This window comes from Bifidobacterium gallicum DSM 20093 = LMG 11596, from assembly GCF_000741205.1.
Classification (GTDB): Bacteria; Actinomycetota; Actinomycetes; order Actinomycetales; family Bifidobacteriaceae; genus Bifidobacterium; species Bifidobacterium gallicum.
This window is the reverse complement of the sequence record NZ_JGYW01000004.1, coordinates 57,672-115,342: the sequence shown is the minus strand read 5'-3', so window position 1 is coordinate 115,342 and position 57,671 is coordinate 57,672. Positions and strand designations below refer to the sequence as shown.

43 protein-coding genes and 2 tRNA genes (2 of these 45 cut by a window edge) are annotated in these 57,671 nt (G+C 58.8%); 16 read left to right on the top strand and 29 right to left on the bottom strand.

All coding sequences use genetic code 11. The features are described 5' to 3' along the window. Window positions 1–3,536, bottom strand: partial view of a thiol reductant ABC exporter subunit CydD/CydC gene (locus BGLCM_RS03360; protein WP_006295752.1) — the 5' portion only. The gene continues 457 nt to the left of window position 1, outside the view; 3,536 of the gene's 3,993 nt are visible here — the first part of the coding sequence; the start codon lies at window positions 3,534–3,536; the stop codon falls past the left edge of the window. 357 nt (window positions 3,537–3,893) lie between these two features. Here BGLCM_RS03360 and BGLCM_RS03355 point away from each other — a divergent pair, with 357 nt between their 5' ends. Continuing rightward, window positions 3,894–5,729 (top strand): AMP-dependent synthetase/ligase, encoded by a 1,836-nt coding sequence (locus BGLCM_RS03355; protein WP_044084761.1) that lies wholly within the window; start codon window positions 3,894–3,896, stop codon window positions 5,727–5,729. A gap of 187 nt (window positions 5,730–5,916) precedes the next feature. On the opposite strand, the gene araA is transcribed toward BGLCM_RS03355, so the two are convergent. The 11 genes from araA to BGLCM_RS03295 all read right to left on the bottom strand — a co-directional run bounded on the left by araA (window position 5,917) and on the right by BGLCM_RS03295 (window position 20,664). Beyond that, window positions 5,917–7,440 carry an L-arabinose isomerase gene (gene araA / locus BGLCM_RS03350; RefSeq protein ID WP_044084760.1) on the bottom strand — a complete coding sequence of 508 codons (1,524 nt, stop codon included), beginning with the start codon at window positions 7,438–7,440 and terminating at the stop codon, window positions 5,917–5,919. 226 nt (window positions 7,441–7,666) lie between these two features. Beyond that, the gene (locus tag BGLCM_RS03345) at window positions 7,667–8,359 is read right to left on the bottom strand and encodes an L-ribulose-5-phosphate 4-epimerase (protein ID WP_006295755.1); all 693 of its coding nucleotides are present in this window, start codon (window positions 8,357–8,359) and stop codon (window positions 7,667–7,669) included. An 89-nt stretch (window positions 8,360–8,448) separates the two neighbouring features. Further along, window positions 8,449–10,164, bottom strand: coding sequence for a xylulokinase (locus tag BGLCM_RS03340; protein WP_148401487.1), 1,716 nt, complete (start codon window positions 10,162–10,164; stop codon window positions 8,449–8,451). Window positions 10,165–10,415: 251 nt separating this feature from the next. Next, on the bottom strand, window positions 10,416–11,498 hold the full coding sequence (locus BGLCM_RS03335; protein WP_006295757.1) for a LacI family DNA-binding transcriptional regulator: 1,083 nt from the start codon (window positions 11,496–11,498) through the stop codon (window positions 10,416–10,418). 27 nt (window positions 11,499–11,525) lie between these two features. Continuing rightward, window positions 11,526–13,022 carry a Maf family protein gene (locus BGLCM_RS03330; protein ID WP_044084756.1) on the bottom strand — a complete coding sequence of 499 codons (1,497 nt, stop codon included), beginning with the start codon at window positions 13,020–13,022 and terminating at the stop codon, window positions 11,526–11,528. A gap of 645 nt (window positions 13,023–13,667) precedes the next feature. Continuing rightward, entirely contained in the window at window positions 13,668–14,708 is a 1,041-nt protein-coding gene (gene thrB / locus BGLCM_RS03320) for a homoserine kinase (protein WP_148401486.1), read from the bottom strand. A 40-nt stretch (window positions 14,709–14,748) separates the two neighbouring features. Further along, complete coding sequence (locus tag BGLCM_RS03315; protein ID WP_006295761.1) at window positions 14,749–16,095, bottom strand: homoserine dehydrogenase; 1,347 nt, start codon at window positions 16,093–16,095, stop codon at window positions 14,749–14,751. Window positions 16,096–16,302: 207 nt separating this feature from the next. Then, window positions 16,303–17,742 carry a diaminopimelate decarboxylase family protein gene (locus BGLCM_RS03310; protein ID WP_006295764.1) on the bottom strand — a complete coding sequence of 480 codons (1,440 nt, stop codon included), beginning with the start codon at window positions 17,740–17,742 and terminating at the stop codon, window positions 16,303–16,305. A gap of 157 nt (window positions 17,743–17,899) precedes the next feature. Continuing rightward, complete coding sequence (gene argS, locus BGLCM_RS03305) at window positions 17,900–19,675, bottom strand: arginine--tRNA ligase (RefSeq protein ID WP_044084754.1); 1,776 nt, start codon at window positions 19,673–19,675, stop codon at window positions 17,900–17,902. Between the two features lie 266 nt (window positions 19,676–19,941). Then, complete coding sequence (locus BGLCM_RS03300) at window positions 19,942–20,340, bottom strand: Rid family detoxifying hydrolase (protein ID WP_044084751.1); 399 nt, start codon at window positions 20,338–20,340, stop codon at window positions 19,942–19,944. A 251-nt stretch (window positions 20,341–20,591) separates the two neighbouring features. Beyond that, window positions 20,592–20,664: transfer RNA gene (locus BGLCM_RS03295), tRNA-Arg, on the bottom strand. Window positions 20,665–20,754: 90 nt separating this feature from the next. Between BGLCM_RS03295 and BGLCM_RS03290 the strand changes: the two genes are divergently transcribed. Beyond that, window positions 20,755–21,420, top strand: coding sequence for a CYTH domain-containing protein (locus BGLCM_RS03290; protein WP_006295767.1), 666 nt, complete (start codon window positions 20,755–20,757; stop codon window positions 21,418–21,420). A gap of 193 nt (window positions 21,421–21,613) precedes the next feature. Continuing rightward, on the top strand, window positions 21,614–21,907 hold the full coding sequence (locus BGLCM_RS03285) for an ABC transporter permease (RefSeq protein WP_044084750.1): 294 nt from the start codon (window positions 21,614–21,616) through the stop codon (window positions 21,905–21,907). Between the two features lie 76 nt (window positions 21,908–21,983). Here BGLCM_RS03285 and BGLCM_RS03280 read toward each other — a convergent pair whose 3' ends face one another. The 3 genes from BGLCM_RS03280 to BGLCM_RS08550 form a co-directional block, all read right to left on the bottom strand. Beyond that, window positions 21,984–22,943, bottom strand: coding sequence for a tetratricopeptide repeat protein (locus BGLCM_RS03280; RefSeq protein WP_006295769.1), 960 nt, complete (start codon window positions 22,941–22,943; stop codon window positions 21,984–21,986). A 145-nt stretch (window positions 22,944–23,088) separates the two neighbouring features. Beyond that, window positions 23,089–24,117, bottom strand: a complete 1,029-nt coding sequence (locus tag BGLCM_RS03275; protein ID WP_006295770.1) for a DUF8094 domain-containing protein — start codon at window positions 24,115–24,117, stop codon at window positions 23,089–23,091. Further along, the gene (locus BGLCM_RS08550; protein ID WP_006295771.1) at window positions 24,114–25,769 is read right to left on the bottom strand and encodes a hypothetical protein; all 1,656 of its coding nucleotides are present in this window, start codon (window positions 25,767–25,769) and stop codon (window positions 24,114–24,116) included. The genes BGLCM_RS03275 and BGLCM_RS08550 overlap by 4 nt, the downstream gene beginning before the upstream one ends. 81 nt (window positions 25,770–25,850) lie before the next feature. Between BGLCM_RS08550 and BGLCM_RS03265 the strand changes: the two genes are divergently transcribed. Then, window positions 25,851–26,837, top strand: a complete 987-nt coding sequence (locus BGLCM_RS03265; protein ID WP_187367846.1) for an FKBP-type peptidyl-prolyl cis-trans isomerase — start codon at window positions 25,851–25,853, stop codon at window positions 26,835–26,837. A 113-nt stretch (window positions 26,838–26,950) separates the two neighbouring features. Here the strand turns inward: BGLCM_RS03265 and nucS are convergent, their stop codons facing one another. The 10 genes from nucS to BGLCM_RS03215 all read right to left on the bottom strand — a co-directional run bounded on the left by nucS (window position 26,951) and on the right by BGLCM_RS03215 (window position 36,436). Next, the gene (gene nucS / locus BGLCM_RS03260) at window positions 26,951–27,655 is read right to left on the bottom strand and encodes an endonuclease NucS (protein WP_044084747.1); all 705 of its coding nucleotides are present in this window, start codon (window positions 27,653–27,655) and stop codon (window positions 26,951–26,953) included. Window positions 27,656–27,835: 180 nt separating this feature from the next. Beyond that, entirely contained in the window at window positions 27,836–28,135 is a 300-nt protein-coding gene (locus BGLCM_RS03255; RefSeq protein WP_006295775.1) for a F0F1 ATP synthase subunit epsilon, read from the bottom strand. Beyond that, window positions 28,135–29,628, bottom strand: coding sequence for a F0F1 ATP synthase subunit beta (gene atpD / locus BGLCM_RS03250; RefSeq protein WP_006295776.1), 1,494 nt, complete (start codon window positions 29,626–29,628; stop codon window positions 28,135–28,137). Before atpD ends, BGLCM_RS03255 begins: the two co-directional genes overlap by 1 nt. Window positions 29,629–29,634: 6 nt before the next feature. Then, window positions 29,635–30,555: a F0F1 ATP synthase subunit gamma gene (locus BGLCM_RS03245; protein WP_006295777.1), complete on the bottom strand. Its 921-nt coding sequence runs from the start codon at window positions 30,553–30,555 to the stop codon at window positions 29,635–29,637. Between the two features lie 3 nt (window positions 30,556–30,558). Further along, complete coding sequence (atpA, locus tag BGLCM_RS03240) at window positions 30,559–32,217, bottom strand: F0F1 ATP synthase subunit alpha (RefSeq protein WP_006295778.1); 1,659 nt, start codon at window positions 32,215–32,217, stop codon at window positions 30,559–30,561. A gap of 127 nt (window positions 32,218–32,344) precedes the next feature. After that, window positions 32,345–33,181 (bottom strand): F0F1 ATP synthase subunit delta, encoded by an 837-nt coding sequence (locus BGLCM_RS03235; protein ID WP_044084746.1) that lies wholly within the window; start codon window positions 33,179–33,181, stop codon window positions 32,345–32,347. A gap of 71 nt (window positions 33,182–33,252) precedes the next feature. Continuing rightward, the gene (locus BGLCM_RS03230) at window positions 33,253–33,780 is read right to left on the bottom strand and encodes a F0F1 ATP synthase subunit B (protein WP_044084839.1); all 528 of its coding nucleotides are present in this window, start codon (window positions 33,778–33,780) and stop codon (window positions 33,253–33,255) included. 68 nt (window positions 33,781–33,848) lie between these two features. After that, window positions 33,849–34,079 carry an ATP synthase F0 subunit C gene (gene atpE, locus BGLCM_RS03225; protein ID WP_044084745.1) on the bottom strand — a complete coding sequence of 77 codons (231 nt, stop codon included), beginning with the start codon at window positions 34,077–34,079 and terminating at the stop codon, window positions 33,849–33,851. Between the two features lie 126 nt (window positions 34,080–34,205). Beyond that, a complete protein-coding gene (atpB, locus tag BGLCM_RS03220; protein ID WP_006295782.1) occupies window positions 34,206–35,015 on the bottom strand; it encodes a F0F1 ATP synthase subunit A in 810 nt (269 codons plus the stop codon). Window positions 35,016–35,392: 377 nt separating this feature from the next. Continuing rightward, on the bottom strand, window positions 35,393–36,436 hold the full coding sequence (locus BGLCM_RS03215; RefSeq protein WP_006295785.1) for a homoserine O-succinyltransferase: 1,044 nt from the start codon (window positions 36,434–36,436) through the stop codon (window positions 35,393–35,395). Window positions 36,437–36,649: 213 nt separating this feature from the next. Here BGLCM_RS03215 and BGLCM_RS03210 point away from each other — a divergent pair. Then, window positions 36,650–36,726, top strand: a tRNA-Met gene (locus tag BGLCM_RS03210). Window positions 36,727–37,781: 1,055 nt separating this feature from the next. Here the strand turns inward: BGLCM_RS03210 and BGLCM_RS03205 are convergent. After that, window positions 37,782–39,005, bottom strand: a complete 1,224-nt coding sequence (locus BGLCM_RS03205; RefSeq protein ID WP_044084744.1) for a hypothetical protein — start codon at window positions 39,003–39,005, stop codon at window positions 37,782–37,784. Window positions 39,006–39,669: 664 nt separating this feature from the next. Between BGLCM_RS03205 and BGLCM_RS03200 the strand changes: the two genes are divergently transcribed. The 3 genes from BGLCM_RS03200 to BGLCM_RS03190 all read left to right on the top strand — a co-directional run bounded on the left by BGLCM_RS03200 (window position 39,670) and on the right by BGLCM_RS03190 (window position 43,427). Beyond that, entirely contained in the window at window positions 39,670–41,682 is a 2,013-nt protein-coding gene (locus BGLCM_RS03200; RefSeq protein ID WP_006295789.1) for a maltotransferase domain-containing protein, read from the top strand. 125 nt (window positions 41,683–41,807) lie between these two features. Beyond that, entirely contained in the window at window positions 41,808–42,329 is a 522-nt protein-coding gene (locus BGLCM_RS03195; RefSeq protein ID WP_006295790.1) for an inorganic diphosphatase, read from the top strand. A gap of 396 nt (window positions 42,330–42,725) precedes the next feature. Beyond that, entirely contained in the window at window positions 42,726–43,427 is a 702-nt protein-coding gene (locus BGLCM_RS03190) for a hypothetical protein (RefSeq protein WP_044084743.1), read from the top strand. A gap of 23 nt (window positions 43,428–43,450) precedes the next feature. Here the strand turns inward: BGLCM_RS03190 and BGLCM_RS03185 are convergent, their stop codons facing one another. Further along, entirely contained in the window at window positions 43,451–44,239 is a 789-nt protein-coding gene (locus tag BGLCM_RS03185) for a hypothetical protein (RefSeq protein ID WP_006295792.1), read from the bottom strand. 362 nt (window positions 44,240–44,601) lie between these two features. Between BGLCM_RS03185 and BGLCM_RS03180 the strand changes: the two genes are divergently transcribed. The 4 genes from BGLCM_RS03180 (at window position 44,602) to valS (ending at window position 50,850) form a co-directional block, all read left to right on the top strand. Then, window positions 44,602–45,318: a winged helix-turn-helix transcriptional regulator gene (locus BGLCM_RS03180; RefSeq protein ID WP_044084742.1), complete on the top strand. Its 717-nt coding sequence runs from the start codon at window positions 44,602–44,604 to the stop codon at window positions 45,316–45,318. Continuing rightward, the gene (gene nth, locus BGLCM_RS03175) at window positions 45,319–45,981 is read left to right on the top strand and encodes an endonuclease III (RefSeq protein WP_006295797.1); all 663 of its coding nucleotides are present in this window, start codon (window positions 45,319–45,321) and stop codon (window positions 45,979–45,981) included. 147 nt (window positions 45,982–46,128) lie between these two features. Beyond that, window positions 46,129–47,655, top strand: a complete 1,527-nt coding sequence (locus BGLCM_RS03170) for an ABC transporter substrate-binding protein (protein WP_052295143.1) — start codon at window positions 46,129–46,131, stop codon at window positions 47,653–47,655. Window positions 47,656–47,949: 294 nt separating this feature from the next. Further along, the gene (gene valS, locus BGLCM_RS03165; RefSeq protein WP_006295853.1) at window positions 47,950–50,850 is read left to right on the top strand and encodes a valine--tRNA ligase; all 2,901 of its coding nucleotides are present in this window, start codon (window positions 47,950–47,952) and stop codon (window positions 50,848–50,850) included. Window positions 50,851–52,123: 1,273 nt separating this feature from the next. On the opposite strand, the gene BGLCM_RS03160 is transcribed toward valS, so the two are convergent. Continuing rightward, window positions 52,124–52,498, bottom strand: coding sequence for a chorismate mutase (locus tag BGLCM_RS03160; RefSeq protein ID WP_044084838.1), 375 nt, complete (start codon window positions 52,496–52,498; stop codon window positions 52,124–52,126). A gap of 167 nt (window positions 52,499–52,665) precedes the next feature. Further along, on the bottom strand, window positions 52,666–53,613 hold the full coding sequence (locus BGLCM_RS03155) for an aminodeoxychorismate lyase (RefSeq protein WP_006295857.1): 948 nt from the start codon (window positions 53,611–53,613) through the stop codon (window positions 52,666–52,668). 272 nt (window positions 53,614–53,885) lie between these two features. Between BGLCM_RS03155 and BGLCM_RS03150 the strand changes: the two genes are divergently transcribed. The 4 genes in view from BGLCM_RS03150 to BGLCM_RS03135 are tightly spaced (at most 47 nt apart) and all read left to right on the top strand, a layout consistent with a single transcriptional unit that may run on beyond the window. Continuing rightward, window positions 53,886–54,671: a putative hydro-lyase gene (locus tag BGLCM_RS03150; RefSeq protein ID WP_006295858.1), complete on the top strand. Its 786-nt coding sequence runs from the start codon at window positions 53,886–53,888 to the stop codon at window positions 54,669–54,671. 47 nt (window positions 54,672–54,718) lie between these two features. Further along, window positions 54,719–55,489, top strand: a complete 771-nt coding sequence (locus BGLCM_RS03145; protein WP_044084739.1) for a LamB/YcsF family protein — start codon at window positions 54,719–54,721, stop codon at window positions 55,487–55,489. Continuing rightward, window positions 55,486–57,321 carry a 5-oxoprolinase subunit B/C family protein gene (locus BGLCM_RS03140; RefSeq protein ID WP_052295147.1) on the top strand — a complete coding sequence of 612 codons (1,836 nt, stop codon included), beginning with the start codon at window positions 55,486–55,488 and terminating at the stop codon, window positions 57,319–57,321. The genes BGLCM_RS03145 and BGLCM_RS03140 overlap by 4 nt, the downstream gene beginning before the upstream one ends. Beyond that, window positions 57,306–57,671: the beginning of an acetyl/propionyl/methylcrotonyl-CoA carboxylase subunit alpha gene (locus BGLCM_RS03135; RefSeq protein ID WP_006295861.1), read on the top strand. The gene runs 1,404 nt beyond the window's last position; only the first 366 of its 1,770 coding nucleotides appear in the window; its start codon is at window positions 57,306–57,308; the stop codon falls past the right edge of the window. Before BGLCM_RS03140 ends, BGLCM_RS03135 begins: the two co-directional genes overlap by 16 nt.

Here is a 57,671-nt window from a genome sequence, read left to right as displayed (position 1 = left end):
AGGTAGGTTTCCTGCCCCATCATCGCCTGCACATGCCGCCGGTATCCCGCATCCACGTCAGGCAACTTGCAGTTCGACATTGTCACGCTGCCCGTTTGCGGGTCACGGTAACGCATAAGCAGCTTCAGAATCGTTGATTTGCCGCGCCCTGACGGTCCCTGCAGTCCGAGGATGCCCGTCACAGGCACGTCAAGATTGAAACTTTCAAGCACGTTGCGGTTCGTGGGTGCTGCGTTCTGTTCTGTTGATTTCTGCAGCGCCGTCGGGTAGGCGAAGGTCACGTTGCGCATCGCCATGCCATCGTATTGCGGCCGTTCGCGACCTTGCTCAACCACAGATGGCACTTCGTCTTGCAACGCAAACAGGCGTCGCGCCGAAGCGAACGTTTGCGTCAAGTCGCCAGGCAACGCACTCAACGCCAGCACAGGACCGAACGAGCTGACAAATAACGTGAATGACGTGACATCGAATCCAATGTTCATCGGATTCGACACACCCATGCCGATTGTGATGAATGCGGCAATCGCACCAAACAGCAGCACAATCGCATTCGTCACGCCGCCAAACGAACCGTTGCGTTCAGCCATGCGCACGTACTGTGAGCGCAACGCTCCCGACAGCCGCATGAGGCGTGCCAAACGCTTATCGGCTTGTTCGAGGTGCACGATTTGCGCGAGTCCGCGCATGTCGTCGAGCATTTCGTTGCTGAGTAATGCCGAGTCGTCGCGGATTGCTGTGCCATAACGTTGCAACGATGTACCGAACATCTTGGGGCAGAGCCAGCCCACGATGAGGTAGGCCACGATCATGAGCACGGCGATCCATGGGTTGAAGAGCGCGAATGCGGTGATGATGTACAGCAGTGAGGTGGCGCATGCGATCACGACTGGTGAAATCGTGTGTGCGAAGAAGATTTCGAGCAGTTCCACATCTGTGGTGATCAGCGTAATGAGTTCGCCTTTGCCGTGGCCTTCGAGTTTGGCTGGTGCGAGGCGTCGCAACGCGGCGAATGCGTTGTGGCGCAATAGCGCGAGCAGACGGAATGCCATGTCGTGGTTGCGGTATTGCTCGTAGTAGCGCAGGATGCCGCGGATTGCCGCGCATATGCCGCAGCAGGTCAAGGCCATCGACAGTCCCATGCCCCATACGGGGTTGCCTGTGGCGCAGAAGATTGCGATGACGCCGAATACAGGCACGAATGTGGCGGCCAAATGACCAACGGTGCCGAAAATGCAGGCGAGGATCATTTCTTTCTTCAGCGGTGCGGCTTCACGCAGCAACCGTTGCACGAGTGCCTTGTCGGCTTGGCGCTTGGAGGCGTTGGCTGTTTCTTCGGCATGACGCGGCTGTGCAGAACCGTCCGTAGCAGCGTGTGTCACGTTGGATGGTTCTTCGTAGGCAGGTTGCAGCATGGCGGGTGCGCCGTATTGCAACGGTTGTGTGAGCGCTGCGCCTGTGCGCTTGCCTACGTGTTCCACTTGCTGTTGCGTAGTGAACATGCGTGCGTAGAGACCTTCGGCATCCATCAGTTGCTGATGCGTGCCTTCTTCGGCCACATGGCCTTGGTCCATGACGATCACGTTGTCGGCGTCTACGGCGTTGGCTAGGCGATGCGTGACCATAATCACGGTATGCGTCTTGGCCAGGTCGTGCACGGTTTGCATGATCAGCTGTTCACTGTCCACGTCCACGCTGCTTGTGATTTCGTCAAGGATCAGCACGGGTGAATCGTGTAGCAATGCGCGCGCGAGGGCCAGGCGTTGGCGTTGGCCGCCTGAGAGGTTGGCCGCGTCGGGTTCGATTTGGAAATCAAGGCCTTCGGCCTTGGATTGGATGAACGCGTCGATATGTGCGGCAGCGCAGGCTTGCATGAGTTGGTCATCGCTGGCTTGCGGATTGGCCATGAGCAAATTGTCGCGTACAGTGCCGGTGAACAGGTAGCTGCGTGCGTCCACGAGCGTCACGGCTTGCGAGAGGGAAGCCAATGTGAAGTTGGAGAGCTCATAGTTGGTGCCAGAGGAATCAAGAGAAGACTGCGTGGCCGTATGCGCACGCAACGTGACGAGACCCGCGTATCCGGTCAACTGGCCGGCGAGCACGGCGGCGAGCGTGGACTTGCCGGAACCGGACTGGCCGACTACGGCCGTGAGCGTGCCAGGGCGCGCCGTGAACGAGACCGACTGGATCGCGTCGCGTGTGGCCGTGGGCGACGTGGGTGACGTGTGGGCGGTTGGCAGGTTGGCCGGGCGCACTGCAGGTCCGGAATCGCCGGTTTCGGACGCAACGTCATCGTACGAATAGCCCACGCCGCGCAATACCAAGCCGATTGAGGCGGTGTCTGCGGGCAGCGACTGTGTGCCGCGTTCGGGTTCGGGGGCGTCGAGCAGCGTGAAGATGCGTTTTGTGGACGTCATGCCGTTCATGGCCACGTGGAAGAACGAGCCAAGCTGGCGCACGGGAATGAAGAATTCGGCGCTGAGCAGCACAATGATCACGACGCCGGCAACCGTCACATACGGGCCGTCGAGGAACGCGAACGAACCAAAATCGAGATGGAAAGTCGTGGACCCGTTGGCCACATACTGACATACGGCCGTAATGATGCCGGCGGCAGCACCACCAAACGCCACAATATCCATGGCCGTCAGCGAGCGCAACTGGATTTGCAGCACTTTCATTGTCATCTCACGGAAGTCTTGCGCCTGCTGGTCAAGCTGTTTGGCGGCATGCTCGTCCGTATCGAAATCCTTGAGCGTTTCCAAGCCTTGCAGGTTGTCGAGGAACGCGGCTCCCATGTCGGTGTATTTGCCCCAGTATTGTTTGAACACGCGCGAGGCGCGCATGGCCACGAGGCCCACGATCAGCACAATCAGCGGTACGCAGCACAGCAGTACGAGCGCGGCCGGCAGATTGATTGGGGCCACAAAAATGAACAGTGTGATCGGAGCGAGAATCGCATAGCACAGTTGCGGCAGGAACAGGTTGAAAAAACTTTGAATCTGGTCTATGCCTTCGCCCATCGACTGTATGACGTCGGACGTGCGCACGCGCTGCGCATAGGAGGGTCCCAAGTCAACGAGTTTTTGATAAAGGCGCTGGCGCAACGCGATTTTGACGCGCTCGCCGGCCGACACGCCGAATGTGCTGGCGGCACGCGTGGCGAGGAACTTGACAAGCGCCAAGCAAACGAATATCAGCACGTACCACAGAATCGTGGGCAGCGGCCAGTAGGTTTGCCAGATGTGCGCGACACTGTCGGGATCGGTGCCCAAAGGCCAGAACGCGTCGGCCAAATGCAGGCGTGTGGTGCAGCCGAGTGTCGATTCTAGATCGGGTTGGGCATGCAGACCGCCCATGTGCAGGCATGCGGGATGTGGCGCGTGGCGGTCGGCTTGCAACAGCAGCACGCCGAGCAGACTGACGAACGTGTATACGAGCGCGATGCTGGCGAGCAAATTCGCCCACAGGGCCAGCACTTTGGCGGCCACGAGCTTGCCCGTGCCGGGCGCGATGCCGAACAGGCGTTTGTCTACCATGATTCCTCCTCACCTGCCATGCCGACCACAAGCGGGGCGATACGTCAAGCTTGCCATACATGGCTATGCCTGCATAGGCGCCGCAGATTGTGATGACGTGGGATGTTCCGTTCTCTGCTGTTCACACTAGCAACCCGGGGAAGGCTGCAACGCGGCCATTGCGAAGGGCTTACGAAGAGGGGGCGACGAGGCAATGCAAACGTTGGCGCGCGAACGGTTTTGTGCAATCACACAAGGGTCAAACGCCATATGTTGGGTGTTCGCACAATGCACATGCACGCGTATTCCTTCTACGCTGCACAAGGGGTAATTCCATCGCCACATGTGACACCGATCGAGCGAGAAGAGAGATACGGCATGCTGACCGAATACACCGCACCTGGTCCGAGCAAACTGGTTGACGACCACGAAAACAAATACACGTTCCTGACCGACCGCTTGGCCAAGTCGGGCCCGGACGAGGTCATCGCCGAAAACAAAGAGGCAGATGGCACGTGGAGCACAATTACGACGGGCGAGTTCAACGACCGTGTGCGCGCGATCGCCAAAGGCCTGATCGCGTTCGGCATCAAGAAGGGTGATGCTGTCACGATTTTCTCGTCAACACGCATCGAATGGGGTTTGCTTGATTTCGCATTGGCCGCTGTGGGCGCTGTGCTCGTACCGATTTACGACACTGATTCTGCGGCGCAGGCCAAACATATTTTGAACGATTCGGCGTCTCGCCTGGCCATTGCCGACAATCGCGAGCGCTTCGACCGTTTGGATTCGGTGTTTGACGCATGCGCGAATCTTGAGCGCATCCTGATGATTGACGCTCATGCGTTGGAAACGCTTGAAGGCTTAGGTCTCATGGTGTCCGATGAAGAGCTGGACGAGCGTATCAGTTCGGTTACGGCTGATGATTTGGCGACGATCGTGTACACGTCGGGTTCCACGGGCGCGCCCAAGGGTGTGGAGCTGACGCATCGCAATGTAATGGCGAGCACGCGTTCGGCGGCGATGAGCGTACCGGAAACGATTGAAAACCATGCGCGTCTGCTGCTGTTCCTGCCGTTGGCCCATTGCTTTGCGCAATTCGTCCAGTATTTTGTGATCAGTTCCGAGGATGGCGTGGTGGGTTATTTGCCCAATATCAAGACGCTTCCGGCTGATATGCAAACGTTTAAACCAACGTTCATCCTAGGTGTGCCACGCGTGTTCGAGAAAGTGTACAATGCGGCTTCACGCAAGGCTGGTACCGGTTTCAAGGGGCGCATTTTCCAAGCCGCCACCGAATTCGCGGGTGAATGGTCGCATACGGTCAACGGTGGTACTGACGTGCCGGAACCGGCTCATGACCCAACGAAGCAGCAGCGCCGCAAGCATGCGCTGTATGAGCATCTTGTCTATCGCACAATCCGTTCAGCGTTTGGCCCGAACATCAAGTATCTGGCCGCCGGTGGCGCGCCGATGGATCCGGCGTTGTGCCATTTCTTCAACGGCATTGGCATCACGATGATCCAAGGCTACGGCATGTCGGAAACGGCCGCGCCGTTCGCGTTCACGCGCCCCAACGATAACCGCATCGGTTCGGTCGGGCGTCCCGGTCCGGGGTTGAGCGTGCGTATCAGCGACACGGGTGAACTTGAAATCAAGGGTGAAACCGTGTCCCGCGCCTACCACAATCTGCCCGACAAGACCGAGGAAACATTCACCGACGACGGTTGGCTGCGCACGGGCGATTTGGCTTCGCTCGACGATGAAGGCAACCTGTCGATCACGGGCCGCGCCAAAGACATCATCATCACGGCCGGTGGTAAGAACGTCTCCCCGTTGCCAATGGAGCAGACGATTGCCAAATGCCCGATTGTGGAGCATGCCGTGGTGGTTGGTGACAACAAGCCGTTCATTGGCGCATTGATGACGCTGGACAAGGAAGGTTTGGAACAGTGGCTGCCCACGATTGGCCAGCCTGCCGATTTGAGCATCGAGCAAGCCGCTGCGCTGCCTGAGGTGGCGCAAGAGATCCAGCACTATGTGGACAAGGCGAATGCCGAAGTCAGCCGCGCCGAATCCGTGCGCAAGTTCATTGTGATCACACAGAACTTCTCGCAAGACAACGGTTGCCTGACGCCGAGCATGAAAATGGTCCGTCCCGCCGTGAACCGCGTGTTCGCTGATGAGATCAATCGACGTATTTATACGCGCTGATTGTGGGCGTTCAAAGGTTGCAGGCAATCATGATTGCCAACACATAGCGCCGAACACGTAATAATTCGGGGTAGTTCCCTGTGCCTGGAAAGGCCGGGGAACCGCCCCGAATGCGTTATGTACGGCTGGATGGCTGAATGGCGTTCATGCATAATCACCAGTCAGCCACGCGCTTCAGCTGACCATATCAGTGCCGGTTATCCAAACGGTGCACAATGTCTTGCAATTGCAGTTCGCGTTCGAAGGCGCGCGGCGTTGTGTCGGCGTCAATCTGCGCCAATTCCACGCCGGCGATGCGTGCGAAATCTTCCCATGCTTCACGCCCCACCGACGTCGTCATGCACGTATGGTGCGAACCACCGGCCATTAGCCAGCATTCAGCCGACACATCCAACGACGGTTCAGGCTTCCACAACGCGCGGGCGCATGGCAATTGCTCGAGCGAGCCCAACGGCTCCACCACATCGACCACGTTGAGCAGCAGCCGGAACCGTTCGCGCATATCGGCCATTGACACGACCACCGCGTTCTTCTTCGGCTTGACCGTGAACACCAACCGCACGGGATCAGCCTTGCCACCGATGCCAAGCGGATGGATCTCAAGCTTCGGCTTGTCAATCGTGCCCAACGATGGCGACACTTCAAGCATGTGCGCGCCCATAATCATCTCGTTGCCCGGCGTCAAGTTGTAGGAATAGTCCTCCATCAGCGAGGCGCCACCCTCCAAGCCATAGCCCATGACAGCGCCGATGCGCACGAGCACAGCCGTCTTCCAGTCGCCTTCGGCGGAGAACCCGAAACCGTATTCACTCGGGAAACGCTGCGGGCCCACACCCGGCAGCTGCGGCAACGAGCCCAAGTCCTCAAAGTTGTCGACGCCGGCCGTGCAACCGTTGGCACGCATCATATTGACCATAGCCGCTTCCTCACGAGCGGCGATGCGCAACGACTCATAGTCCTTGGACGGATCAAGCAAATTCGGCGCCACATCATACTTGGCTTGGTAATCGGCAATCAGCTCGTCAACCTGCGTTTCCGGCACAGCCTCATAAGCGGCCACGAGTTCGTTGACCGACCATGTGTTGATTGAGGCGCCAAACACGCGCTCAGCTTCAGTCTTGTCACCCTCGGTCACAGCCACGTTGCGCATGTTGTCACCCCAGCGCATGACCTTCATATGCGTGCTTGCATCCCAGCCGGCGCAAGCGCGCGCCCATACGCCAATCTTGCGTGCCACTTGAGGATCCGTGTAATGCCCGACCACAATTTTGCGCGCAATACCAAGGCGCGAGACGATATACCCGTATTCACGGTCACCATGCGCGGCCTGGTTGAGATTCATGAAATCCATGTCAATTGTCTCCCATGGAATCTCAAGATGATGCTGCGTATTGAGCTGCAACAACGGTTTCTTCAGCAGTTCAAGCCCGCGGATCCACATTTTGGCCGGCGAGAACGTATGCATCCAGGTAATCACGCCGATACAACGCTCGTTCGCGCTCGCGTCGATCATGAATTGGCGTACGCCGTCCGACGATTTGAGCGTGGGTTTCAACACGAGCGTCACAGGAATCAGACCCGACGCGTTGAGCGCGTCCACAATCTGCGTGGACTGTTCGGCCACCTGTCGCAGCGCTTCCTCGCCATAGAGGTCCTGCGAGCCGACGCCGAACCAGATTTCCTTGCCTTCAAACGGATTGTCCATTGCCATGATGATGTCCTTTGCAATGCCGACGGTCCTCACTGACCGTCGGCAACAGTTGCGATTGTTCAATAGTTGTGGGGTGGTTATGGATGTTGCAGTCGTTGCGGTTGTGGCGCCCGTTACGCTACTTTGCGTAACCGAGGGCGTCAGACCCGTCGCCACCGTCACTCGTGGTTGCTTGCAGCCACGCCGTTTCAGTACCGTCCATACGTTTCAGCACTGTCCGTACGGTTCAGTGCTGCCCGTAAACGTTCTGGTAGCGGTCATTGAGCTTGTCAATATCGTCCTGGCCAATCTCAATGATTTCGCCGAGCTGTTTGGCCGCCCACATCGTGCGCGCCACTTCCTCAGTCATGGCCGCGGCTTTGACGGCCGACTCGGCATCCTTGCCGATCGTGAATGGCCCGTGGTTTTGCATGAGCACCGCCGGAGACTTCGGATATTGTTTGAGCGTTTCCACGACGCCCTCGCCAATGGCTTCCGATCCGATCAGGCGGAACGGTCCCACGGGCACAGGTCCGCCGAATTCGTCACCCATCATCGTCAGTCCGCAGGGAATGTTCTGGCCTGTGGCCGCCCATGCTGTGGCGTAGGTGGAATGCGTGTGCACCACGCCATACACGTCGGGCATGTGGCGGTAAATATAGGCATGTGAAGCCGTGTCTGAACTCGGGGCCTCGCTGCCGTCCACCACATTGCCATCGAGGTCGCACACGACCATACTCGACGGCGTCAGATATTCGTAGCGCAGTCCACTTGGTTTGATGACCATGAGATCGGCCGTGCGCAGTCGCTGCGACACGTTACCTGCCGTCCACACCACGAGGTTCCACTTGATCAGCTGGTCGTGCAACGCTGCCACGATCTGCCTGACTTGCTTGACTTCAGCCCTGACTTGCGGGCCGTAGTCGGCCAACGTTGTCATGCTTCCTCCTTTCGTCCAACAGTTTCGTTGGGATATGTGCAGTTGTATTACTGTGGCCGCAACCATCAGCAATCAACATTCCAAATGCCTCACACGGCGTCCAAAGGGACGGTCTCGACGGCCGCGCGTTCCACGGGCAGTGCCGCGAGGAACCGGCTGAAGAACCGTTCAAAACCGGCCACCGCGTAAGAATCGGGCTCAAGTGTGGTGCCGCTGGTCGAGCAGAACACGCGTGCGTCCAGGAAGTCGGCCAGCGACTCGTCGTCGTGCGAAAGGTAGTCGGCGAGCACAGCCATACCCCACGCGCCACCGCGGGCGGCCGTGTCCATGACAGTGATTGCAGTGTTGAACGCGGCGGCCAGAATGCTTTGCGCAACCTTGGGCGTGGCGAAAATGCCGCCGTGGGCCACAAGCGAGTCCACACGCACGCCTTCGTCCTTGGTCATGATGTCCATGCCGATCTTGACGGGTGAGAATGCGCTGCACAATTGCGCGCGCATCATATTGCCGAGCGTCATGCGCGCCTCAGGCGAGCGCACAAACAATGGACGGCCCTGCTCAAGTCCGACGAGGAATTCGCCTGAACGGAACGGGAAATTCAGCAGTCCCCCACAGTCCAAATCCACATCGTCAGCCACCGCTGCTTGGAACAACAGTGCGAACAAATCGGCCTTCGGCATCGACATTCCGGCGGCTTGCGCAAACTCGCCAAACAACGTAACCCAAGCGTTCAAATCGCTCGTGAAGTTGTTGGCGTGGCTCATGCCGGCCAAGTCACCCGAGGGTGTGGCAACGATGTCAATTTCGGGCCGCAGCTCACGCAACGGATGCTCGAGCACGACGGTCGCGAAAATCGACGTGCCAGCCGAAACATTGCCCGTACGCTTGCGCACGGAATTTGTGGCCACCATGCCCGTGCCTGCGTCGCCTTCGGGAGGGGCCATTGCGATGCCGGACTCAAGATGGCCGGACGGATCGAGCAGTGCGGCGCCCTGCTTGGTCAGCTGACCCGCGAACTGGCCTGCAACAAGCGGTTCGGGAAGGATGTCCGTGAGCGTCCAATCGCGGCGTTTCATCTCGGGTAGCGCGTTGAACAGGTCAACGTAGCGCTCGTCATAGCCATGCGTAACGGGGTCGATCGGGAACATGCCGGAAGCATCGCCGATGCCGAGCACGCGCCGGCCCGTGAGTTTCCAGTGCACGTAACCAGCCAACGTGGTCAGATACGCAATATCGGCCAGATGGGCCTCATCGTCAAGCAACGCCTGATACAGATGTGCCACTGACCAGCGTTCGGGAATGTTGAAGCTGAACAATGCCGACAGCCGTTCGTGGGCCTCATGCGTATTCGTGTTTTGCCAGGTTCTGAACGGGGTGAGCATCTCGCCTGCGCCGTTGAAGGCGAGATACCCGTGCATCATGGCCGAAATGCCGATGGCGCCAATGCGCGTCAGCGTTACGCCATAGTGTTCAGTGACGTTGGCGGCTAGTTGCGCATACGCGTGCTGCAAACCTTGCCAAATTTCTTGTTCATCATAGGACCATAATGGCTGGCCTGACGTGGAATCCAGGTGGCTGACCCAAGCGAAATCGCCGGTTGCCAACGTTGTCTGATGCTCGTCGATCAGCACGGCCTTGATTGTGGTGGAACCGAATTCCACACCCAAACTCGTGCGTCCGGCAAGAATGGACTCCGCGGCCTCGTCAGTTCGGGACGTATCAGGTCGGGGCGTATCAGTGCGGGCCGTATCGGCTCGACCCGCGGATGCCGTGCCGACAATGCGATCAGTGATGTGCTGCTCCATGGCGTTCACGCTCCCTTGCGTTCGCAGATGGTGCTTTGCTGTTGTTATGCGGTATGTTAGCGCTAACATTTGTTGGTTCCATCATACATGGAATGTGCGGAAGGGATGTCCGAGCGAAACTGGATACCACATCTGGCAACACTTGGACCCGCGTGTCGTATGCGTGAAGGGGGTACGCGTACCGAGCGAGCGAAAGAGCGAGGGCGTCTGATGATCCAGTCAGACGAGTGAACGGAATAGATGATTACTGTTCACAAGCGCGAGGCGGCGCGCGCAAGGCTTTGGCGACGCATGACGCGGGCTGGCACAAGGCCAATGCCATGCGTGGAAATCGAGAACGCAGCCTCCGGGCCTTCTCCCAGCAAAAACAGCACCTCACGCATGGCTTGGGCGCCCAGTTCATCAAAGTTCGGCCGTACCGTGGTCAGAGGCGGCGTCAGATTATCCATGGCCGGCATGTCGTCGAAGCCCACCACGCTGACCTCTTGCGGCACGCGCACGCCATGCTCATGCAGCGCGCGCAGCACGCCAACGGCCATCGCGTCATTCGCGCATACCACACAGGTGGGAGGCTTGGCTCCAATGCGGCCAATGTTTTCGAGCACATGGTTCATGCGCTGGTAAGCTTCACCCGCATCCCATGTTGCACATTGCACCGTAACCGAACTCATCGGCGAGCTTGCGCATGCCTTGTTCCAGGCAAGCAAGCGCGTGTAGGCGTCGCGCCATTCACGCGGACCTGCAAAATAGAGCACATTGCGGTGGCCATAATCCAAAACCTGCTGATGCAGTTCAGTCATTGCGCCATATTGGTCAATACCCACGCAAGAGGTGCGCGAGCGCACGTCACGTGAGAGCAAGCGCATGGCTTCAGGGATGCTCATGGCGCCATGTGAAGATGTGATGACCACACGTGGTTGGGTGATTGGCGCGCGAAACGCGGCCTCAAACATCGCATCTGTTGGCGTCAGCAAGATGACGGCATCAGCGTTCTGTTCCTGGAATTTAGCGCATAATGCGTTGAATTCCTGTTGCGAACAGCGCACGTCATGCATCAGCATCACGTCCATATACAAGCCGTGCGTGCGTGCAATCGCCTCGATCGCGGCGATCGCTGTCACCGGACCATAAAACCGGTGGCCTCCGGCGATCAATCCAATCGTGCGTGAGCGGTGCGAGGCCAACGCGCGTGCGGAATTGCTGGGCCGGTATCCAAGCGTATCAATGGCCTGCTGCACGCGACGGCGCGTATCAGGCGACACGTCGGAGGAATGGTTGATCACACGCGAAACCGTCTGATGGCTGACGCCGGCAAGTTTGGCCACGTCAAACATCGAAGGCCTGCGTGTTTGACGCGCCATTTATGCCACCTCGGCAGCCAACTGTTGCAAACGCTGCTTGAATGCCGGCCAATCAGTCTTGAACGCCGTCAACAGCTTGCGGTCGGCCACCTGGTCAATCGGCACCCACTGCATCTCGGTGCTCTCATTGTCATTAGCATGGGGCTCAACATGGTGGCCGGGCTTTTCAAACGCGAATACCGTGGTGTATGCCCAGCTGCCATGGTCTTCCGCATAGGTACCGAGCACTTCAATGTCTTGTGGATTGATGGCGGCTTCTTCGTAAGCTTCGCGCAATGCGCCTTCAATCGGATCTTCACCGTCGGCTATCGCGCCGCCCGGAATACCCCAAGTGCCGCCTTCGGCACTCCATGCCGAACGGTGCTGCATCACAATGTCTGTGGCTTCGCCTTGCTCGTTGCGGCGTGCCAACAGCACGCCTGCGGCGCCGTTGAGTCCCCAATGGCGACGGCCGCATGCGCAGTCAATCCAGCCGTCCCCTGGTTGATGCACGTATTCAACAGGTGACTTGGCATGCTCGGGCTCAGCTTTGATTTCACCTTGCTCCATGCGTGTGCGATCCATCTGCCCCACATTCCACAAATCGGTCCAGTCAATGCCGAGTTCCTGCGTCAAGGTGCGCACCAATGGCAAGCTGACGCCGATAATGCCTGAAGGGGCGCCTTCAATCGATTCAATGAATGCGCCGCCAAAACCGTCGAGCGTAAAGGAACCAGCAACCTCCAATGGTTCACCTGTGGCAATGTAGGCGTCCGCGTCATGCTCACTGAACTTCGCGAAATGCACGAGCGCTTTACTGGCGCCCTTGGCGACGCGGCCCGTGGCAAAGTCAATCAGGCAGTGGCCAGTCCAGAGTTCACCCGTTTTACCACTCATGGCCATGATGCGCTCTTTGGCTGTCTTGGCATCATGCGGCTTGCCATATGCCTTGCCATCGAGCAGGAACATCGAATCACAGCCCAGAATCAATGGTCCATGCTGGACTTTGCCCAATCCTTGGCGGTCATGCTCCTGCTGAGCCAGATCCGAACTGGTGACTGGAATCTGGATGCCCGAAAAATCACGCGTCATGGCCGCGGAAACAGCATCACGGTGTTGGCCGGCCTCGGCAGACACTGGTTCGACTTCCAAACTCGGGAAGGCCTGCTGCTCTTGAGCATGCGCCTTGGTGTCGCGATTATCCAACGTTTCCGGCTGCGCATTGCTATGTACGGCGTCCAGCGGGCGGCCCACTACGGCCTGCCCACGTGCCTGCTGTGCCGTTTTGGCGGTCTGCACATACGATTCATACACGACCTGCGCTTTGGCTTGAGCCAGCAGCATCACGCGGCGGTCAATGCCCATCTCGTCAACCGTAATGTTATCTTTGGCGGCGGCCCGCTCCACTACTGCGTCCTCATCCACATGGGATACACGGATTGTCGGGCAAATACCCGCGTCAAACAACACATTGCGGCGAGCAGGAGACTGCGAAGCCAAAATCACAGGAATCGTCATACTCCCCCACTCTACCTGCGCAACCCTACGCACCACTATCGCGCTGAGCTGCAACACACCATGGCCAAGTTGGCGATGGCTAATGGATGACTGGACGCCAGTACCATCAGGCCTTCGGCAAGTCCTGCCGAGCCTCGTGCTCCTGCAACGACTCCATCCTTTTGGTAAACGCCGCATACACGCACGACTGCAGCACCCAAGCGACAACACGGTCATACAACGTGTTAAACCACTTCGCGGGATACCGGTTGATCGTGTATTTGAATACCCAGCTGCGAACATGGTCGATTACCACACATGCAATAAAAGGAAATTAGGATAAACAGGAATATCAGTTCCCCATATTGATCCGCAGGGAATTCGAACCAATTGCCGTTAGGCAACAACCCATGCACTACTCCCCACATCACAAACATTACAGCGCACAATATGGCATGCTTGCGCTGCGTTTCCTAAACAGTGTTCACGCGAGCCATCTTTTGTGCCGTAATACTGCCCGCTGTAGCAGCATCTGCCCGGCCTTCATTATTCCTCTGGGATGAACCGGCTATTTTCGCATGCCTCATAGAACAATACCCCTTCTCATAGCCCCTGCTACTCGAACACGGTAGCAGCAGCCGTGAGAAGGGGCATCGCGCCAGCCACTCAGTCCACGTGCACGCCGGTGGTGTTGATAGGCAAATGTAGGACTCGCCATATACCCGAGTCCAGATGCTCGCGGGCAGCGGCATCAATGGCTTGGGACACGTCGTCCATGCTGGAACCCGCGCAATCATGCAGCACCAGCACGCACGGGCCAGCGCCCGACACGCAGGCCGCGTAGCCGACTTGACGCATCGTGGCAATCAATGCCGCCGACGGTTCCATCAGCGTCAAACGATACGGCTGATGCAGCGCGTCTTGCGTGGCATCGAACAGCAGTTTGTTCGCCTGTGCCCCACCGGCCATGGCCGCAGGCATCAACGCCACATGCGAAACATTCGCAATCGCGTCGCTGAACGGCACTTCAGTGGGCAACACCTGCCGCGCCGCACTCGTCGACAGTTCGAAGTTCGGAATGAACACGCACGCGAGCATCGTGGGCGCCACAGGATAGCTGATTGTGCGGAAACCAGCGGCATCCACACTCCAGGACGCTGTCATCGAGCCATACACGGCCGGTGCCACATTATCGGGGTGACCTTCGAGCTCAGCCGCCACAGCGAACACCCAATCGCGATCGAGATCACCCTGCTCCGTGCGCTTGCCGGCAAACGCAGCGGCCGCGCTCACACCAGCCGCAATGGCTTCAGCCGACGATCCCATGCCACGTGCCTGCGGAATGCGGTTGACGCACTGCAAGCGCACGCCAGGCCGGCCGAGTCCCAATCGTTCGCAAGCCGTCAGAAACGACTTCACGACCAGATGCGAGGCATCTCGCGGCAACGTCTGCGCGCCTTCACCCTCGATGTCCACCTGCACATCCGCGCCGGTCAACGTGAAATCGAGATCATCGAAGTACTCGAGGCCCAATCCCAACGTATCGAATCCCGATCCGAGATTCGCGCTCGTCGCCGGCACGCGCACATGCACATGCTCGCACACCGGTTCTTTCGTCGCGCTCACCGCGCCGGCCACGTCCTTCACAGCCGCCACGTCCGTCACAGCCGCCGCACTCTCCTGCGTTGTCTCACTCTGCACCATCATCCAACCCGTCCGGTACTCAGTCCAGTACTCATTCCAGCACTCAGTCCAGCACGCGCAGCACGCTCGGCTCGCCGTCCACGCAATCCAGTGTGCACACGTCAGCGATTGTCTCGCGCAGCGTGAGCTCGTCAGTCGGATGCGTCACGATGCGGAACTGCTGGATTTCGCCGTCATATCCCGGCTGCTTGTCGGTAGGCTTGAGATCCTGGTTCACACCGTTGATTGACACGCCATGATCGGCGAACTTCTGCGCCACCTGGGCCAACGTGCCCGGCGTATCGTGAATACGGAAGTTCACGGCGAACGCGGCCTTCGACGCCGACAGCGGCGCCTTGGGCAGATCATTGTACATCGGAATCGACGGTCCCGTCGTGCCGGCTGCGATATGGCGAGCCACCGTCACGATGTCGCCAACCACTGCCGAAGCCGTAGGAGCGCCGCCCGCACCGCGGCCGTAGAACATCAGGTCGTCGGCGTACTCGGCCTTGAGGAACACGGCGTTGAACGAGCCGTGCACGCTCGCCAGCGGGTGATCCTGCTTGATCAGCGCCGGATACACGCGCGCCGACACGCCGGCTTGAGAATTCTCGACGACGGCCAACAGCTTGACGACGTGTCCTTCAGCGGTCGCAGCCGCAATGTCGTCGGCCGTGATCTTCGTGATGCCTTCCACACTCACGTCATCAATCGTGATGTTCGTATGGAATCCAAGTGTGGCCATGATGGCCGCCTTGTTGGCCGCATCGTAGCCTTCAACATCGCCTGTCGGGTCGGCTTCGGCGTATCCAAGTTCCTGCGCTTTTTTGAGCACGTCGTCGAACTCGAGACCCTTCGTGGTCATTTCGTCCAGAATGTAGTTCGTCGTGCCGTTGACGATGCCGAGCATGCTCTTGACCTGGTCGCCAACGAGCGACTCACGCAGCGGGCGCACAATCGGAATCGCGCCGCCCACAGCCGCTTCAAAATAGATATCGGCATCGTTCTCTTCGGCCAACGCGTAGAGTTCCGGGCCGTACTTGGCCAGCAGCGCCTTGTTCGCCGTGACGACCGACGAACCGTTTTCCAAGGCTTGACGCACGAAAGTGCGTGCCACGCCCGTGCCGCCGATCAGCTCGACCACAATGTCGGCTCCGTCAACCACGCTGGCCGTGTCGCTCGTCAGCAGCGCCTTGTCAATCCAAGGAAAATCCACTTCTTCGGGATCAAGACAGGCCACGCCGCTCAGTTCAATCGGTCGTCCGATGCGCTGGGCCAGATCGTCTTTCTGCTCAACAAGCAGACGCGCCGTCTGGGAGCCAACGGTTCCGGCTCCGAGCAGACCAACGCGGATCGGCGTCGTCTCGTTCGCTGCAGTCTGGGTTGCGTTCGTGCTGGACACTGGGTTCATTCCTTTCCTCAAGGCTTTGACTCGCGCCCATTCTACGGGGTTATCGGTAAATGAGGGGGTGGGTTTCCCGCCTGTCAAGAATTGTGGGTTTGCTCGCCATAGGAAGCGGGTGCAGAAATAAAAAATATGTATTCCCGCCAACCAAACGCGCCGCACCCCACCACAGTGGCGGGACGCGGCGCGTAATCAAGCGAATTACCACGAACCTCAAGAAACATCAAGGTCCAGCAAGTCCTCGAGTGTCTGGCGACGCATCATCACATGCGCACCTTCACTCGACACCCCCACCACGGCGGGAATCAGCTGCTGGTTGTAGTTGCTGGCCATCGTGCGGCCGTACGCACCTGTGACGGGCACGGCGAGCACGTCACCGCGCGTGATGTCGTCGGGCAGGAACACGTTGTTAACCACAATGTCGCCCGACTCGCAATGGATGCCGACCACGCGGCTCAAGCGCGGCGCGGCGGTCGACTCGCGGTTGGCGAGCACGGCCGTATAGTCGGCGCCATACAGGGCCGGACGGATGTTGTCGCTCATGCCGCCGTCCACCGACACATACGTGCGTTCGGCAGGGTCGACCGAAAGCTCGACGGTCTTGACCGTGCCCACGCGGTAGAGCGTGACGCCCGCAGGAGCCACAATCCAGCGGCCCGGCTCGAACGAAATCGTGGGAGCCGGCATGCCAAGCGCGCGATTGACGGCCGACACGGACGCGGCGAGACGCGACAACTCGCGGTCCACGTCCATCAGGTCCTCACCGTCCGTATAAGCGACCGAATAACCGCCGCCCAAATCAACTTCGGGCATCAAATAACCAGCCACAGCATGGAACGTCTTACGCAGCAGCATCATGCGACGAGCGGCCTGGATGAACGCTTCCGCATCGTGGATGTTCGATCCAATATGTGAATGTACACCCACGAGCTCCAGCCAGTCGGCATGCTCAGCGATGCCCTGCAGCGCGGCAATCGCAGGACCTTGGGCGATGATGTTGAGCGCCTCAAGCAACTCGGGAGAATCGCCCATGTGGCCGCCGATGCGCTCCACTACCGAATCCACCACCTGCAGGTCGGCGTTGACGGGCAGCAATGCCACGCCGAACTTCTGGTCTTCATGCGCCGTGCTGACGAACTCGTGGCCGCCCGCGTGGATGCCCGAGGTGACGCGCAGCATCACGCGGGCGCGCTTGCCGAGCCGCTGGGCGATGGCGGCGATGCGGGCCGCCTCATTGGGCTCGTCGATGACGATTTTGTTAAACCCTTCGCGGATGGCCAGCTCAATCTCAGCATCGGACTTGTTGTTGCCGTGCAGCACGAGACGGCGGCCTGGCACGCCCGCAGCCAACGCAATCGTCATTTCCCCAAGCGAGCAGGTGTCCACAAACATGCCCTGCTGCACCACGATGCGCACAATTTCCTTGCACAGGAACGCTTTGCCAGCAAAGCTCACATGCGTCGTCGTGTTGTGGAAGGCGTTGGCGGCGGCCTCAACGAACGCGCGGGCGCGATCGCGTACCTCATCGGTGTCGATCACATACAGCGGGGAACCAAACTCGTCAAGCAGCTGGGTCGCCGTAATGCCATGGAAGGCCACTTGGCCGTCAGCGGTGCGTTCGGTGGCCGAAGGCCAGATAGGGGTCAATGCCATGGATGCTCCTTGTGCTGGTGAACAGTGCTGCAAGCGGCGCGCGGCGTGCGAATCGTCCCTTGCGTGCGGGACGGTGCGCCAATTGCGGCCAATGTCCCTGAGCGTACACGGGCCGCCTCGTGGGCGGCCCGAATAGTTCGTATGTTGCGCGAAATGCTCACATCTTGTCCGGAGCGGACACGCCAAGCAGATCAAGACCGTTGACGATCACTTGCTGCACGGCGTCGTTGAGCTTGAGTCGCGCTGCGGCGCGGGCCGGCTCGGGATTCTTGGCGATGCGCAGAGCTTCAGCGGCCTGAGTGTCCAGGTGCTGTTCGGGATCGGTTAATCCCATCGGCACCACGCGTTCCACGTTGTACCACTTGTGGTATGCGGCCGCGAGGTCTTCAAGATAATGGGCCACGCGATGCGGGGCACGCTTGTCACCGGCTTCAGCGAGTACACCCGGCCATTGGGCGAGCGCGGCGATCACTTCACCGTCGGCTTCGGTGTCAAGCAACGCGAGGTCGGCGCCGTCGGTCGTGATGCCGGCCTCAGCCGCATTGCGGTCCACGTTGCACGAGCGCGCATGCGCGTACTGCACGTAGTACACGGGGTTTTCGTTGGAATGGCTGGCCAACAGGTCAAGGTCAATGTCGACTGGCGAGTTGTAGTCGGTGCGGGCCAGTGAATAGCGCGAGGCGTCCACGCCGATCGCGTCCACGAGGTCGTCGATCGTGACGATGTTGCCGGCGCGCTTCGACATGCGCACGGGCTTGCCGTCTTTCATCACGTTGACGAGCTGGCCAATCAGGATTTGCATGTGTTGGCCCGGTTCGTCACCGTAGGCTGCGCACATGGCCATCATGCGGCCGATGTAACCGTGGTGGTCGGCGCCTAGCATGTAGATGGCCACGTCGGCCGAGCCTTCCTCACGGTGGCGCTTGTTGCGGTAGTAAGCCACGTCGGCTGCGAAGTAGGCGTAGTTGCCGTCCGACTTGATGATCACGCGGTCCTTGTCGTCACCATGCTTGGTCGATGCGAACCAGGTGGCGCCGTCTTTTTCAAAGATGTCGCCGCGAGCGCGCAAATCGGCGATGGCTTTGTCGACTTCGCCGTCTTCGTAGAGGCTGTTCTCGTGGAACCATACGTCGAAGTTCACGCGGAAGTTCTTCATGGACTGTTGGATTTCATCGAACATCATCGGCACGGCACGCTTGCGGAACTCTTCACGCTGCTCGGAATCACCTTCGCCCAGCGGCTCGCCGTGCTCATCGGTGCCGCCGTCTACACGCGGCAGGTTCAGGATATCGACGCCGTCGGCGTTGGCTTCGGCGATTACGCGACGTGCAATTTCGTCGATGTAGGCACCTTTGTAGCCGTCCACGGGTGTGGTTTCTTCGTGTGCGGCGGCTACGAGCGACTTGGCGAAGCGGTTGATTTGCTCACCGTGGTCGTTGAAATAGTATTCGCGGATGACTTTGGCGCCGTTGGCTTCGAGCACGCGGGCCATGGAATCGCCGACAGCTGCCCAACGTGTGCCACCAATGTGGATGGGGCCGGTGGGGTTTGCGGACACGAATTCGAGGTTCAGTGTTTTGCCGCCCAGATGCGTGTTCTTGCCGAATGCGGAGCCTTGTGCCAGCACTTGGTCAACCACGGCTGCAGCCGAAGCTGAATCTAGTGTGATGTTGATGAAGCCAGGGCCGGCGACTTCCACCGAGGCGATACCGGGCACATCCTGTAGTTTCTCCACGAATTGTTCGGCCAGGTCACGCGGCTTCATGCCGGCCTTTTTGGCCAGTTGCATGGCGGCGTTCGACGCCCAATCACCATGGGCACGATCCTTGGGGCGCATAACGGAGAATTTTTCAACAGGGGGTAGTTCAACATCGGCAGGAACAAGGGCCTTAGCCGTGTCATACATCAATTGCGACAGCTCTTCAGGACTCATTCCATCAAGTCTACCGCCCAAGCAGACAGAACAGCCGAGTACCGTCTCCGCCTTGCCCTGATTGTGCTTTGACCTTGCCTCGATGCGCGGCAACGCGATGGCGAAATGATCCGCGAACATGGCAAAAAACGCCGAGACAACAACCGTTCTGAAATGTTGTTATGGATATGTACAGTTCAGCCAGTTCATGGCTATGCATAGCTACGCAAGAGCTCCTGCACCTCAATACCGTGATGCGGGAGCTCTTGTGTTGCATCAATAATCGATTACTTCTGTGGTGTGACGGCGATCACGTCGATTTCCACGAGCGCACCCTTGGGGATCATGTTGTTGCCGAAGGCCACGCGGGCCGGCTTGACCGTGCCCGTGAACGCCTTGGCATACACGGCATCCACCTCTTTGAAGTCTTCAACATTGTTCAGATAAATCGTGGCGCGGCACACGTTTTCCAAATCACAACCGGCGGCGCCAAGGATGCTCGCGATGTTGTTCAGCGCACGTGCAGCCTGCTCCCCCGCCGTACGGCCGTCCAGCTCGCCTGTGGTTGGGTCGATGCCGAGCTGGCCCGACACAAAAATGAAGCCGTTGGCTTCCACAGCTTGGCTATAGGCGCCAAGCGCAGCCGGAGCCTGGGTGGTGGCGATGGCACGAAGATTACCGTTCATGGTTCCTCCTAGAACAATTGATCCGCAACGGCTGGCAGCCAACCTCATGTAAAGGGGTTGCTCCGTCATTACTGTCCAATAGGCATTGCGATTGGCATTGTAGCCACCGAATATTGCCGTTCAACCGACTATTCCATAGATGGTCAAGGCGCAGGCCAATGAAGCAAATTGCAAAGTTCAAGAAAGCACAGGAAAGCAGTGGTGGAATCAAGAAAGTGGAGCCAATAAGGCCAAAAAGTCAAGAACAAAAGTGGGCCCGGAGGGATTCGAACCCTTGACCTTTCGCTCCGGAGGCGAACGCTCTATCCACTGAGCTACGGGCCCATCGTGGCACTACTGTACACGCAAGGATGACTTAATCCGAAATATATCGTTGAAATCCCTCAATGAGCGTCCACGCACTAGACTGGCCATATGGTTGATGATTTGAGCACGGAATTGAGCGCCACCACCATTCCAGGTGGGGGATTTGAATATGAGCGGCGTTTCTTCTGTCGTGAACTGCCCGATGCCATATGCAGCGATGGGCAGCCCACATTGATTGTGCAAAGCTATTATGTGCATTCCGATAACTATGCATTGCGTGTGCGCGTCAAATCCAACTCGCTCAACCTGGCCATGACGCCTGATTTGGATGCGCGTGCAGTGCTACGCGAATACCGTGACGCGTTCCGCAGTGCCACCGTGACAGTAAAGGGACCGTCCGTGGGCGGCACACGTTATGAAGCCGAACAGCAGATTGACGCACGCTATGGCGTGGAATTGATTTTGCGCGGCGGCGATGTGCTCATCAAAAACCGCATCACCGTATGGGTTGGCGAAGACGGCTGGCATCTTGATGTGTTCGGAGGCACCAATGCCCCGCTGATCATTGCCGAAGCTGAGCGCAGCACACCAGTAACCAATCTCGTCATTCCACGATTCTGCATCACTGAAATCACCGACCAACGCCGATTCAGCAACGACGACCTCTCCTGGCAACCATTTGCCACTTGGTCCGCTGAGTTCGAACACGAACTGGCCACCGAAGGCCCCCAATTTCAACAAATGTTCGGCCGCAACCGCTTCGAAGATGAGTAGAAGCAAGTAGAAAAACTCCGAAACAGACATTGTCGCGACATTTGCATTCCCGCGTTCCCTATTGGAAACATTAAATCCCATAACCCTTCACCAATAACTTCAATTATCCATATTCTTTCCATTAAGAATGCGAAGCATGGATTTCTTTGTGTAATCTAAACAAATTTCAGGGGGTATGGGAATGAAGACGAAGATGTGCAGGCGCGAGATCGGTATCAGCCTTGGCTTGGGCATGCCCGCTTGGCATATTGCGATGCAATTCCCGCTGGAAGCGATGCTGTTGGGCATTGTTGGCGGTCTAGCTGGCATGGCTGTGGGCGCACTGATTGCAGCAGTGCTCGCGATGCTCTTGGGCTGGCCATTCATGTTGCCGTGGACTGTGATGCTTGTGCCCGTGGTAGGCGCAATGGTTGGCGCCGTGGGCGGCTGTGTGCCCGCTATACAGGCGACACGCATCAATCCGGCGGAATTATTGCGCAGCACCTGATATGCGGGCACACTGCCAGCTCAGCTCACTCAGACTCATTCAGCCCACTCAGACCCGTTCAGTCCGATCAGTCCGATCAGTACATCAGCACCGCGAGGCGGCGACGCGCACGACCCAGGCGTTCATCGGTGGGCTCGGGAATCGAGAAATACTCGACCAGACGCTCACGCACGGGTTCGATATCGGCCTTGTGTGTGGCGACGAAGTCCAGCAGACGGTCAAATGCGTCCTGGATTTGTCCGCCAATCATGTCCACGTCGGCGACGGCAAGTTGTGCGGCCACATCATCCGGGTTGTCGGCTGCGGCCTTGCGTACCTCGCGCACATCGGCCTGTGCTGAACGCTGCAACAAGCGCGCTTTGGCCAGCTCACGCTTGGCCAGCGCATCGGCTGGATCAGCCTCAAGCACCTTCTCATAGGCGGCCACAGCGCCTGCATAATCGCCTTCCTGGGCCAAACGGTGGGCTTCAGCATGGGCGGCTGGCACGGCAGGTTCGCCAGCTGCAGCATCTTGCGCTATCCCAGTAGCGCCGGACTCCATGTACGGTGCTGTGCCATTGACGCCGGCTTGGCGCGCCACATCGATCAGCTGTGGGATGACCTGTCCTGTGATCTGCTGCAGCTCCTTAGGGCTCGGCAGGCCTTCAATGATCGGCATCGGACGGCCGCCAATCAGCGCGAACAGCGCGGGTGCTCCCTGAATTTGGAACGCCTGTCCAATCTCCGGACTTGTGGCAATATCGATGCGCGCAAGCTGCACTTGGCCGTGCAACGCGTCCACAGCGTCAGACAGCGCCTTGGCCATCGGGAACAGACGGTCGTCAGTGGGAATCCAGAAGAACACGACAATCGGCCACGATGCGCTGTTCGTGACCATCGACTGCATCGTGTTCGTGTCCACGTCAATCACGTAACCGCCTGCCGACGGCGCGCCGCCAGCCTCCCCCGGCTCAGCCGCCACGCGATGCTTGATCGCTTCCAGATCCACCGCTCCGGCCAAATTGATACCTGGACGAATGGGTTCATTCGCTGCCATGACTTACCTTCTTTCACACTGGCTTTCCACAGCCTGGTTTCCAACGTATTCAACTACGTTCAAACGCGCACAATTCCCGCCATAATCAATTCTCGCCGCGCTCAATTTCCGGAGCACCCAATTCACGGGCTCTCCTAGCGAACTGTTACAGCGCTTCCACCTTGATTGGCTGACGTTCGGCACCCATCGCCGTCACGACACGCTCGGCGCCCTCAGCGCTTGACTTTGGCGGAATGTAGAGCGCCACCACATTGACGTACGTGACTTTCATCGTGCTCGTCGGCTTGCCGTCGCCGAACAGCGCCTTCTCCGATTCGGATGCAGGCTGGGACTCACGTCCCTCGCCCGCCTGTCGCGTCCACTCCGAGTTGATTTGCGCAACGACGAGGTCGCCGCCATCCGCCGACCGCATGACGCGCAGCTCGCCGTCCACGGGTGTGAACGTTTGGTTTTGCGTACCTTTGTTACGTTCCATGCCCTGCTGCACAGTCTGCTGCAGCTGGCCGAGTTCCTGGCGGAAATAATCGTCGGCGAACTCGCCGGCATATGCGCTCTTGTCGCCGTTTTGCAGCACGTCAGCATAGCGTTGCACAGCTTCTTTCGGCGTCATCAGCAGGCCGCTGTCATCTTGCGTGCCATTCTGCGCGCCAATGGTCGGAATCGCGAACTTCGGCAGTTTGACGCCTTGGAACAGGCGCGCCACACCCCAGAGCTTATAGTTCGTACGCGCACTGTCTTGCGTGAACACGAGAAGACGCTTCGATTGCTGGTCGTCCGTCGTCTTCGTGATCGTGAACACCGACCGCGGCCAACCATTGTCCGTAGGGATCACAGTTTGTGTGATGTCGGTAGGAATCTTCGTTTTGGGATCGAGATTGTTCGTTTTTTCCGCAATCTCGATTTCGCTCGTGCGAATTTGCAGTTCGGGTCCCGTCATGGCCTGGGCAAGGTTCACGAGGTTTTTCGAGTCGTTGATGCGTTCAATGACCGTCATCAACTTCGTGCGCATGGCATCTTCCTGCTCGACTGTCAAGTCCGGGATGGCTTGCGTGTCGGTACTCGCCTGCGTGGTCTTGGGCAGCTCACCCTCGCAGGCCGCGAGCGAGATTCCCATGGCCAGCACGGCCCCGACAGCCGCCAAACGTGTCATCGTGCGTTTCATCGCGCCGTTCATCGTTCGTCCTCTTCCTCGCGTTCGGCTTGCTCTTCGTCATGTTCTGATGTTGATTTCTCGTCTTGCGACGTAGCCTGCTCAGCCTCTGTAGGCCCATCACTCTCGTCCTGCTGAGTGCCTTCCTCAGTGGAAGCATCCTCGTCAGGCTCTTGCTGATCGTGCTCATCGGCTTGTGCAATGTCAGCATTGTCGTCACCAACATTGTCATCAGCAGCGCCATTGTCGCCATCAGCGCTGAGCTCTGCCGTGGTACCGTCTGCTGCGCTATCATCTTCGACGCTGTCGGCTGCAGTGCTGTCATCTGCAGTGTTGTCATCTGCAGTGTTGTCACCGTCAGCATTGTCATTGTCAGCAGTGTCATCAGCATCATTGTCGGCTTCAGTGCTGTTGCCTTCAGCGACGCTGTTATCTTCAGCATTGCCGTCTTCGACGCCATCACTTTCCGTATTGGCATCATCCGCAGCATCCTGAACTCCAGATGCAGCGTCATGCTGATCGTATTGATCGAGCTCATCGTGAGGCTCATTGACACTCACGGGTGCCAGTTCGCCTGTTGGCGCCTCAGGAAGCTCCACATGCTCCTCGCGTGCGAGACGCGCAAAATAGGCTTGCAGCTCATCGGGAGAAATCACAGCCGTTTCTTCCTCAGGCACTTCGGCGCCATCCATCGCATTCACGACGGACGTGGCGCCCACCGTGGCAGCGGCAGCCGCATCAGCGACCATGTTGCGATTGCTCGGATCGACAATCGCCGGCGACGACGGCTTCTCAGCTTTGGCATGACGACGGTGGCCCTTCGCAGGGTCACGCGGCTTGCGCTTCAAGCTGCGTCCCACCGTCTTGAAGGTACCGGCCACAGCTTCGCCAACGCTGACTTCATCGTCATCGCCATGCACCACATGACGAATTTTCTGGAACGTGGAAGCGTCGTCATCCATGCCGTCCAGCCCCATTGCCTTGCGACGGCGTGCAGGCTCCAGGGCAAACACCGACGCACACAGCACAGCCAGAATCGCACATAATCCTGCAGCGAAATAGAACGGCATCGCAAAATCAGGCACCTGCTGGCGGTCCCATTCCATTGTGACAGTGGAAGCAGGATCCGTGGCACCAAGATCGATCAGCGCCACGAGTGGCGTATTGACCATATCTTTGAGCGACAGACGGGCTTGGCCGACTGTACACACATGTTCACGCCACATGTCGGAGTCGCCGAACTCCACGTCATTGCCACTCGGGCTTGCTGTGCCATGGGCCTGTTGGTCAACGGTCGACAGTTGCGTCCAAGAATCCAGACCCGTCACACGCACATACGGGTGGCCTTCAACCCATCCCGCCGCGTCCTTTTGCGTGCCGACGGCCATGCAGACGTCCGCTTGCGTGTTTGAAGGCAGCACGGATACTGTCACATCTTTGTCAACAGATCCCAATACGCCTGAATCGACCATGATGTATTGCGTTTTCTGAACATGCGCGGAGGCTTCGATATGCCGCGATGGTTTCCAGATCGTGGCGTTGAGCACACCGAACACTATGAAGCATACGGCCAACAGACCGAAAATCGGTGTGACGATGCCGCGCATGATTTTGGCATGGCGCGTGGGCTCGTGTGGCCGCTGTGCAGTCTTGGTTTTTTCCGATGTTTCACTCATATTGTCAATATTCTACAGTCCCCTCACAAACCTCCACGTTTTCTCCGCCATAAATCAAGCTGGCAGGTTAATCTGAAAGGTATGCATACACAACCAACACGTCGCCGCAACACTCTGGGCATGCGCATCGCAGCAGCCGCCACAGCGCTTATCGCCTGTGTGTCCATGTCTGCCTGCGGTTCTTCTGATAACGCTTCCCAACCCAATTCAGCCATTCCCGGCGTCACCGCCAAGCAAATCGCCGGTGTCACGGCCACGGGAGAGCCAGGCAAGAAGCCGACGATCTCGTTCAAGACGCCACTGAATGTGGAAGACAACTCGTATGTCATCCTGCAAGAAGGCAATGGCGAAGCCATCAAGGATGGCGACCGCATCTGCATGCAGGGCATTACCATCAATACCAAAGACGGCACTGAGATATCGGACACTTGGGCCACCAACAAGCCTGATTGCTCAGCTGTAGTCACCAAGAGTTTCATGGGGGAAGAAAAATACAACATCTTCAAGAGCATGAAGATCAATGGCACTGTGGCATTCGGCTCGAACGACCAGTCGAGTGCATCCAGCACTGGCTCGACGGGTGCCTCTTACCTGTGGGTGGTGACGGTAATTTCGCAGTCCAAGGATTTGACGAAGGCCGAAGGCAAGAAGGTCGCTGACATTCCTGCCGACTTGCCAACCGTGACGAATGCGGCTGATGGCAAGCCATCCATCGACATGCATGGCTACAAGGGTTCCGACAAGCTCGTCTCTCAGACGTTGATTGAAGGCACTGGCCCCAAGTGCGAAGAAGGCGACTACGCCGTAGTCAAGTACACAGGCTGGCTGCTCGATGGCACGCAATTCGATTCGAACTGGGACAGCGGCTCTACGTTTACGGCACCGTTGTTCAGTTCAAGCTCGGGCGGCGTGATCAAGGGTTGGCAGCAGGGCCTGCAAGGCCACACGGTCGGCTCTGAAGTGCTGCTCGTCATCCCGCCCGATCTGGGCTATGGCGATCAAGCGGCAGGATCAATCCCGGCAAACAGCACACTCGTGTTCGTCGTCGACATTCTGGCCAAGTTCTGAGTGAACAACATCTGCCGGCCCTGATTGCGCCAACCGCATAGGGCCGCAGCAGCTACATCACTGTTGCGCGGCGTTGAGGATGACTCAAGCGCTGATTTGACTCGACAGTCGAATCAGAACAGCTTGAGCGAATCGTCCTCGACGCCGCGCATTTCGTCATAATCAAGCAACAAGCATTCAAACCCGCGGTCCTGCGCCAGCACACGCGCTTGAGGACTGATGGTCTGTGCGGCAAAGATGCCACGCACAGGAGCCAACAGCGGATCACGGTTCAACAGTTCGCAATAGCGCGTCAACTGTTCCACACCATCAATGCCACCATGACGCTTGATTTCAATGGCCACATGCGTGCCTTCAGCGTCCACAGCCATGATGTCCACAGGACCGATCGCCGTCGGATATTCGCGGCGAACCAAGCGCGCGCCTTCACCAATGCGTTCAATCTGTTCGGCCAAATACCGCTGCAAATGGTCTTCCACGCCATCCTTGACGAGCCCCGGATCTTCGCCCAGTTCGAACGTGTCATCGGCATAGATGTGTTGGAACGTCACCTCGAGTACGTCAGAAGTCTTATCAGAAGAAGCCCGAATGATCTTCTCGGGAGCGGGAGTATCGGGGTCGTCGTCGGCCCGATCGGGCGTGATGTCGCGCACGGTGCAGGGAGCCGCCAACCAATTGAGCGGCTTGTAGGAACCCAACTCGGAGAAAATAAGCAGGGAGTTGTCGGCCTTGACGAGAATGACACGCTTAGCCAGCGGCAGGGAGGCCTGAAGACGGCCCGTGTATTCGGCACTGCAGTCCGCAACGATGATTCGCATGCGCCCCACCCTAGCGCAGAGTATGAAAAACGCGAACACCAACCCGGCGCACCTGACAGCGCAAGAAACGCACGAGCAGCCAAAACCGGTACGCTTTGCATGAACAGCGCTCATACAACAGCAGGGACATGCCTGACGCATGCCCCTGCTGAAAGTGAACGGTCAACGCACTGACGTTGATTATCCGATGCCCGATTCATCAAGCTTCTGATTCGAGATGCTGCGGGCGCTCTCAATGACAACCGTGAGTTTGTTCGAGTCGAACGAGATGAAGCCGTCAGTGACCTCGAACGAGTGCCGGGCACCCGAGGGGTCCACGACCACCAAATCACCTTCACGAATCACGGTCAGGACGGGCTCGTGGCCCGGCAGGATGCCCATGCCGCCTGAATACGCAGGAATCGTCACGGACTTGGCATCGCCGCTCCAGACCGGGTGGTCCGAGGCGACGATGTTTACATGCATCGTCGCGTCAGCCATCACTCACCCAGTTCCTTCTGCATGTCGTGCCACTTGCGTTCGAGATCGTCGATACCGCCGATACCCGAGAACGCCTGTTCCGGCACGTTGTCGTAGTAGCCGTCGCAAATGCGAGTGAACGCCTCGATCGTCTCCTCAGCCGGCACGTACGAACCCTCAACGCCCGTGAACTTCTGGGCGACGTAGAAGTTCTGACCGAGGAACTGCTCGATCTTACGCGCGCGGTTCACGGTCGTCTTGTCTTCCTCACCGAGCTCGTCAATACCAATCAGGGCGATGATGTCTTGCAGCTCCTTGTTGCGCTGCAGAATCGCCTTGACACGGTTGGCGCACTCGTAATGAGCCTGACCCACGTAACGCGGGTCAAGGATTCGCGACGTGGAGCTCAACGGATCGACAGCCGGGTAAATACCCTTCGACGCGATGTCACGCGACAGCTCGGTCGTAGCGTCCAAATGGGCGAACGTCGTGGCCGGGGCCGGATCGGTGTAATCATCAGCAGGCACATAAATAGCCTGCAGTGACGTGATCGAGTGGCCACGCGTCGACGTGATGCGCTCCTGCAAAGCACCCATCTCGTCAGCCAAGTTCGGCTGGTAACCCACAGCGGAAGGCATACGGCCCAGCAATGTGGACACCTCGGAACCTGCCTGCGTGAAGCGGAAGATGTTGTCGATGAACAACAGCACGTCCTGGTTCTCAACGTCACGGAAGTACTCAGCCATCGTCAGAGCCGTCAACGGCACACGCAGACGCGTACCAGGCTGCTCATCCATCTGGCCGAAGACGAGTGCCGTCTTCTCCAGCACGCCGGCTTCTTCCATTTCGCCAATCAGGTCGTTGCCCTCACGCGTGCGCTCGCCAACGCCGGCGAACACGGAGACGCCGCCGTGGTTCTGGGCCACGCGCTGGATCATCTCCTGAATCAGCACGGTCTTGCCGACGCCAGCGCCACCGAACAGACCGATCTTGCCGCCCTGCACATACGGTGTCAGCAAATCGATGACCTTGATGCCCGTTTCGAACATCTGCGTCTTCGATTCGAGCTGGTCGAATGCCGGAGGGTTGCGGTGGATTGGCCAACGCTCGGTGATCTCGATGTGCTCGCCGGGCTTCTTGTTGAGGATGTGACCGGCCACGTCGAACACATGTCCCTTCGTCACATCGCCAACCGGCACCTCGATCGGGCCGCCCGTGTCGTGCACCACAGCGCCACGCACGAGGCCGTCAGTGGCCTTCAGTGCCACAGTACGGGCCGTGGAATCACCCAAGTGCTGTTCCACTTCCAACGTGATGACAGTGTTGGTGGTTTCGCCTTCTTCATGCGCGCCCGTGGCGTCAAGTTCCACGGTCAATGCGTTGTAGATATCCGGCATGTGGCCGACGGGGAACTCCACGTCGATAACGGAGCCCTGGATACGCGTGACGCGACCCACCACAGGTTCCGCGGACTGCTGGGCTTGCGCCGGGGCTTTGGTTACTTGTTCAGCCATTGCGTCCTACTCTTCCTTGTTGCTCAGTGCATCGGCACTGCCGATGATTTCGGTAAGTTCCTGGGTGATGGACGCCTGGCGCGAAGCGTTGAGCTTACGGGTCAGGTCCTCAATCAGGTTACGTGCGTTCTCCGTGGCAGTGTGCATGGCGTTCTGACGGCAAGCCACTTCCGACGCGGCCGCTTCCAGCAGGCATTCGTGGATACGTGAACGCACATACTTCGGCATGACCACATCGAGCACCTCTTCGAGGCTCGGCTCGAACGCGTAGAGCGGCATGGCCGATTCCGCCTGCTCGCTCGTCGTGGGGCCGGCCTCCTCGTGTTCCATCTGCACGATTTCCACGGGCAGCATGCGCAGCACGCGCACCTTCTGCACCACCATGTTGATGAACTCGGTGTACACGATGTACAGCTCGGAGACGCCGCCTTCCTCCTCGGGCTTCATGTAGGCATCCATGAGCGCACGCGAGATGGCATCCGCGACCTCGACGCCCGGCTTCTCGGTATCGCCTTCCCAAGTCTGGGCAAGGTCGTAGTTGCGGTATTTGTAATACGTCACACCACGGCGGCCGTACACATACAACTGCGGCTTCTTGCCCTTCGCTTCGAGACGGTTGAGTAGGTCCTCGGTCTCACGCAGGATCGACGACGTGTACGCACCCGCCATACCGCGATCCGCCGTCAAGGACAACACTGCAACCTGCGGGTTGTCTTCGTTGGACTTGGCGATCGGATGCGTGATATGCGTGTGCGCCACGAGCGTCTGGACGGCATCGAAAATCGCATCAGTGTAGGGCTTCGCGTTCAGTGCCACTTCACGTGCCTGAGCGATGTGCGAAGCCGCGATCATCTCCTGGGCGTTGAAGATCTTCTCCAACGAACCTGTGGAGGCGATCCTGCTCTTCAATGCGAGTTGCGATCCCATAGGTCACTTCTTTTCTTGGGTCTTCTTCGAGGCCTTGGCGTTCTTGGCCACGATTTGTTCCTGGTCCACGGGCGTGACGGCCGGAGCCGCAGGCTTGCGCGTGATCAGCGGCTGGCCGGCCTTCGTCACATAGGAGTCACGGAACGCTTCAACAGCCTTCTCCAGCTCAGCCTCAGTGGCTGCGGAGAACTCGCCGGTGTCACGGATCGTATCCATGACCTTCGTCTCGTTGGCCACATAGTCGAGCAGACCATGCTCAAACGGCAGCACTTCGGAAAGCGGCAGATCGTCGAACTTGCCATGCGTGCCGGCCCAGATGGACACGACTTCCTGCTCGTTCGAATACGGCGAGAACTGCGGCTGGCGCAGCAGCTCGGTCAAATGCGAGCCGCGGTTGAGCTGGTTCTTCGATGCCGCATCCAAATCCGAGGCGAACATGGCGAACGATTCCAACGAACGGTAGCGTGCCAGCGAAATCTTGAGCGTGCCCGAAACCTTCTTCAACGCCTTGGTCTGGGCGGCGCCACCGACTCGCGACACCGAAATGCCCACGTCCACTGCAGGACGCTGGCCGGCGTTGAACAAATCGGACTGCAAGAAGATCTGGCCATCGGTAATCGAGATCACGTTGGTCGGGATGTAGGCGGACACGTCGTTGGCCTTCGTCTCCACAATCGGCAGACCCGTCATCGAACCGCCACCCAGGTCGTCGGATACGCGGGCGCAGCGTTCAAGCAGACGCGAATGCAGATAGAACACGTCGCCAGGGTACGCTTCACGCCCCGGCGGACGACGCAGCAGCAGCGAGATTGAACGGTAGGCTTCGGCCTGCTTGGACAAATCATCAAACACGATGAGCACGTCCTTGCCGTTGTACATCCAATGCTGGCCGATTGCCGAACCCGTGTATGGGGCGATGTACTTGAAGCCTGCGGAATCCGATGCCGGGGATGCCACGATTGTCGTGTATTCCATGGCACCGGCCTCTTCAAGGCTCTGGCGCACGGAAGCGATTGTCGAACCCTTCTGGCCGATGGCCACATAGATGCAGCGCACCTGCTTCTTCGGGTCGCCCGATTCCCAGTTCTTCTTCTGGTTGATGATCGTGTCGATCGCGATGGCCGTCTTGCCGGTCTGGCGGTCGCCGATGATGAGCTGACGCTGGCCGCGGCCGATAGGCGTCATGGCGTCGATAGCTTTGAGGCCAGTCGACAACGGTTCATCAACGGGATGACGATGCATCACGTCGGGGGCCTGCGCTTCGAGGATACGGCGTCCTTCACTCTTGATTTCGCCGAGTCCGTCAATGGGGTTGCCCAGCGGGTCCACCACGCGGCCGAGGAATCCGTCGCCGACCGGCACGGAAAGCACCTCGCCCGTACGACGGACCTCCTGGCCTTCCTCAATGCCGGCAAAATCGCCGAGGATCACCACGCCGATCTCACGGGCATCCAGGTTGAATGCCAGGCCAAGCGTGCCGTCCTCAAAGGTCAGCAGCTCATTGGCCATGCAACCAGGCAGTCCCGTCACATGCGCGATGCCGTCGCCGGCCGTGGCGACATGGCCGACTTCAGCGGTCGGCGTGTCGGACGGCTTGTATGAGTCCACAAACTCATTGAGCGCCTCGCGTATGGTGGCGGGATCAATGGTCAAATCTGCCATGATCACTCCTTATTGTTGGTTCAAAATTCAGTGCGGTTCCTTGAGCGCTTCTGATATTGCGTTATCGCTTATCGCGTGCATCCGGCGTGGGCGGGCTTTGGGGGTTGCGGCTCACGCGGGTATGCCATCAGAAGCTAGGAGCCATGTTCGCCATGCGTTTCAAGTTCTCGAGCTGTGCCACAACGGTGCGGTCAGTGACCGAGTCGCCGACTTGCACGCGCATGCCGCCAAGCACGGACGGGTCCACCACACAATGGATGTGCACCGGGTGTCCAAGCTGCTTGCTGTAGACGGCAATCAGACGCTGGATCTGCGCATCGCTCATCGCGGTGGCCGTGGTCACAGTGACCATCGACTCACCCATGTGACGAGAGAACTTGGAAATCAGCCATTGCAGCGTTTCCACATAGCGGCGTTTGCGCGGATTGAGCGCAATGTGGTCGGCAAGCTTCATCGTGATCGGATCAAACTGCGCATCGCCAATGAGCTTATGCAACAGTTCCACACGGGCCTGCGGTGCCACACCATTGGTTTCAGACAGTCGCGACCGCACCACAGGAAGGTTGAGCAGTGCGGACTGCAGTTGTGCGAGCTCAATCGAGACTTGCAGCGTCTTGCCTTCGGAATCGGCCTCATACATGATGGCATCCACACCGAAGTCCTCCACGGCATTGTCAATGTCGTAAGCACGGCTCCAAGCGCGCGACACGAGGTCATCCATGATGGCCACGGTAATCGGCAGCGCATTGTCACCCAACAGCTTGCGAACAAGACTTTGCTTGTCTTCGGTGGGACGACCGGGATCGGTCATGGCTCGCTGCAGACGCGGATTGGCATCCAAGATGCCGCAGACCACAAACATCTGATCGGCAAGTTGGCCCGCATCGCCGCCCATGGCTTTCAGTTTGGACGCCATGAGGTCACGCGAACTGCGGTCTGCAAGGCGTGAAGCTTCTCCTCGCATCGTTCACCTCCCTTCTTGTAGGGCTGTTCGGGCCTTGGCTCCCGTTAGTGCCGGGATTGTCGCCATCGGCCTCATTTGCCTTGACCAGCGGTAGCAATGCCGTCGATCTGCTTGTCAATCATGTCCTGCTGGACTGCCGCATCGGTCAAATCGCGCTGCAGAATGCCTGCGGCCAGACGCACAGCGTCCTGGTTGATTTGCGCCTTGACCTCAACAAGGGCCTTTTGCTTCATCGCTTCAATTGAACGATTGGCGTTCTCGGTAATCTGTGCGGCCTCGGTGGCTGCACGAGTACGCGCTTCGGCAATGATGCGAGCGGCTTCAGCGTCAGCGTTGTCACGCTTCTTGGATGCGTCGATGCGAGCTTCGGCCAGCTTGGCTTCAAACTCTTTCTTCATCTCGTCAGCATCGCGCTGGGCCTGCTCGGCCTTGGCCATGCCGCCTTTGATCTTTTCGGCACGCTCATCGAACACGGCCTGGAACTTCGGCAGGAAGAACTTGTAGAAGAACAAGGCGACGATGATCAGGATGATCAACGACCAGACGATGTCATAGACCTTCGGAATAAACAGGTCCACGCCACTCTCTGCAAGAGTCACCATAACGTCCTCCTCCTTTCATGTTCTTGGAACATCTGCGTTCGGTCTGCTGGAAATTGCAGCGACCGTCACGAGAAGATGAACGCAGCGACGAAGCCGAGGAGGGCCAACACCTCGACGAACGCCAGACCAAGGAACATGAGGGTCTGCAGACGGCCGCCGAGCTCAGGCTGGCGAGCCGTGCCTTCAATCGTCTTGCCGATCAGGATGCCCAGACCGATGCCAGGGCCGATGGCGGCGAGGCCGTAGCCGACGACATTCAGATTGCCAGCAACCTCAGCGAGGGTAACGATATCCATGGTTGTTTCCTTTCTGGTCATTGCTTGGGCCGAACTCGGTCCTAACAACAAATCTTCAAATCTTGAAATCTTATGGGTGGTATGGGCTGTATAGGTTGATCATGCACAGTCACGCACGGTGCAACTTCAGTCGAGTTCCGGATAGCTCATGTTGATGTATGCCGTGGTCAGGATTGCGAAGATGTATGCCTGAAGGCAGCCGACCAACACCTCGAACAGATACATGAACATGCTGGCCGCAAACGTGATGACACCAAATCCCATCATCCAGTTATGCAGCTCGATCAGGAAGTACTGCGTAGCCGACAGGCACAGCGCCAAAATCAAATGGCCCGACACCATGTTGGCGAAAAGTCGGATTGTCAGCGAGAACGGACGGATCACGAGCAGTTCAAGGAACTGGATTGGGGCCAACAGAATGTAGACAGGCCACGGCACACCAGCCGGGAACATCTCGTCCTTGAGGAACTTGCCCAAGCCCTTCTCACGAATGCCAGCGATCCAATACTGGCAGAAGCACCACATTGCAAAAACCAACGGCAACGTGATTGTGGCCGAAGCGGCAATGTTGAAGCCTGGGATTTCACCACACAAATTGAAGACGAGCAATGTGAGGAACACTGTCGTGATCATCGGCACATAGCGCTTACCGCGCACCTCGCCCATGACTTGGTAGACGATGCTGTTCTTGACAAAGTCGACGACCCATTCAATCGCGCCTTGCCAGCGTCCTGGCACCACCTTGGCCCGGGCAGCCGTGATGCCCAATACCAACAGCATGATGATTGTGGCGAGGATGCGCACAAAAATGATGCGGTTGATGGCAAACGGCGTGCCTTGGAACAGAATCTCGGGAGGCAGGAAGTCCTGCACGCTCGGCATCTCCATCGTCGCCTCCGCGAGTGTCACGGCACCACCACCGAAACCACCAATCATGCATGCCTCCTAAACAGTCTCTCTAGTCAGCCGCTTTACAGCCGGACCTACGCTAAGCGCTCCATGTGTCGGTTCGGTTATCTGCTCTTTACGAACTCGGTCTCATTCTAGAACTGTGACCAGCCCAGTTTCAGGCTAGTGCATGTCCTCAAGCGATGCCTATCGCAAAAGCATGAACCCCCGTATGAGCGACGCATTGCACGCGCATCACAGGGGATTCCACAAACAGCTCACTGGATTATCAGCCCGCTTGTGGACAACCTTTGACGTATCCCATCGGCGTGTCGCATTGTTCACAACAGCGGCACGCTATGGACGCCGGCGCCGGTCCACGGGTTTACGCCTCGGTCTCGCCATTACTGTGGAAAAACGTTTCATCAGTTCGCTTCGGGGGGAATAATCCCATATTCACACGCACCAAACGGAACATAATTGTCCAAGCGCGGGGACTCGGGAGCGTGACGGACGGAACGGTCGGTGCCGAGTTTGCCTGCGGCACGAAGCTGAGGAACGCGCGCCAAATCGTAGGGGGTGGTCTGATACACCCAGTTAATCCAGTTTCGCCACAAGAGATTGGCATGTGCACGCCAAGAAAACAGCGGCTCTATTGACGGATCGTCGTTCGGGTAGTAGTTGACGGGGAACGGCACGTTCGTCAAATGACGGTCCAGATCGCGCCGATACTCCTCGGCCAACGTGTCGCGGCCATATTCCCAGTGCCCGAGCGCGAACACCTCACTGAAGTCGCGCGTGGCGATGAGTCCCGGACCGGCCTGCGGACCCCAAGTCAGGACTTGCAACTCAGGACGGTTGGCAATGTCTTGCTCGTCGACGCCGGCCATACGCGAGTGGGGCTGCAAGCAGATCTCATCGAAACCGTTGGTCAGGAAGCAGTACTCGTCTTGCAGGAACTGTGGGAACACGCCAAACATTTTCGTGTCCAAATCCACCTTGCGCACGCCGTAGCGGGCATGCAGGGCCGCCATCGCACCCCAGCACAGATACATCGTGGAGAACACATGCGTACTGGCCCAGTCGAGGATGCGCAGGAACTCCTGCCAGTAGTCCACGTTCTCAAACGGCAGATGCTCCACGGGCGCGCCCGTGACCACAAGACCGTCGTAACAGTTGTTCTCAAACGATTCCAGCGGCTCGTAGAACTTCACGAGATGGTCAGCGCTGACATGAGTCGACTCGTGGGACGAAGTGCGCATGAAATCGATCTCGGTCTGCAGCGGGCTCTTCGAGATGAGGCGCAGCAGCTGGGTCTCGGTCTCGATTTTCTTGGGCATGAGATTGAGGATGACCATCTTGAGCGGGCGCATGTCCTGCCGCTCGGCGTCACGCTGCTCGAGCGCGAAAATGCGCTCGGAATCGAGGATGTCGCGTGCAGGCAGACCGCTGGGAATCGTAATAGGCATGCTGCCATTATGGCAAGAAGGGGTGGTGTTGTTTGCCAAAGGCCAGATGGCGGAAATCAAGGCGAGAACAGTGGTATGGGCGCATAAAGCGGGAATCGAAGGGGGCCGGGACTCTCGGGGCATGACGGCAGGTTGCACCCCCGCACGCGACACGCCGAGTTGACATGGGTTCAGAACAGCGTATCTTATTGAGATGTTGCTTACAGCGACCGACGCGGGGTGGAGCAGCTCGGTAGCTCGCTGGGCTCATAACCCAGAGGTCCATGGTTCAAATCCATGCCCCGCTACCACTAAGATCGGAAACCACAAGGTTTCCGATCTTTTTTGTTACGTGCCCCTGGCCTATTCCGTGCCCCTGGCCTATTCCGTGCCCCGGGCCCCATTTCCACCGCCGATTAGGGAAACCCACTGCCCCTATCTCTCTCACCTCCCTTGTCTCCCGCCCCTCTCTTATCTCTTGCACCTCTTCCTCATTCCTCACCTCTCGCACCGTTCGCACTTCTCCCACATCCCCTCTCCCCTCTCACATAACCCCTCCTCTCCCTGATCCCTCGCACCGTTCTCACCTCTCTCACATCTCTCGGAGCCTCTCCCTCACATCCACCTGCACAATCCACACCGGGCACGCACCTAGAGGCTACAGCCACAGCACCCAGCCCCCCATCCCCAACCTCATATCCATACCGCATTCGTACCGCGAACGTTCCACCGTGGTACAAACGCGGCACATCTTCGCTCTTTTCAGCCCAATCCGTACCGTCTCCGTACCACCGCGGTACAAACGCAGTACGGATTCCCGCCCATTTTGACCGCGTCTGTACCACCGTGGTACAAACACGTGCATTTTCGACCCGAATCCGTATCGCGAACGTTCCACCGTGGTACAAACGCGGCACATCAACAATCGCAGTTCAGGCGTGACTGATTCCCACGGCTTATCGGATCCAACTTGCACCGCGCAATCTGCTCCGTAATACGCCAAGCAATCCGCTTCGCAGACCGCATCCAGGCCATAAACACACGAACCGGCAGGCATCGATTCTTCTATGAATCGAAATCCTGCCGGTTCATGCAACACACAACCATTTTAAAAGGAGACGGCAACCACACCAACTTCGACACAGACATCATTGTTGTGACGGAATCTTTGCAACTACCATCACGGATTATCCTAGCCTTACTTTCACGCAAAACAGGCTTCTATCTCATAAAATGGTCAATCTCGTAAAAGAGATTCCTTATTATGTTTTGGGCATCTCCCCCAGCTCTTCAATCGCTGACATGAGCTCACTGACCACCGCCTCTCAACGGAAACACACGCGCCGCGGCAACCTTCATCTCGTCGCTACCCCTTCTGATCGCGCACATGAAAACCTGCGAGCGCCATCAGCGACGCGCCAGTCGCCACAAGAATCGCCAGCAACCATAGCACTTCAACAATGCCCGATCCCGTCTGTGCCAATGGTTGAGCGCTTTGTTCCGCGTCAGCCTGAGGTTGTGCGGATTGTTCCGATCTCACCTGTTCACTGGACTTGGTCTGCGTTGTAATGGGTGCCGTGTTACCAACTTCATCCACATCGCTTCGATCACTTTCGTCCGGTCCGTTTTCAACATCAGGCTCCTTGTCGATATCAGGTTCATCCCCGGGCTCCGGCTGCGGTTCAGGTTCCGGCTCGCCTCCCGGTTCCCCTTCATCCCCAGGTTCCGGCTGTGGTTCTGGTTTATCCCCCGGCTCCGGTTCAGCCACAACCGGCCCGTTCACCGCCGCCGTAGCCTCTTTCATCAGCACGTAATACGGCTCGCCTCTGCGCGCAAAGTTCTGTTTGCTTTCAAACAGCAGTACCGAATACTGCAATCCCTCTACCGCAAAACTCACTTCCCCATCGCCTGTCGCTTCCCATTCGAGCGTCAGCTGCTTCGTCGCATCAGCCTCCACAGCGTTCTGTTCCGACTCCCCCACCCATCGAGCAGGTCCACTCAGCTTCACCGTGAACTTGCCGCTGGCAGGACGCTGCCCCGTTTTGGTATACACATCAACAATCACCCGCCCCTGATGGGTTTCCTGATTGAACTGCACGTCGATTGACGCATGGTCGAGCACATTGGCTTGCGCCTCCTGCAATACTTCATCAACTTTCGTGAAGCTTGAGGGAATGGCCGTTGCGACCATACTGCGCAAGTCGACCCACGAGTTGGGGTTCGTGGACGTATCAAACACGTCATGAATAATGATCGCGAGCGCGCTGTGCAGCATCTGCGCTCCCGTCGTTCTCGAGTATTGCGCCAACAACCATCCCACTTGGCGCGCTTCATCCGTGTCGGGCGCAGTGGTCGACGAGACCAATTTGAAATCCGCTTTGTCTTCAAACGATATGCAGTAGTAAGCTTCCCCGTCATCGTCCACAGCGAGTCTGCCGATCATATGTGAGGTTCCGTCAATCACAATCGGCCGGCTCTCCATATAGTTCGGATACACCTGTTGCACGGCCCACGCGTTTGCCGCGCCAATCATCGACACGCCCACCGCGGCGCACGCCGTCACCAACGAGGCGATTGCGCGCCTCGCCACCCGCCATATGTGTTGCGTCCTCATTGCGCACACACGCCGCCAGGATCGTCCTGTGTTGTTTGCCTTTGCGTTCACGACCACTCCCTTCCGCATGAATGACGCCCCATTGCGCCATTCGATTGGCAACTGCCTCCAGAGCCGGCCAACCGCCCTCTCGATTCGCGGACGCCTGCCACGTTACTGCCTGCAGACTGTCACTCTCGAGCTTGGCAAGCATGCATACCCCCGTGCCAGTCAAGGCTGTCATTGTGGAAAACCAAGTCGCCGGGCACGGCTGTGTGGATAACTCGCCACCGCCCTTCCTTCCTCACCCACCCCCGTTATACACATTTTCCGTGCATAACTCACGTCAGCTGGCGGTTATCCCCATGTTGCGCCACATAGTGGTCACTTTCGTTTCCTTTTATTTCCGCCATTTCCCTATGGCCAATCCCTACTACGCATAGCATTGTGGATAACGTAACCGAGATTCATCCACACACCTATGCACAACAGTGGATTGCCGTGATACCAACGATTAGCGCATCCCTCCCCGAGTGTGCCTGCTGCGCGCGAGGCCACCAGAACCATCACGCTTGCCACACCATGCAACCCGTTGCCCAAAAAGTTCAAATATTTCCCAATGTGGCGGAGTTGCAACACTTGCCCCCTACAATATGTGCCTATGGTAGATACAACACCAACAACTAACGAAGTGACGGAGGTTGGCCGTCACGATTCCGCTTCCGCCACCTCGAGCGTAGCCGAGGTTTCCGCCGCTCAAGCAGCGACCAAGTCCAAGTCCGCCAAAACCACTTCGCGCACACGCAAGACCACCAGGTCCACAAGCGCCACCACGGCGCCGGAACCCGGCGTGTTCGGCCGCATCGCCGTGCTCAACGTGGCTCCTTATGCTGAAAACGGCATGTTCCCCGCTCGCGTGGCACTCGGCGAACCGTTTACGGTCAGCGCCCAGGTCGTCGCTGATGGCGATGCCATCATCGGCGCCACAGCAGTACTCAGCACAGCGCGAGGCAAAATCTTGCAGTCGGTGCCGATGACCTGCACCGATGCCGACACGGCAACATTCACCGCCATGCTGCAGGCTGGAGAGCCGTCCGCATGCAAGCCGTGGGACGATGAATTCGCCACGCTCAAGCGTCAACTCGGCGCCCATACCCTCACGATTGAAGGTTGGAGCGACCCGTATGCCACATGGCTGCGCGAAACTGAAAAACCAGCTGACATCGTGTCCAACACAGTGCTTGACGCCGGCGTGGAACTGTTGACGCGTTGGTCCAAGACGAAGGAAACCAAACTCAATGCCGCACAGAAGAAAGAACTGACGGCAGCCGCCAAGCAGCTCGCCGACACGACTCTCTCGTTTGAGGAGCGCCTGGCCGCCGCCACAGCCGATGCGATTCAGCAGCTACATCTGTCGAATCCGCTGCGTGATGACGTTGCTACAAGTCACCCGTGCCCGCTGCGCGTGGAGCGCTCCGAGTCGAGCTTCTCCTCGTGGTACGCGTTCTTCCCGAAGTCGGAAGGCGCCACTTCCAATGGCGACGGCACGATCACCCCCGGTACATTGAGCTCGTCCACAAGCGGTTTGCAACGAGCGAAGGCCGAAGGTTTCACGATTGTGCATCTGCCCGCATTCATACCCACGAACCCCACGAGCGAAGCCTCCAATTTGGCCGATCCCGACAACGAGTCGGAATCGGCGGCATTGCAGACGTTCTGCACAAAGGCTCATGACCTGGGTCTCGAAGTCGCCCTCGACATCACTCCTGGCGCCAAGGACACCGACAAAGACACGACCCGTCAGCTCCTGGCTTGGGCTGATGCTGGCGTGACCGTGTTCCGCGCCGCTAACGCCGCTTGCAAGCCGCTGGGCTTCTGGCAGTCCGTGATTGCAGCCGTGACCAAAAAGCATGCGGGCGTGCTGTTCCTGGCGGAAGACCATACGCATCCCGCCGCCATGCGCGCGCTGGGCTACGCCGGATTCACGCAGTCCGATTGCCAATTCCCGTGGCGCAACACCAAGCAAGAGCTCGACGCTTATTTGGCGCAAACCAACGGCGAAACCGGATTCTATGAGCACCGCTCCTTCTGGCCGGCGTCGCATGTGATCATGACTGATTACCTGCGTGACAACGGCGTGACCGGCTTCGCAATTCGCGCCGTACTGGCCGCCATGGGATCGGCAAGCTGGGGCATCACCGCCGGCTATGAGCTGGTTGAAAACCTGCAGCGTGAAGGCACTGAGGCTCCCGTCATCGACGAAACCGAACAGGCTGTGGCACGCGACTGGTCGAAGGCTGAAGACAAGGGCATCGCCGAACTCGTCACCTCGCTCAACCGCATCCGTGCCGAGCACCCGTCGTTGCACAGCTATCACACGTTGACCGTGCTGCCGACGAACAATGCGTTCATCACGGCGTTCGTACGTCACACGCCGGCCGAGTTCACGGGTACGGGCAAGCCGGACACGCTGATCGTGGTCGTCAACCTGGATACAAACAACGACCAGCCCGCCAACATCCATCTCGACCTCGACCAGCTGGGACTGCCCACCGACCATCCGTTCCAGGTCAAGGACGAGTTGACTGGACACGAGTTCGAGTGGAGCTGGGACAACTACGTGTCGCTGGCTCCGTGGGCTGACGTGGCTCACATCCTGAGCGTGCAGTACTAAACCAACCGCTGCAACACTCACCAGCATCCATCTAGTTAATTTCGCCGCGCCCCACCCCTCGGTAGGGCGCGGCGCGTATTGTGGGGCTCACATAAAGTCCATTGTTTGCGTAAGGAGAACCTAACATGGCAGATACGTTCAACGTGGTCGTGGAAATTCCGCGCGGCTCCAAGAACAAGTATGAAGTCGACCAGGCCTCGGGCCGCGTCTTCCTGGACCGCACGCTGTTCACAGCCATGGGCTACCCCGATGACTACGGCTACATTGACGGCACGCTCGGCGAGGACGGCGATCCGCTGGACGCCCTCGTCATGCTGAGCAACTCGGTGTTCCCGGGCTGCATCGTCGAGTGCCGTGCCGTCGGCCTGTATCACATGGTCGACGAAGAGGGTGGCGACGACAAGATCCTGTGCGTGCCCGCCGACGTGCGCTACGACTCGATCAAGGACATCGACGACGTGGACGACTTCCACAAGGCTGAGATCAAGCACTTCTTCGAGCAGTACAAGGCTCTGGAGCCGGGCAAGGACGTCATGCCGGGCGATTACTGGGCCGACGCCGCCACTGCCGAGAAGGAAATCAAGGCTGCTCGCGAGCGCCTCGCCGCTTCCCTGAAGGCCGAAGAAAAGGCCGACGACAACGACTGATTGCGTTCGAGCCCGTCACAGGAATGTGTCCGCCGCGTTGATAACACTCGCCGCGTTCGCCACCCCCTGACCGGCTCGCCATCTCTCGTTCGCCGCTGCATCACGCTCATCCGTGGTGCAGCGGTTTTTTTATGCGCGTGCGTTTCCTTAGTTTTCCGCGGTTCCCGCTCCCCTGCGCACCTCATTCTTCCGAGCCCTCGTTTTTCCAGTCTCTACTTTCTCTACTTCTTCTGCAGTTCTTGCCTTCACGCCCTTGTTCTCACCCAATCTTTGTTTTCCTGCACCCCTTGCATCCTCGCAGCTCTTGTTCTTCTGCGGCGATATTGCCGCTCCTCACCGTCTGCTTCGAGCTTGACGCCTTATGCTTGGAAGTTACGCAGCCGCAAGGAGGCCGGGATGGAACCATTGTCACAACTTCGCATGCGCGTCGACCTCGATCGCGAGCACCGCATCCAGCAGCATGATGCCATACCGGCCGACGAGCAGGTTCAGGTGCCCGACGACTATTACAACGCGTTCCTGTTTTTCAACATGCAGGCCGCTTGGCTCGAAGGCCATTGTGTGCTAGGCCTCGGCCGCGTCAACGGCCCGATCACCACGTATTCGTTTTACCGGCATGGTTCTGCCGTGCGCGCCCCCGGCAAGGTCGCTGTGATCAAGGATCCCGAGCCGTTCAACCAGATTCAGCAAGCCCAAGGCTGGATTATTCACGGCGCTCCCGGCAATTATTGGAACGAGCATATGGATGCGGCTTTGGCCATGGCGTTCGCTCCCGAATCGTACGACTCGATTCACGCTTACGTGGAACAGTTGTGCGCAAATCCGCCGGCTTACGACCTGCTCGAGTTCAACTGTTATACAGCCGCGCACGACGCGTTGCGTGAGGGAGGCATCGAGCTCGTCACGCGCGGTGACATGGATTACCATACGGTCATTCCGCGCGACGCGTTCATGTATGTCACCGACGTCAAGGGTGCCGTGCGTTTCGGGGACTGGAAATATTGGTTTCCGGTTTGTCCGGCTCCAAAAAATTCATTTCCGATCATCCCCGATGAACCCAAGAGCCGCATCAGTGAATCCGAAGCTGCCAGGGAATAATCGGCGATTGACCATCGGCTTCGTCAGCCCAACAGCACCATACCCAACGCACCCAAACCCACGATGGCGCCCGTGAGCATGACGGGCAGCAGGGCCATGCCAAGCCAAGGCAAATGCACTTGGTTCGGCACCGACACGCTGCGATGCCAAATATAAGCGGCCGCCGCCAACGCGATAGCGGCCACGACCACAATCAGCACAATGATCAGCGTGGCAATGCGCAGCGTCGTCGAGCCATCTTGCTTGGCCATGCCCATGTTTTGCAGCAGCATCGGCAAGAAGCACCAGCCTGAAGCCATGATGCAAGTGACACTGATCGCGATGTCTTTGGACAGATGCTCAATCAGATTCGTGCGGTGTTCACGCGCCATCTGGCGGATGAACGCGACCACGATCAACGCAATCAGCAGCACGCCAACGCCTGCGGCCCATGAGCATGGCAACTGGCTCAGTATGACCGATTGATGCGAGTTCGCGTCGCGCATGTTCATGACATTGCCCATGAACGTGGTCGTCGCACAGAACAATGCCAAGAATCCGGCCACCACGGCAATCGCACGCCCCGACGCATTGACACGGTATGGGCAAGTGAATGCTTCAATGACAATCAGCGCAGCTACGGCCGTAGTCATGAACGTGGTGGCCACCGAGTTGGCGGTCTCGCCTGAACCGAATGGAATCAGCGACAACAACACCAGCACCGCATACGCGATGACTTGCACGAGGATCAGCCAACCATAGGGTTTGCGGTCGGCAGGGCCAGTCACTTCGACCGTTGTCAGTTCCTCGTGCTGCTGCGGGGTGGATGCCATGTGCGTGTTCCTTCCTTGAATCAATAGTTTCCAATCTAGCCCTGTGCCTACACCACGGCATAAGCCGGTTGGGCGCGATGCTCATCAGTATGCGGGGCGGTGATTGGGCGCGCAGGAATCGCCAGGGGGACGCCACGGAAATACCAATGATGAAACTACGGGTCGCAACGGGAAGTGAAAACGATTGCACGACCTCACTCAGTGACCCCCGATAAAAGCTTTTACCACTTGCAAACAGTGGATTTTGCAAGAATGACCACATTCCATACAGGGCATTGGCGAAATACCGCCTCCCCACTACACTGGGTGCACAATGAACCCACAGACCACTGATTGTTTCATATCAGCAAAGGGGACGACGAGTGACTGACCTGACCTTGATGACGTTCGCCAGCAATCCCGCGTCCGTCTTGCCGTCTTTGGCGTTGCTCTCCCACCGCGTGCGTGTGCTGCCGATGGACGCGGCAAGTCTCGTAAAAATGCCGGAAAACACGATTCTTTTTCTCGACGCGCGTGACGATCTGGCCACGGCACGCACGCTGTGCCGGCTGATCCAGGCCTCGGGACTGTCCACGCCGATCATGCTCGTGCTCACTGAAGGCGGGTTCACCGTCGTGACGGCGGAATGGGGCGTGGCCGACGTGATTGTGCACACAGCCTCCCCTGCAGAAGTGGAAGGGCGTCTCAAACTCGTGTCGGAACGTGGAACGACGTTCATGCACTACGCGTCGAACACCGACATGAACGGCGGATCGGAAGACGGGTTGATTCGCTGCGGCGAACTGGTCGTGGACACGAACGGATACACGGCGTCGATGCGCAACCAGCCACTCGACCTGGCGTACAAAGAGTTTGAACTGCTCAAATATCTGGTCCAGCACCCGGGCCGCGTGTTCACGCGCGCACAGCTGTTGCAGGAAGTGTGGGGCTACGACTATTACGGTGGCACGCGTACAGTGGACGTGCATATCCGCCGTTTGCGAGCCAAACTTGGCGGCGAATACGAACATCTGATCGGCACCGTACGCAACGTCGGCTACCGATTCGACCCACCCGAGGGAGAAAGCGACGAATCCTGAATGGCGCGTGAAACGAAGTCGGCACGGCTGGAACGGATGCACAGCGAGTATGCACTGCTCTGCGACGAAATCCCCTACCCCAAATGCGCGCTGAACTTCTCAACGCCGTTCGAACTGCTGATTGCCACGGTGCTCAGCGCCCAATGCACCGACAAACGCGTCAACGAAACCACGCCCGTGCTGTTTGAGGCGTATCCCACAGCCCACGAACTGGCGGCGGCCAACCCGCAAGATGTGGAAGACATCATCCATCCTCTCGGGTTCTTCCGCGCCAAAACCAAGCACATCATCGCACTGTCGCAAGCCATTGTGCACGAGTTCGACGGCGAAGTGCCCGGCACGATGGAACAGCTCGTCACATTGCCCGGAGTCGGGCGCAAAACAGCGAACGTGGTGCTCGGCAACGCGTTCCACGTGCCGGGGTTCCCGGTCGACACGCATGTGATCCGCGTGACGGCCCGGCTGCACTGGCGTGCCAGCTGGAACGACCCCAAAGCCAAACCCGAACTGATTGAACAGGAAATCACGGCTTGCTTCCCGCCCAGCGAATGGACGGATTTGTCTCACCGGCTGATCTTGCACGGCCGTAACGTGTGCAAGGCGAGGAGGCCGCTGTGTGAGCAGTGCCCGCTGAATTTGACGTGCCCAAGTTCGCTGGTGTGAGGTTGCAGCAAGCAGCGCGACGGGCGATGCTGGGAACGGTGCGACAGGCGGTGCTGGGAACGGTGCGACAGGCGGTGCAGAGAACGGCGCAGGGACCGGCAAACGCTGTTCGGGGGGTCTGGCCTGCATACCGGTAGAATGAAGCGCATGAGCAAGAAGGAACAGCAGGGCTGGGGACGTTGGGTCGTGTTCGCCGTGGTCATCGTGGTGCTGGCGGTGTTATGCACGATCGGCGTTTCGATGATGAAGCACAACGCGCCGCGGTCGGGAGTCACCTCCGTGCAATCCGACACCACATTCGTCGTCGGATTGACTGACCATCCTTCCTCACTGGACATCCGCACGAACACGCAATCCTCCGTGGAACAGGCGTTGCTCGCGAACGTGTATGAAACACTGACGCGCCGCGACAACAACAACGCGCTCGTGCCGGGATTGGCCAAGGAATGGGAAGTGTCGGGCGACGGACTGAAGTACACGTTCAAACTCAATGACAACATGCGTTTCGCCACAGGTCGTGACCTGAACTCGAGCGACGTCGTGTGGTCGTTGCAGCAGATCATCACGAACCACTGGCAAGGTGCGGATGCGCTCAGCTGCATCAAATCCGTCGACAATCCCGACGAACTGACCGTCGTGGTCACGCTGAACGAACCGAATGCGGGGTTGTTGCGCTCGCTGTCGGGTCGGGCGGGCATTGTCTACAATTCGGCACAAACCGACATTGATTACGCAGTCAGTGCCTCCGGATCGGGGCCGTTCGTGGTCGAAAGCTACACGAACAACACGATTGTGCTCATGCGCAACAGCCGGTATTGGAGCCGGCCAGCCCAGGCCTCGCAGATTACGCTGCGATATTTTGACAACGAAACCGCACTCGTGGATGCCGTGAGCAATGATGAAGTCAACATGGCGCTGCCCACGCGCGCCTCATCAATCGAAGAAGCGGCGAACAATCCCACATTCAATGTGACCACCGGTGTCAGCGCGCAGCAAATCATTGTGGGCTTCAATAACCAGTCCAAGTCGATTCTCTCGGATGAACAGGTGCGCAAAGCCGCGCGCTATGCCATTGACACGGCGGCCATTGCGCAAACGATGCCCGACGCATACAGCGCGCTGGGAGGTCCGATCGGGCCGCTCGAACCCGGATATCAGGATTTGACGGGACTGTTCCCGCATGACCCGGCCAAATCGCGGCAAATGCTTGGATTCTTCAACGCCGGATATGTGGGCACGGTTGATTTTCTGGTGCCGCCGCGCTACCAGGAGCTCGGCACGATGATCACGCAGCAGCTGCAGGAAGGCGGCTGGTCGGTCAACATGGAAGTGCTCGACGTGGGTTTGCTGCAGTCGCGTGTGGATGAAGGCGATTATGACATGGCGCTCATGCAGCTGACGGGCCAATACACGTACCGCCAGTTCGCCAACGCCGACTCCGTGTTCCATTACACGAACAAGCAGGCGCAAGACGAATATGCCGCCGCGATGCATAGCGTTGATATGAAAACCCTCAACGAGCATCTGTCGGCGTTCGCGCGCACTGTCAGCGAAGATGCGGCCAGCGCATGGCTCTACACGCGCAAGGATTTTGTGATTTCCAAGGCGCGGCTTTCGGGATACCCAACGAATATGACGGCCACGTATCTGCCGCTTGCGGATTTGCGGCGGTAACTGATGGGCGCAAGTGGTGGTGGCCGGGCGCTTGCGGATGGCCGGGGGCAGTTGGCGGGCGGCTGGCAGGCGGCTGCCGGTGGGGGTCCGCTGGCGGGCGGCGAATGACGAGCGGGTGGCCGCCAGCGAGCGGAGAGCGGCGGCCGATGGCTGGCGGCCGACGGCTGGCGGACGGTGGCCATCCACACGTCGCGAAGTCCCGAATCAGCCGCCCTAAAAACGTTGGAATACTGCCGCAAACGGCCACCCGGCCGGCGCTCGCAATGTCAGCTGGGAACCATAGACTAGCTAACTATGACTGATAGCCGCAATATCTCCATTAGTGCGAATCTGACCGCACTTCCAGATCGTGTGAGCGTGGACGGTCTCGAGACCAAGTGGGGCGAGGAATGGGAAACCGACCAGACCTATGCGTTCCATGATTCCCGCGACCGTGACGCCGTGTATTCCATCGATACGCCGCCGCCTACCGTATCGGGCAGCCTGCATGTGGGCCACGTGTTCTCGTATACACATACCGACATCATTGCGCGCTTCAAGCGCATGAACGGGTTCGACGTGTTCTACCCGATGGGCTGGGACGACAACGGCCTGCCAACCGAACGCCGCGTGCAGAACTACTACGGCGTGCGCGTGGACACGTCCCTGAAGTACGATCCCGACTTTGTGCCGCCGTTCGAAGGCACCGAAGGCAAGAAGATCCAGGCCAAGGACCAGGTGCCGATTTCGCGCAAGAACTTCATTGAACTGTGCGAGAAGCTCACGGCCCAAGACGAGAAACTGTTTGAGGCCTTGTGGCGCAAGCTCGGCTTGTCGGTCGACTGGAAGCAGACGTATCACACGATCGGCCAGCATCCGCAGCGTGTGGCCCAGAAGGCGTTCCTGCGCAATCTGGCACGCGGTCAGGCCTATCAGAAGGAAGCGCCGGGCCTGTGGGACGTGACGTTCCAGACGGCCGTGGCCCAGGCCGAGCTCGAATCGCGCGAATATCCGGGCTTCTATCACAAGGTTGCATTCCATTTTGAAGACGGCTCGCCAATCTACATTGAGACGACGCGTCCGGAATTGCTGCCCGCCTGCGTGGCCCTGATCGCCCACCCCGACGACGAGCGCTACCAGCAGTATTTCGGCCAGTTCGTCTACTCGCCGCTGTTCGGCGTCAAGGTGCCCGTGCTCGCCCACCCGGCAGCCGAAAAAGACAAGGGCGCCGGCATCGCCATGTGCTGTACATTCGGCGACATGACCGACGTGGAATGGTGGCGCGACCTGCATCTGCCAACACGTTCAATCATCCAGCGCAACGGCCGCATCATCATGGACATGCCCGACTGGATCACGTCTGAAGAAGGCAAGCGCATCTTTGGCGAGATCGAAGGCAAGACGACGTTCTCGGCACGCAAGATCATCGTGGACGCACTGCGCGAATCGGGTGACCTTGACGGCGAGCCCAAGCCCACGCAGCGTATGACGAACTTCTACGAGAAGGGCGACAAGCCGCTCGAAATCGTGACCTCGCGCCAGTGGTATCTCGAGAACGGCGGCACGAATCCCGAACTCAACGCCAAGCTGATTGAACGCGGCAAGGAACTGAACTTCCATCCCGACTTCATGCGCGTGCGTTACGAAAACTGGGTGCACGGCCTCAACGGCGACTGGCTGATCTCGCGTCAGCGCTTCTTCGGCGTGCCATTCCCGTTGTGGTATCCGCTCGACGCCAACGGCCAGCCCGACTATGAGCATCCGCTGACGCCGTCCGAAGACATCCTGCCGATCGACCCGACCAGCGATGTGCCCGAAGGCTACACCGAAGACCAGCGTGACCAGCCCAACGGCTTCACCGCTGAAAAAGACATCATGGACACGTGGGCCACGTCCTCGCTGACGCCGCAAATCGTCACGCACTGGGCCGAGCCGGGAGAGGCCAACGAAGCGCTGTTCCACGCCACGTTCCCGATGGACTTGCGTCCGCAAGGCCAAGACATCATCCGCACCTGGCTGTTCAGCTCCGTCGACCGCGCCCAGCTTGAGAACAACTGCCTGCCGTGGGCCAACGCTGCGCTGTCGGGCTGGATTCTCGACCCCGACCACAAGAAGATGAGCAAGTCGAAGGGCAACGTTGTGGTGCCCAACGAGCCCATCGAAAAGTATGGTGCCGACGCCGTGCGCTACTGGGCCGCCTGCGCCCGCCTCGGCTTGGACGCCACGTACGACGAAGGCCAGATGAAAATCGGGCGCCGTCTGGCGATCAAGCTGCTCAACGCCACGAAATTCGCACTGGCCATCGGCCGTGAAGACGAGAACCATCACGTCGCCGACGCCGCAAGCACCGTCTGGAATCCCGAGGACGTGACCGAGCCGCTCGACCGCGCCGCCATGGCCAAGATGGCGCTCGTCATCCGCGAAGCCACGCTGTTCCTCGAGAACTACGAGCACTCCAAGGCACTCGAGGTGATCGAAAGCTACTTCTGGCAGTTCTGCGACGACTACATTGAGCTCGTCAAGAACCGCGCTTACGGCACTGAAGACGCCCACGGCAACAAGCCGACCGAAGCCGCCATCAAGTCCGCACGCACGGCCTTGGGCATGGGTCTCGACGCGTTCGCACGCCTGCTCGCGCCGTTCCTGCCCTACGCCACTGAAGAAGTGTGGAGCTGGATGCACGCGGGTGAAGGTTCCGTGCACCGTGCCGCTTGGCCGAAGCCGCTGCCCTATGCTACGGCCGCGTTCCAGGTCTCCCCTGATTTGCTGGCCAACGCGGGTCAGGCTCTCGCCGCACTGCGTGGCATCAAGTCGAAGTCCAAGGTTTCGATGAAGACGCCAATCAAGTCGGTGACGCTTGCTGTCGATCCGCAGGTGCGCGAGTCAATCAAGGCTGCTCTTGGAGATATCGCCCAAGCAGGCCGCGTGATCGGCGATTTCTCGCTCGAGAACGCTTCCACCGTGATCGACCGTCTGCAGTCGGAGGGTCCGCTGCCCGCTGTTTCCGACGCTGTGGAGCAGGTTTCGAACGCCGCGTCCTCCGCGCTCGATACCGTCGCCAACGCCGCTGCGGGTCTCGTCGGCGTGGCCACGTCCGCTGTGACAGGCAACAACGCCGCTTCCGCCGGCAACGATTCCACGGGTTCCGCTGAGACTGTCATCACGGTCACGGCCAGCGAGCTCGGCGAACCGCCGGCTAAGAAGCCCAAGAACTGACGCTGTAAACCGGTTCAGGTCCCGTGCACCACGCGCGGGACCTTTTTTCTTCTGTTTTTCTGTTTGCCTTCTGTCTTCTGTTGTATTTCCGCCAACCCTCGTAAGTTTTCCCACGCCGTTGCCCGCACCCCACGTACCCATGCCCCCCTTCGTCACTGTCCACAATGGCAAACCCATCTGCTCTCCAATGGTTCGGCAAGCTTGTAGACCCCAGAACCTGCCCCAGAGCCGGATCCCGAACCGGAGCCGGACCCAGAACCGCAACCGGAACCGCAGCCCGATCCCGAACACCCTGGCGACAATCCCGACCAGCCAGCTAGCCCCGGCAACAGCGGCCATACCGGCAACACCAGCCCCAGTGGCAACACGAATAGCAGCTCTGGCAGGTATCCCGCAAGTTCCACGGTTCGCTCCCACACGCATTCTTACCCGCGCGCGGCAGCTGCCACAGGAGCCAATATCCTGACCGTCTTGACAATCATGCTTCTGGCTGCCGTTGCAGGCATCATCATGATGGTGGCCAGCATGATCACGCGCAAACGCAAGCGCGACTCAGGCATACCATCCGGCCAGCAGTAACAGCAGCACAAGCTCAATCCGTATTGTGCGCTGACCCCCGCGGCACAACCGCGCTCCATTCCAACGCCCAAACTGCATCTTTCCTGACCAGCCCGGTACGGGAAGACGCAGTTTGGAGGAAGGAAACGCCAATCCCTTGACCAGCCTGGTACGGAAAGATGCAGTTTGGAGGAAGGAAACGTCAATCCCTTGACCAGCCTGGTACGGAAAGATGCAGTTTGGAGGGAGAAAACGTCAATCCCTTGACCAAGCTGGTCAGGAAAGATGCAGTTTCGAACTAGAAAGCGCAGTTTTTCTTACCAGCCTGGTCAGGAAAGACGCAGTTTAGGGAAGAAACGTAAACCACCTGACCAGCCCGGTCAGGAAAAATGCGATCTGGGGGAAGGAAATGTCTCTCCCCTGACCAGCTTGGTCAGGAAAGACGCAGTTTCAGGCTCAAAAACGTAGCTCCGCTTACCAGCCTGGTCAGGAAAACTACAGTTTGGGCAAGAATTCGGCATCAATGGCAAAAGGTGGGGTGGTTTGTGCCAGTTCGGCTCAAACCACCCCACCTTTTTGGTATCACAGTCGCTATCACGCTCGGTATCGCGCCCGCCATCACGCCCCGCCTCGCTCCGGCCCAACACTCCTGCGCGAGCCGACCGTTCAGCCCGGGCGTTCAGTCCAGCTGTTCAGCCCGACTGTTCAGCGGGTATCAAGCAAAAATGTCGAGCACGCCCGGATCGTCGCCGGCGTCTGCGATACGCTGGTGGCGCTTTTTGGCTTCGGTGACCACAAATTCGCGATACATTTCGGCAATGTCTGGGTCCAGCCCCGCGTCCGCGGCAAGACGACGCAACCGTTCCATCTGGAAATCCTCGCGCTTGTAGTCCGCCGGTGCGAATCCGGCGCGCGCTTTGAGCAGACCGACTTGGGCTGTGTATTTGAACCGTTCGGCAAGCAACGCAATTATGGCCATGTCAACGTTGTCGATGGACTGACGCAACGACGTGATCTTGCGTACGGCATCACGCGTTTCGTCGTCTTGCCAGTCGTCCTCCCCATCAATGATCGTCTCTTTCACAGCCATAATGGTCACCTTTTTCTCTCTGGCATGGCTGCTCCTGCACAGCATGCGGGTACGCGTTGCATTGTACAGCAGACGCGCCGCATATTCGGCATCAGGTTCCGGCACCAGCGGCCAGGAACCACCGACCAAGTCCCAGCGTTCAAGACTCATCAGCCCAGCTGGGCCAATCACGCCGCCATCGACGGCGCGATGTTCAGCGCATCGTCATGCGTGCGGCCCGTATGGATCGCGTCGTTCATCGCTTCAATTTCAGCCGCATCGTAGTCGTAGGAGCGCTCGTCAAGTTCGTTGACGGGAATCACCCACCCGCCATGCGCCATGTAAAGCCGGTCAGCGTCACGCAGTTCCTCGATTGGCAGCTTGCGGTACGTAATTTTCTTGCCTTCCTGCTGGGCCCACGCGAACAGTTCGCGCTGTGACGTGCCATGAAGGATGCCGATTGACGGGTCAGGTGTGACAAACATGTCACCATAGCGCGCCACGATCGACGAGTTCGGGCATTCCATCGTGTAGCCATCTTCCGTATAGAGCACGGCATCACCGACGCCGCGTCGGTCGCACTCGCGGTGCACGGCACAGTTGAATGCGTAGCTCAGCGTTTTCGCGCCATTGAGCAGCCAGGGGGCGCGCGACGTAATGTCGGACGGGTATCCGCGCGTCATCGACGCCATTGAAATCGGATCCGTCTCATGCAACGTTCCCTTGGCGTCGAGGAACATGAACACGGTCGGCACGCGTTGCGCGGCTTTGCCCACGCCCGTGCCTTCATCCAGTCCGCGCGACACAATGATGCGCAGCAGCGGACCGGGTTCCGGATCGTCGTATTGTTCAATCACTTGCTCCACGCCCCGCGTCAGCGCGTCCATATTGGGCGTCGGCATGTCCATCATGGCCGCCGAGTTCGCGAGTCGCCGCAGGTGGTTTTCCAGCGAGACCGGGTATCCCTTCCACACGGTCGTCGCTTCAAAAATACCATCGCCGCGCAGCACGGACAGGTCGAACGCGTTGATATTGGCTCCGTGCGGATCCACAAACGTCAACAACTCACTGTCCGACACCTTCTCGTCACCGAACATCGCTTTGCCATTGCCCATCGCCAGCACAATCGAATTCATGGAACCGCCCTTTCCGTAGCGCTTGTTGCCGAAGTCCTGCCCGCACGCCCGTCAAGACACGTCAAGACACGTCAAGACCTGTCAAGACTCGTGGCAAGCGGACTCGTTTGCCAACCTAACCGCCCTGTGTTTCGCCAGGGGTGGTAGCTGTAGCAGTTCGGAAACGCACTCGTCACACCGTTGGAAGCTAACTGACGAATTTCACCTCTAGGGTTCGGGATATCCATGTTCACGATGTGTACCAGACACGCCCATAGGGGAAAGGCATTGTCATGATTCACCTTCATTCTTCCAGTACGCCCGAAGAGGCCCGTCTCGCTTTCCGTCAGGGAGCGGTGCTGCCCACCTGCGGTATCGCCCACGGCTATGCGCAAGCCAATTTGATGATGCTGCCCAAGGATGCGGCGTTTGATTTTCTGCTGTTTGCGTTGCGTAATCCCAAAGCTTGCCCGCTGTTGGAAGTCATGGAGCCGGGCCGCACGTTGCCGCGCACGTGCCCAGGAGCCGACATCCGCACCGACGTTCCGCTCTACCGCATTTGGCTGCACGGCAAGTTGGTTGCCGAAGTGCCTGATTTGATGGACTTTTGGCGCGATGACCTCGTCACGTTCGTCATCGGCTGCAGTTTCACATTTGAATTTCCGCTGATGGATCATGGCATTGCCGTGCGCCATATCGACGCGAAACGTAACGTGCCGATGTACAACACGTCGATTCCTTGCGAGCCGGCAGGTGATTTCCACGGCAACATGGTCGTGTCGATGCGTGGCATTCCAGGGTCCCAAGTGGCCCAAGCCGTGCAGGTTTCGGGCCGGTACCCGTCCGTGCATGGCGCGCCCGTGCATGTGGGCGACCCGTCAGCCATTGGCATCAGCGATATTGCGCATCCCGACTATGGCGATGAACCGATTCTCGAACCTAGCGATGTGCCCGTGTTTTGGGCGTGTGGCGTGACTCCTCAAGCCGTCGTCATGGCCTCGCAACCGGAATTCGCGATCACGCATGCGCCAGGCCACATGCTGATCACAAGCAAACGCAATCTTGACTACATGGTGTGAGCCACCACACCACATTTACCTGTGCACAATTCATGGAAAGGAATGCGATGAGCACGATTGATCTCAACAGTGATATGGGTGAAAGCTTTGGCCGTTGGACACTGGGTGATGATGCGGCATTACTCGATGTGGTCTCCAGCGCCAACATCGCATGCGGATTCCATGCCGGCGACCCTGTGCACATGCTGAACACACTGAGTCATGCCCAAGCCCACGATGTCACGGTCGGAGCGCATGTGGCGTATCGCGATCTGGCAGGATTCGGCCGACGTTACGTTGGTGCGACAGTCGATGAACTGCACGCCGATGTGATGTACCAGCTGGCGGCGTTGCGAGGCATGGCCGCCAGTTGCGGCACGCAAGTGCGCTACGTCAAACCGCATGGTGCGCTCTATAACCGCATTGTCAGCGATGAGCAGCATGCTCTGGCTGTGGTCGAAGCCATAGCACGCATTGATCCGTCGTTGGCGATCCTGACATTGCCCGGTTCGGCAGTCGGGCGTATTGCACGCGAGCATGGCATTGCCGTGTTCCACGAAGCGTTCGCCGACCGCGCATACACGCCACAAGGCACGCTCGTATCACGCCGCGAACCAGGCGCTGTGCTGCATGATCCCGATCTTGTGGCCGAACGTGTGCTCGGCATGGTGCAAACCGGCACCGTACAAGCCATTGACGGCAGTATCGTGCATTTGCAGCCTGATTCCGTATGCGTGCATGGCGATTCCGCAGGGGCTGTGTCCATGGCGCAGGCCATTCGCACCAAGCTCGACGAAGCCGGCATCACGATTTGCTCATTCATGGAGCAAAGCCGATGACGAGCACGGCGAGCGCCCGATGCGCAGCTGAAACCTTGGCTGCATCAAACAGCGCACCACGGTTCCTGCCGTGTTCCGAGCATGGCATGCTGCTCGAATTGCCTGATCTCGAGTCGGCGTTGGCTTGGCATGACGCAATCGGTCAAGCGATGGAGCAGGCGCATGAACGTCAAGATGGATTCGCATTGCGGCATGTGCGATTGTTGCTGCCTGCCGCGCGCACGGTGTTTGTGGAGTTTGATGCGTTGCGTACCACGGCCGATGCCGTGGCCCAGGCGATACGCTCAATCAATGTGGACGCAAGCGGCCAGCGTGCGCACCGTCAGATTACAGTGCCCGTGTGTTACAACGGTGAGGATCTCGACGATGTGGCGCAACTGTTGCATTGTTCGGTGCAGCATCTGGTTGAGCGGCATATGGCGCAACCATGGCGCGTGGCGTTTGCGGGGTTTGCACCGGGATTCAATTATTTGACGGGCGGCAACGCGTTGTTTGACGTGCCGAGGCGTGCCACGCCGCGCTTGCGCGTGCCGCAAGGCGCTGTGGGGTTGGCCGGCACGTTTTCGGGCATTTATCCGCGTGAAAGTTCGGGGGGTTGGCAGCTGATCGGCGTCACGTCGCTGCCGATGTGGGATGAGAGCCACGAGCATCCGGCGTTGCTGCAGCCCGGCGACGACGTGCAGTTCACTGCGGTGCGCGAACAGGTGCATGCGCAGCAGCCCGCACCTCACGACGCTGCATCGTCTGCTACTCCATTATCCGTCAGCACACCTTCTGGCAGCACATCCTCTCCCGCCGCATCGTCCGCCAGCACGCCATCCGCGCCTTCACACGCCACGCCTGTGCTTACCGTGATCCGTCCGGGACTGTTGTGCACATATCAGGATGAAGGTCGGCACGCGGCGCAACTGGGTGTGACGGGTTCGGGCGCGGCCGACCGCGCGTCGTTTCATCTGGCCAATGAGCTTGTGGGCAACGCGCATGACGCCGTTGCGCTTGAAATCATTGGTGCCGGCGCACAATTTGAAGCGTTGACGGACGTTACGCTCGCCATTGCGGGCGCCCACGTGCCGTTGAGTATCGACAGTGACGGCCAACACACCACGTTGACGCATCCCCAAGCGTTCCTGCTCAAGGCTGGCGAGCGCTTGAGTGTTGGCGAACCCGTTGCGGGAGTGCGTGCCTATTTGGCTGTGCAAGGCGGTTTTGCAGCGCGTCGCACGCTTAATTCGTCGTCCACCGACACAATGAGCGGTTTGGGTCCTTCCCCATTGCAGCCGCATGACACGCTTTGTGTTGACACGGTTGATATCAGGGCTTCTACGAGCGTGGCTTCCTGCAGTCCGGCACAGCCGCGAGCCTGGTCGACTTCACTGCCGCGACCTCATGCGGTTACCGAGTTGACTGTCACGCCGGGTCCGCGCATCGACTGGTTTACGAAGGCCGGTCAGGCTTCGTTGTTCAGTCAAGTGTGGCGTGTCACGGCCCAGTCCGACCGCGTCGGCTTGCGTTTGGCAGGTGAGCCACTGGAACGTACGGATGCGCGCGAGTTGGCCAGTGAGGCCACGATTCCCGGTTCGATTGAGGTTACGGGCAGCGGGCTTCCAATCGTGTTCTTGCGTGACCAGCCCGTCACGGGCGGCTACCCCGTCATCGCCGTGCTCGACGACACGTCGATCAATACGGCCGCTCAACTGCCAGCCGGAGCGCTCGTCAAGTTCCGCCTCAAACCCTCGTCTCATGCGAGTTGTTGTGCTGTGATTTCCGCTGCCGCCACATGCGCGTCCCCAACCCCCTTGCCAGAAACGGAGCTGACATGCAACGCATCCTGATTGCCAACCGCGGTGAAATCGCCGTACGCATCATTGACGCTTGCCGCACGAGCGGCCGCACGGCCATAGCCGTCTACGCCGAACCTGACGCGAACGCGCTGTTCGTGCGTCTGGCCGACGAAGCCTATGCGCTCGGCGGCACGACGCCCGCACAATCGTATTTGAACATTGAGCGCATTATCGCAGTGGCCAAGGCCGCGCATGCCGATGCCGTGCATCCGGGCTACGGGTTTTTGTCGGAAAACGCCGATTTTGCACAAGCCGTGATTGATGCGGGTATGGTCTGGATTGGTCCCTCACCGCAGGCCATGCGTTTGCTCGGCAGCAAGGTCGCGGCGCGCCGTTTGGCT

What these genes read in the sequence shown, in the direction of transcription:
- atpE (WP_044084745.1), bottom strand. Translation starts at nt 34,079, where the DNA reads ATGGATATCGTTACCCTCGCTGAGGTTGCTGGCAATCTGAATGTCGTC.
- BGLCM_RS08550 (WP_006295771.1), bottom strand. Translation starts at nt 25,769, where the DNA reads ATGAGTGAAACATCGGAAAAAACCAAGACTGCACAGCGGCCACACGAG.
- BGLCM_RS03170 (WP_052295143.1), top strand. Translation starts at nt 46,129, where the DNA reads ATGAGCAAGAAGGAACAGCAGGGCTGGGGACGTTGGGTCGTGTTCGCC.
- thrB (WP_148401486.1), bottom strand. Translation starts at nt 14,708, where the DNA reads ATGATGGTGCAGAGTGAGACAACGCAGGAGAGTGCGGCGGCTGTGACG.
- BGLCM_RS03245 (WP_006295777.1), bottom strand. Translation starts at nt 30,555, where the DNA reads ATGGGATCGCAACTCGCATTGAAGAGCAGGATCGCCTCCACAGGTTCG.
- araA (WP_044084760.1), bottom strand. Translation starts at nt 7,440, where the DNA reads ATGGCAATGGACAATCCGTTTGAAGGCAAGGAAATCTGGTTCGGCGTC.
- BGLCM_RS03185 (WP_006295792.1), bottom strand. Translation starts at nt 44,239, where the DNA reads ATGGCATCCACCCCGCAGCAGCACGAGGAACTGACAACGGTCGAAGTG.
- BGLCM_RS03195 (WP_006295790.1), top strand. Translation starts at nt 41,808, where the DNA reads ATGGCAGATACGTTCAACGTGGTCGTGGAAATTCCGCGCGGCTCCAAG.
- BGLCM_RS03155 (WP_006295857.1), bottom strand. Translation starts at nt 53,613, where the DNA reads ATGAATTCGATTGTGCTGGCGATGGGCAATGGCAAAGCGATGTTCGGT.
- BGLCM_RS03315 (WP_006295761.1), bottom strand. Translation starts at nt 16,095, where the DNA reads ATGAACCCAGTGTCCAGCACGAACGCAACCCAGACTGCAGCGAACGAG.
- BGLCM_RS03355 (WP_044084761.1), top strand. Translation starts at nt 3,894, where the DNA reads ATGCTGACCGAATACACCGCACCTGGTCCGAGCAAACTGGTTGACGAC.
- BGLCM_RS03340 (WP_148401487.1), bottom strand. Translation starts at nt 10,164, where the DNA reads ATGGAGCAGCACATCACTGATCGCATTGTCGGCACGGCATCCGCGGGT.
- BGLCM_RS03190 (WP_044084743.1), top strand. Translation starts at nt 42,726, where the DNA reads ATGGAACCATTGTCACAACTTCGCATGCGCGTCGACCTCGATCGCGAG.
- BGLCM_RS03200 (WP_006295789.1), top strand. Translation starts at nt 39,670, where the DNA reads ATGGTAGATACAACACCAACAACTAACGAAGTGACGGAGGTTGGCCGT.
- atpA (WP_006295778.1), bottom strand. Translation starts at nt 32,217, where the DNA reads ATGGCAGATTTGACCATTGATCCCGCCACCATACGCGAGGCGCTCAAT.
- BGLCM_RS03255 (WP_006295775.1), bottom strand. Translation starts at nt 28,135, where the DNA reads ATGGCTGACGCGACGATGCATGTAAACATCGTCGCCTCGGACCACCCG.
- BGLCM_RS03300 (WP_044084751.1), bottom strand. Translation starts at nt 20,340, where the DNA reads ATGAACGGTAATCTTCGTGCCATCGCCACCACCCAGGCTCCGGCTGCG.
- BGLCM_RS03290 (WP_006295767.1), top strand. Translation starts at nt 20,755, where the DNA reads ATGGTTGATGATTTGAGCACGGAATTGAGCGCCACCACCATTCCAGGT.
- BGLCM_RS03280 (WP_006295769.1), bottom strand. Translation starts at nt 22,943, where the DNA reads ATGGCAGCGAATGAACCCATTCGTCCAGGTATCAATTTGGCCGGAGCG.
- BGLCM_RS03330 (WP_044084756.1), bottom strand. Translation starts at nt 13,022, where the DNA reads ATGACGATTCCTGTGATTTTGGCTTCGCAGTCTCCTGCTCGCCGCAAT.
- atpD (WP_006295776.1), bottom strand. Translation starts at nt 29,628, where the DNA reads ATGGCTGAACAAGTAACCAAAGCCCCGGCGCAAGCCCAGCAGTCCGCG.
- argS (WP_044084754.1), bottom strand. Translation starts at nt 19,675, where the DNA reads ATGAGTCCTGAAGAGCTGTCGCAATTGATGTATGACACGGCTAAGGCC.
- BGLCM_RS03150 (WP_006295858.1), top strand. Translation starts at nt 53,886, where the DNA reads ATGATTCACCTTCATTCTTCCAGTACGCCCGAAGAGGCCCGTCTCGCT.
- BGLCM_RS03275 (WP_006295770.1), bottom strand. Translation starts at nt 24,117, where the DNA reads ATGAACGGCGCGATGAAACGCACGATGACACGTTTGGCGGCTGTCGGG.
- BGLCM_RS03140 (WP_052295147.1), top strand. Translation starts at nt 55,486, where the DNA reads ATGACGAGCACGGCGAGCGCCCGATGCGCAGCTGAAACCTTGGCTGCA.
- BGLCM_RS03335 (WP_006295757.1), bottom strand. Translation starts at nt 11,498, where the DNA reads ATGTTTGACGTGGCCAAACTTGCCGGCGTCAGCCATCAGACGGTTTCG.
- BGLCM_RS03215 (WP_006295785.1), bottom strand. Translation starts at nt 36,436, where the DNA reads ATGCCTATTACGATTCCCAGCGGTCTGCCTGCACGCGACATCCTCGAT.
- nucS (WP_044084747.1), bottom strand. Translation starts at nt 27,655, where the DNA reads ATGCGAATCATCGTTGCGGACTGCAGTGCCGAATACACGGGCCGTCTT.
- BGLCM_RS03145 (WP_044084739.1), top strand. Translation starts at nt 54,719, where the DNA reads ATGAGCACGATTGATCTCAACAGTGATATGGGTGAAAGCTTTGGCCGT.
- BGLCM_RS03345 (WP_006295755.1), bottom strand. Translation starts at nt 8,359, where the DNA reads ATGACAACGTTGGCCGACTACGGCCCGCAAGTCAGGGCTGAAGTCAAG.
- BGLCM_RS03310 (WP_006295764.1), bottom strand. Translation starts at nt 17,742, where the DNA reads ATGGCATTGACCCCTATCTGGCCTTCGGCCACCGAACGCACCGCTGAC.
- nth (WP_006295797.1), top strand. Translation starts at nt 45,319, where the DNA reads ATGGCGCGTGAAACGAAGTCGGCACGGCTGGAACGGATGCACAGCGAG.
- BGLCM_RS03235 (WP_044084746.1), bottom strand. Translation starts at nt 33,181, where the DNA reads ATGCGAGGAGAAGCTTCACGCCTTGCAGACCGCAGTTCGCGTGACCTC.
- atpB (WP_006295782.1), bottom strand. Translation starts at nt 35,015, where the DNA reads ATGATTGGTGGTTTCGGTGGTGGTGCCGTGACACTCGCGGAGGCGACG.
- BGLCM_RS03285 (WP_044084750.1), top strand. Translation starts at nt 21,614, where the DNA reads ATGTGCAGGCGCGAGATCGGTATCAGCCTTGGCTTGGGCATGCCCGCT.
- BGLCM_RS03265 (WP_187367846.1), top strand. Translation starts at nt 25,851, where the DNA reads ATGCATACACAACCAACACGTCGCCGCAACACTCTGGGCATGCGCATC.
- BGLCM_RS03160 (WP_044084838.1), bottom strand. Translation starts at nt 52,498, where the DNA reads ATGGCTGTGAAAGAGACGATCATTGATGGGGAGGACGACTGGCAAGAC.
- valS (WP_006295853.1), top strand. Translation starts at nt 47,950, where the DNA reads ATGACTGATAGCCGCAATATCTCCATTAGTGCGAATCTGACCGCACTT.